Source organism: Pseudomonas crudilactis, from assembly GCF_013433315.1.
In the GTDB taxonomy this organism is placed as follows: domain Bacteria; phylum Pseudomonadota; class Gammaproteobacteria; order Pseudomonadales; family Pseudomonadaceae; genus Aquipseudomonas; species Aquipseudomonas crudilactis.
Genome location: NZ_WXVV01000009.1, coordinates 57,672 through 115,342 on the forward strand (window position 1 = coordinate 57,672; position 57,671 = coordinate 115,342).

Consider the following 57,671-nt stretch of genomic DNA (forward strand, 5'->3'; position numbering starts at 1 on the left):
CGGGTCTCTTCTTCGGTGTACGGCTGCAATTCGATGACGTGGAAACGTTCTTCCTCGAGGTGCAAAGCCTCGAGTTGAGCGATCAGCGACGACTCACCGAACAGGAACACATGCGGGCGACCTTCCGGTGCGCCGGCACCCAGCGCCATCAGCGCTTCGAGGGCGGATTCATCGAGCTGCTCGGCGTCATCCACCAGCAGATAGACTTCCTGACCGGTCAGTGCGAGTTGCACCACTTGATCGAGAATCGCGCCAACTTCGGCCTGAGCGACGTTCAGTGCCTGCGCAACCTGGCGCAGCACGCCAGCGGCATCACCGGCACCACGCGCAGAAACCACCACGCTTTGTACCGACTGCTTGTTGGTGCTGGCGACCAGCGCCTGACGCAGCAAGGTTTTGCCGCTGCCTTGCGGACCGGTGACCACAAGTAGCAATTGGCTGTAGCGCGCCAGATGATGCAATTGACCCAGCACCGGCTTGCGCTGGGCCGGGAAGAATTTGAAGCCCGGCACGCGCGGCGCGAACGGGTCATGACTTAACTGGAAGTGGCCGAGGAACGCCTCGTCGGCATGCAAACTAGTCATCGGAATCTTATTAACCTTTAAGCTGAGCCAGGGCGCGGTAATCCGCTCCCAGCGTGGCCTGTAGAACCTCATGCGGATAATCGTCGGTCACTACCGCTTCGCCCATCCGGCGCAGCAGCACCAGGCGCAGACGACCGTCGATCACTTTTTTGTCGATTGCCATGTGTTGAAGAAAATCGGCTTCGGTCATTTCCGTCGGCGGCACCACCGGCAGACCGGCACGCTGGAACAGCCGAATGCCGCGATCACGCTCCGCGTCACTGATCCAGCCCAGACGGGCAGACATTTCCAGCGCCATCACCGTGCCAGCGGCGACCGCTTCCCCGTGCAACCAGACACCATAGCCCATGTGGGTCTCGATGGCGTGGCCGAAGGTGTGACCGAGGTTGAGCGTGGCGCGTACGCCGGTTTCTTTCTCATCGGCACCCACTACCGCAGCCTTGGCTGCGCAGGAGCGCTCGATGGCGTAAGTCAGGGCTTTCTGATCCAGCGCACGCAGGGCATCGACGTTGTCTTCAAGCCAGGTCAGGAACGGCTCATCGCAGATCAGGCCGTACTTGATAACTTCCGCCAAGCCGGCAGACAGCTCGCGCTCTGGCAGGGTTTTCAGGGACGCCGTATCAATCAGCACCACGTTCGGCTGGTAGAACGCGCCAACCATGTTTTTGCCCAGAGGATGGTTGATACCGGTCTTGCCGCCCACCGAAGAATCGACCTGAGACAGAAGGGTGGTAGGAATCTGGATGAAGTCGACGCCGCGCTGGTAACAGGCAGCAGCGAAACCGGCCATGTCGCCGATCACACCGCCGCCCAAGGCGATCACAGTGGTACGGCGGTCGTGACGGGCAGTCAGCAGACCGTCGAAGATCAGTTGCAGAGTTTCCCAGTTCTTGAAGGCTTCGCCGTCCGGCAACACCACCGAGATCACTGAGAACTGCGTCAGGCTGCGGGTCAGACGTTCGAGATAGAGCGGCGCAACGGTCTCGTTGGAGATGATTGCCACCTGCCGCCCATGGATGTGCGGAGCCAGCAGTTCGGGCTGATCCAACAAACCTTCGCCAATATGAATCGGGTAGCTGCGCTCGCCTAGATCGACCTTGAGTGTCTGCATGTGTCCCCACAGTGAAGATGGAAGCAGGCGTCCTGCCCTGAATTATTGGTTATCTGCGGCCTATAGCGGGTATGACGCCGCTCGCACGCCATCCGCCACAACCTCGACGGGCTGTGACAGGACGCCGAGGATAGCGCATTTCGAACGATGCTTTAACGGGGTGGAAGCTGCGCCAGACGATCAAGAATGTCGAGCACGACCATGCGGGGCGGCCGTTCGTCGGTTTCTACCACCAGATCGGCGATTTCCCGGTAGAGCGGATCACGAATAGCCAGCAGGTCGCGCAGGGTTTTTTCCGGATTGGCCGTGCGCAGCAACGGTCGATTGCGGTCGCGCGATGTGCGTCCGACCTGCTGTTCGACGGAGGCGTGCAGGTACACCACTCGCCCACCCTCATGCAGGGCCTTGCGATTGGCATCACGCATCACGGCGCCACCGCCGGTCGCCAACACCACGCCATCGAACGCGCACAGCTCGGCGATCATCGCCTGCTCACGGTCACGAAAGCCGGGTTCGCCTTCCTTGTCGAAGATCCACGGGATATTGGCGCCCGTGCGCAGCTCAATTTCCTTGTCGGAATCTTTGAACGGCAGGCGCAGCTCTTTGGCCAGTAACCGGCCGATGGTGCTTTTACCAGCCCCCATCGGTCCTACAAGAATCAAATTTCGCACAGAATCAACGACTCACAGCAATCGCCTGGTTATTCATGATACGTGGTGTGAGAAATACCAGCAGCTCGGATTTTTTCTCCGAAACCACATCACGCCGGAAAAGGCGGCCAAGATACGGCACATCGCCAAGAAATGGCACCTTATCTACGACCTTGCTTTGAGTATTTGAGAAAACACCGCCAATCACGATGGTTTCGCCGTCGTTGACCAGCACTTTGGCGTTGACCTCGTTTTTCTTGATCGGCGGCACATCCTGCACTTTGTTCAGGTAATCCGGTTCGTCCTTGGTGACCTTGACCTCCATGATGATGCGGTTGTCTGGGGTAATCTGCGGGGTGACTTCCAATGACAGCGAGGCCTCCTTGAACGACACCGATGTCGCGCCGCTGGAACTGGCCTCCTGATACGGAATCTCGGTGCCCTTGAGGATTTTCGCGGTTTCCTTATCCGAGGTAACGACCTTGGGCTGCGAAACGATTTCACCGTTGCCGGTTTTCTCCATTGCCGTCAGCTCAAGATCGAGCAACACGTTGTCGGTGATGAAGGCGATACCGATCCCGGAAGTGTTGCCCACGGTACCCATGTCGACGAACGGCGAGTTGGTGCTGGTGCTGCCCGGCGTGCCGATGGTGGTCGATGTGCCGTTGCTCACGCCTGAAGTGTTCCAGTTGCCCTTGTTCTGGATCGAGCCGCCCCAGCGCACGCCCAGACTTTTGTCGTAATCGACGTTGGCCTCGACGATGCGCGCCTCGATCATTACCTGACGCACCGGAATATCCAGCTGCGCCACGATCCGCCGCAGTTCGTCGAGGCGATCCTGAGTCTGGTAGGCAATGATGTTATTGGTCCGCTCATCGACGGTGATCGAGCCACGCTCGTCGATTTTAGCCTCGGCACTGGTCACCGACTGGAACAACTTGGCGATGTCCGCAGCCTTGGCGTAATTCACTTGCAACAGTTCGCGGCGCAACGGCGCCAGTTCGGCGATCTGTTTCTGCGATTCCAGTTCCTGACGCTCGCGGGCAGCGATTTCATCGGCGGGAGCCACCAGCAGCACGTTGCCGATCTTGCGTTTATCCAGACCTTTGGTTTTCAGCACCAGATCCAGCGCCTGATCCCACGGCACGTTTTGCAGGCGCAAGGTGATGCCGCCCTGCACCGTGTCGCTAGCAACCAGGTTGAGGTTGGTGAAGTCGGCGATCAGTTGCAGCACCGAGCGCACATCGATGTCCTGGAAATTCAGCGATAGCTTTTCGCCGACGTACGCCTGACGGTCGGCATTACGTTTCTGCAGGTCATCGACGGTCATCGGGCGGATGCTGACGGTTAGCTTGTTGTCGGTCTGGAAGGTGGAGTACTCGTAGGTGCCGCTGGGTTCGACAGTAATAACCGTGCGATCACCGCTCACCCCGGCATTGACGAACTGCACCGGAGTAGCAAAATCCTTGACGTCGAGGCGTACCCGCAACTTGTCTGGTAACTGCGTGCGGGTAAAGCTGAGGATGATCTTGCCGTCATGTTCCTGGATATCCGGAGCGATGGTCGGGTCGGACAGGTCGATGACCACATTGCCCTCACCTGCCGTACCCCGCTGGAAATCCACGCCGCGAATGGTCCGGTTTTTCGGCACAAAGGCCTTGGCCGGTGCCGCAGCCGCTACCGCAGCGCGTGGTGTAACGGCTGCGACTCTCGGCGCCGCCGGCGCGCCCTGCCCGACCACCACGAACAGATTGTTGCCCTCGACCCTCGTGTTGTAAGGCGCCAGTTGCGTGAGGCTGACGATCAGCCGCGTGCGGTCCTTGGCTTCGACTACCGTGGCGGTGCGTGCATTGCCGCTGCCCAGATCAAGGTTCTTGCTGGCCAACTGGCTGGCAACACCGGGCAAATCCAGGGCGATCCGCGCCGGCGATTCGGTGGTGTAGCCCTTGGGCTGTGGCGGTGGGCCGTCGAACGACAACTTCAGCTCGACGCGATCACCCGGCAACGCCGCCACGTCGAGCGTCTTCAGATTGGCCGCGAATACCATCGGCGACATCAGCGCTATCCATAGCGAAAAACCGAGGGTGGAGAAAATCCTGTTCATTGTTCGACTTCCACTATGAGTGCTCTTTCAAAGGAATGGTGCGCGGGCGCTCCAGCCAGGCGCCCTGGCCGTCCGGCACGATTTCGACCACGTCGACCTGTGTTGCGCTGATGGCGACAATGCGACCGTCGTTGCGCCCCAGGTAATCGCCGACCTTTAACCGATGTACGCCGCCAGCACCGCGCAACAACGCAAAGGAGCCGGAAACATTGGAGATCGTGCCGACCATCTCGAACTGCTCGATGTTGAAACCTTCGAGGTATTGCTTGACCCGGTTGGAGTCCGGTTTGACGTTGCGCGAGCCATGTTTCTGCCCAGCCAGATCGACGCGCACCTGGCGCGAGAACGGACTGCGCAGGTTGGCAGCGCTGTAAGTGAATGTTGGGTAAGACCGAAATGTCGGGGTTGGTTCAATCTTGCCCGCCGGGCGCAGGCGCACTTCGTTCATGTAAGTGTCGAGATCGCTGAAGTCATCGCTGCCACCACAACCGTTCAGCGCGAGCAGCGTCATCGACAACGCGATGTAACGAATCGGGGTCATTTCTGCAGCCCCTTGTCGTTATAGCGATAGGTCTTGGCAAGGATGCTCATGCGCAGCTTCGGCCCACCCTCTTTATCGGCAGGAGCGAGTTCGAAGTCATGCAAGGTAACGATGCGCGGGAGCCCCGCCACGCCACTGACGAAGGTAGCAAGGTCGTGATAGGCGCCGGTGACGGTGATCTGGATCGGCAGTTCGATATAAAACTGCTGGGTGACCTCCGGCAGCAGTTTGATCTCTTCGAACTCCAGGCCGCTGCCCAGACCGGTGCGGGTGATGTCTTCGAGCAGGCCCGGCACTTCGGTATCACTGGGCAATTGTCGCAGCAACACGCCGAAGGTGTTTTCCATCTCCTTCATTTGTTGGGTGTACAGCTCAAGGTTGGCTGAAAGACGCGCCTTGCTGGCGAACTGCTCCTTGAGCGTGGCCTCTTCTTCGCGCTTGGCCTCCAGTTGGCTCTCCACATCACTGATAAAAAAGTTATAGCCGAGCGCCAATACCAGCACCATCAACAGCGCCCCGGCGATGGCTTTGACTGCCGCTGGCCACGAGCCGATATTGCTCGTATCGAGGTCGTTGAAATCGATGTCGCGCAGACTTTCCAGCCATTCGGACGGCTTCATTGCTCGTCCTCCAGGGTCTTGGGCTGAGTCTGCCGAACGGTCAGTTCAAACGTGTTGGCCTGATCCACTTGACCTGCGGTCGTCGCTTTCACCTCATTGAGGCTCGGCGCGTCGAACCAGTCGGAGGCATCCAGATTGCGCATCAGCTCGGAGACCCGGTTGTTCGATTCTGCGGCGCCACTGATAGACAGAGTCTTGCCAACCATCTTCACGTCGGTGAAATACACCCCGTCCGGCAGCGTGCGTGCCAGTTGATCGAAGATCCGCCCGCTGATCTGCCGGTTGCCCTGCAAGTCCTGGATGATGCGCATGCGTTCGACCAGTTGCTGACGGCGCGCCTTGAGATCGCTGATCTGTTTGATCCGTTCGTCGACCACGGCGATCTGCTTGCCGATGTAGTCGTTGCGCGCCACTTGCCGCTCGATGGCCGCGCTGATGATTTGATCGGCAATCAGCACCGCGCCGACCGAGCCGACCACCACGCCGATCAAGGCCAGCAGAAAGCGTTTGCGCCGCTCTTCGCGACGCTCTTCGCGCCAGGGCAGGAGGTTGATCCGCGCCATCAGTCGAAACTCCTGAGCGCTAGCCCACAGGCGATCATCAGCGCCGGCGCATCGCTGGCCAGCGCGCCGGCGTTGACCTTGCTGCTCAAGGCCATGTTGGCAAACGGGTTGGCCACTTGCGTCGGAGTGTTCAGGCGCTGCTCGATCAGCCTATCCAGCCCGGGTACCGAAGCCGTGCCGCCAGCCAGCAGAATGTGGTCGACGGCGTTGTATTGCCCGGAAGCGAAGAAGAACTGCAATGAACGTGAGACCTGCTGCACCAGCGCCTCACGAAACGGCTGCAAGACCTCGCTGATGTAATCGTCGGGCAGACCGCCCTGCTTTTTCGCCAACCCTGCCTGCTCGAGGGTCAGGCCATAACGACGCTGGATTTCCTCGGTCAATTGCCGACCGCCGAACAATTGCTCGCGGGTGTAGATGATCTTGCCGTTGTGCAGGACGCTGAGGGTGGTCATGGTCGCGCCGATGTCGACCACCGCCACGGTCAGACGCTCCTGAGAGGCCGCCAGTTGCGTTGCGAGCAAGCCGAACGAGCGCTCCAGTGCATAGGCCTCGACATCGACTACCCGCGCGGTCAGCCCGGCGAGAGCCAGCGCCGCTTCACGGACTTCGACGTTTTCCTTGCGACAGGCGGCGAGCAACACGTTCACCCGCTCGGGGTTGCGCGGTGATAAGCCCTGGACTTCGAAATCGATAGCGACTTCGTCCAGCGGATAGGGAATGTATTGGTCCGCTTCGATCTTGAGCTGGTTTTCCAGTTCGTCGTCGGACAGCCCGGCGTCCATTTCGATGACTTTGGTGATCACGGCGGAACCGGCCACCGCGACCGCCACGCTCTTGAGCCCGGTGCGCGCCTTGACCAGCACACGGCTCAGGGCCTGACCGACGCCTTCAAGTTCGGCAATGTTCTTTTCGACCACGGCGTTGACCGGCAACGGCTCTACCGCGTACGCCTCGACCCGGTAGCGATCACCCTGACGGCTCAGTTCCAGCAGCTTCACTGACGTGGAGCTGATGTCGATCCCCAGTAACGTATTGGCTTTTTTATTGAAGAGTCCCAGCACTACCAATTCCCTATGACTTTCCGTGAGTTACGGACTCTGTAATACGCATTGCGTTCCTTCACCCCGTCTTGACAGAAGCGCAAATGACGCCCCCAACAGAAAAGTGCTTATAATGCCCAGCGTTTTTTTCTGCTTTTTACTGCAAGCGCGGATGGTTCTGTGTGTAGCCGGAGCCCCGTCGCCAAATTCATTCTTTGCCCTGGATGTCCAAACGCCTTGATTCGTCTGCTGAAATTTTTCGGTTGGTCCATCGTCGCCGTTTTCTGCGGACTGCTTTTAGGTCTCAGCGGCGCGTTTCTTTACCTTAGTCCGGGTTTGCCGTCTGTGGAGGCTCTGCGAAGCATTCAGTTGCAGATTCCGTTGCGGGTCTACTCCAGCGACAACAAGTTGATCGCAGAATTTGGCGAAATGCGCCGCACACCGATCCGTTTCGCCGACATTCCCCCCAATTTCATTAATGCGTTACTAAGTGCTGAAGACGACAATTTCGCCAACCACTATGGCGTCGACCCGAGCAGCCTGATGCGCGCCGCGACGCAACTGGTAAAAAGCGGACACATTCAGTCTGGCGGCAGCACCATCACCATGCAGGTGGCGAAGAACTTCTTCCTGACCAGCGAACGCAGCTTCTCGCGCAAAACCACCGAAATTCTCTTGGCCCTGCAGATCGAGCGGCAGTTGACCAAGGACGAAATCCTTGAGCTGTACGTGAACAAGATCTATCTGGGCAACCGCGCTTACGGTATCGAAGCGGCGGCGCAGGTGTATTACGGCAAGTCGATCCGCGATGTCAGCCTGGCGCAGATGGCGATGATCGCAGGCCTGCCGAAAGCGCCGTCGCGCTTCAACCCGTTGGCCAACCCGGCGCGCAGTAAAGAACGTCGCGACTGGATCCTCGGGCGCATGTACAAGCTCGGCAAGATCACCGAAGCGGATTACACTGCCGCGATCAACGAACCGCTGAACGCCAGCTATCACGTGCCGACCCCGGAAGTGAACGCGCCGTACATTGCCGAAATGGCCCGTGCCGAAATGGTCGGCCGTTATGGCAGCGATGCTTACACCGAAGGTTTCCGCGTCACCACCACGGTGCCGAGCAACCTGCAGGAAATGGCCAACACCGCGCTGCACGAAGGTTTGATGACCTACGACCAGCGCCACGGCTACCGTGGCCCCGAGTCGCGCCTGCCGGGCAAGACCCGCGAAGCCTGGGCCAGCGAACTGACCAAACAACGCACTATCAGCAGCCTTGAGCCGGCCATCGTCACTCAGGTCGACAAGAACGGCCTGCAAGTGCTGACCCGCACCGGTGAAGAACACGTCGCCTGGGACACCATGAAATGGGCGCGCCCATTTCTCAACACCAACAGCATGGGCGCCAACCCGCGCCAGCCGTCGGATGTCGCGCAGGTCGGCGATCTGGTTCGCGTACAGCGCCAAAAAGACAATTCGTTGAAGTTCAGCCAGATTCCGCAGGCGCAAGGTGCGCTGGTGTCGCTGGATCCGCAGAACGGTGCGATTCGCTCGCTGGTCGGCGGTTTCGCCTTTGAGCAAAGCAACTACAACCGCGCGATGCAGGCCAAGCGTCAGCCGGGTTCGAGCTTCAAGCCGTTCGTCTACAGTGCTGCGCTGGATAGCGGCTACACCGCGGCCACGTTGGTCAACGACGCACCGATCGTGTTCGTCGACGAATACCTGGACAAGGTCTGGCGCCCGAAGAACGACACCAATACCTTCCTCGGCCCGATCCGCTTGCGTGAGGCGCTGTACAAGTCGCGTAACCTCGTATCGATCCGCTTGCTGCAAGCGATGGGCGTAGGCAAGACCATCGACTACATCACTCGCTTTGGTTTCAACAAGCAGGACCTGCCGCCAAACCTCTCGCTGGCGCTGGGTACCGCAACGCTGACGCCGATGGAGATTGCCACCGGTTGGAGCACGTTCGCCAACGGCGGTTACAAGATCACCCCGTACATCATCGACAAGATCGAAAGCCGCAACGGCGACACGTTGTTCGTTGCCAACCCGCCAACCGTGCCTCAGGGTGGTTCGGCGACGGACGGTATCGCTGCGCCGAGCACTGAGTCGTTCACGGTCAATGCCGCGCCGGTTCCGGGTGAAGCGCCGGGCAACGCTGCCGTACCGCAAGCGCCAGCCGTGGCCGAGCGCATTGTCGATGGCCGTACCACTTACATCCTCAACAGCATGTTGCAGGACGTGATCAAGCTCGGCACCGGCCGTCGCGCATTGGCCATGGGCCGCAGCGATATCGCCGGTAAAACCGGTACCACCAACGAATCGAAAGATGCGTGGTTCTCCGGGTACAACGCCGATTACGTGACCACGGTGTGGACTGGCTTCGACCAGCCGGAAAGCCTCGGTCGCCGTGAATTCGGCGGTACTGTGGCGCTGCCGATCTGGATGAATTACATGTCGGCTGCGCTGAAGGACAAGCCGCCGCACGTGCAGCCTGAGCCGGAAGGCTTGCTGAGCCTGCGCGTGGATCCGGTCAGTGGCCGTGCGGCGACGCCGAGCACACCGGGCGCGTACTTCGAGTTGTTCAAGTCGGAAGACACCCCGCCGTCGGTGAATGAGCTGGGCAATGGCACGGCACCGGGCAGTCCACTGCCGGCGGATGAGCAGGCGCCGATCGATCTGTTCTGATCCGCTGACAATGAAAAGCCTCGCCTTCGCGTGAAGTGCGGGGCTTTTTATTGCCTGAGGATCAAGAGCCACCCTCACCCTAACCCTCTCCCGGAGGGAGAGGGGACTGACCGTGGGAAATTCGCGAGATACGTCGACCTGAAAGCGCATCAGCGCCTATAGATTCAACACAACACTTTCAGGTCGGCGTCACTCTCCAGCATCCCCCAATCAGTCCCCTCTCCCCCTGGGAGAGGGTTAGGGTGAGGGCCCTTGTTGATATGAAATGCGATCCTGAGAATTCCCGAAAACAAAAAAGCCCCGACTCTCACGAGCCGGGGCTTCTGTTTGAAGCGCTACAACGACTTAGCCGTTGAACACGTCATCCACGCTTTTCAGCGGGTAGTTCTTCGGATACGGCAGGGTCGCCACACCGGTCTCGATTGCGGCTTTGGCCACAGCGTCGGAGATCAGGGTGATCAGGCGCTTGTCCATTGGCTTCGGAATGATGTACTCACGACCGAATTCCAGCGGAGCACCACCGTAAGCGTCACAAACGTCCTGTGGAACAGGCAGCTTGGCCAGTTCACGCAGAGCGTTGGCGGCAGCCACTTTCATCTCTTCGTTGATGCGCTTGGCGCGAACGTCCAGGGCACCACGGAAGATGAACGGGAAGCCCAGTACGTTGTTGACCTGGTTCGGGTAGTCGGAACGGCCGGTGGCCATGATCACGTCGCTACGGGTAGCGTGCGCCAGTTCCGGGGAGATTTCCGGGTCCGGGTTCGAGCAGGCGAACACGATCGGGTTCGGTGCCATCGACAGCAGGCCTTCAGCGCTCAGCAGGTTCGGGCCGGACAGACCGACGAACACGTCAGCGCCTGCCAGTGCGTCAGCCAGGCTGCGCTTCTCGGTGGCGTGAGCGAATACTGCTTTGTACTGGTTCAGGTCGTCACGGCCGGAGTGGATCACGCCGGTACGGTCAACCATGAAGATGTTTTCGATGCGAGCGCCCATGCTCACCAGCAATTTCATGCAGGAGATGGCCGCAGCGCCAGCGCCCAGGCAAACAATCTTGGCGTCCGGCAGGGTTTTGCCAGCGATTTCCAGGGCGTTGATCATGCCCGCAGCGGTCACGATCGCAGTGCCGTGCTGGTCATCGTGGAATACCGGAATGTCGCACTGCTCGATCAGAGCACGTTCGATCTCAAAGCACTCAGGCGCCTTGATGTCTTCCAGGTTGATGCCACCGAAGGTGATGGAGATGCGTTTTACGGTGTCGATGAAGGCTTGCGGGCTTTCGGAGTCGACTTCGATGTCGAAAACGTCGATGCCGGCGAAGCGCTTGAACAGTACGCCTTTACCTTCCATCACTGGCTTGGAAGCCAATGGGCCGAGGTTGCCCAGGCCGAGAATCGCGGTGCCATCGGAAATGACTGCAACCAGGTTGCCCTTGCCGGTGTATTTGTAGGCCAGTTCAGGATCGCGAGCGATCTCACGCACTGGTTCAGCTACGCCGGGGCTGTAGGCCAGCGACAAGTCGCGAGCGGTAGCAGTGGCCTTGGTGAGCTCGACACTCAGCTTCCCTGGACGAGGATTGGCATGATATTCGAGAGCGGCAGTTTTCAGATCAGACATTTTGGCATTCCGCTTTTTACTGTTGGACAGACTGGTCAGCGAGGATACGCGCCTCGCAAAGTCCCCACAAGACTGAGCAGTCACCCCTGTCAAGCGCCCTGCCCTACGACTTTGGGCCAAGAGCCACGGCGCACAAGGGCTTGACTGTTCACAATCGACAGAAAAAATGTCTACAATTTTTCTTCAGCGCGGCGTTTGAAACATTGAAGGATCCGTCAGCGGAAGTAGCCAGCGTGACTGACCGGATTGCAATCCGCCGCGCCGCGAACGATCAACGATCCAGCCGCGAGCCTCGATCTGCTTGCCTTTCAGCGCCTGCAAACGGGCATTGTCGAATTGTCCGACCAGATTGGGTGCAACGCGCAATACAAGCGCATCCTGCAACTCGATCCAGATTCCGCCGCGATTGCGCTGAACCTTGCTCACACGCCCACTGATCACGGCGAAACCCGAGCGCTGGATCTGCTCCGCTTTCAGTACAGGCGACTGCCGCCAGAGGCCCAGCCCGGCCAATCGCGCACTGCGTTCGGCGGCTTGCTGGCAGGCGACGAGATCGACATTCGGCGCCACCGCGACCTGGAAACCGAGGCCATCGGCGAGCATTTGCGCTTCGAGATTGGCGCCGCTGGCGCTGTAAATATGCGCGAGCGTACGCCCGTAATGGTCTTTTGCCTGCTTGCCAGGCAGCAAACCGACGCGTCCGCCACTGGCATCGACCAGCGCTTGCAGGCGTTTGCGTGCCGCTACGGCAAACGGTTCGTCGCTGCGACCCTGCTTGCCCAGCTCAGGCGTGTTGAGACCGATCATCCGCACGCTGCGACCATCGCTCAGACGCAGCGTGTCGCCATCGACCACACGCTGCACCGTGACGCTGGCCAGTCCCGCAGGCGCCGGGCAGAAGGCCTGCACGCCGGTTAGCCAAATCGCGGACACAAAAAAGGCGCCCGCGAGGGACGCCTTTTTCAGCAACGAGGAAAAGCCCACCGGGCCCTTCAACCTTACTCTGCAGCAGCAGGTTTCTTGCCGAAAGCACCGAAACGGTCTGCGAAGCGCTGAACGCGGCCGCCAGTGTCCAGAGTCTTCTGCTTACCGGTGTAGAACGGGTGGCATTCGTTGCAAACGTCGATTGGCAGAGCTTTGCCGAAAGTCGAACGAGTTTCGAACTTGTTGCCACAGCTGCAGGTAACAGCGATGACTGGGTAATTCGGGTGGATATCAGCTTTCATGGTGTCTTCCTCAGCTAGCGTGCCGCCACCCAACACTATTGTTGAATACCGCACGTAATTAGGCCGCGGATTCTACCAGACCTTTTCAAACACGCAAGCTGTCACCGAGACCGACCGTCTGCTAGGCTCCCGACCTTGAACGCATTCCTCTGTGGGAGCGAGCTTGCTCGCGAATGCGTTGTGTCAGTCAATGTTCAAGCGCCTGATACACCGCCTTCGCGAGCAAGCTCGCTCCCACAATTGATCTGCGCTCAGCCCTTCTTTTGCGTTTATCGAGATCCCCCCGCGTGCCCGACGCCATTCTGCGCCTAGCCCTGCCTTCACCCTTGCGCCGCCTGTTCGACTATCGAGCCCCGGCCGGCGTGCTGCGTGAACAATTGCAGCCGGGCATGCGCCTGCGGGTACCGTTCGGTCGGCGCGAGATGATCGGGATTCTGGTCGAGGTCACCGACACCAGCGAAGTGCCGGTGGAGAAACTCAAACCGGCGCTGGCCCTGCTCGATGCTACAGCGCCACTGCCACCGGCGCTGTTCAAGCTCTGCCTGTGGACGTCGCAGTATTATCAGCACAGCCTCGGCGACACCCTGAGCTGGGCGTTGCCGGTGCTGCTGCGTCAGGGCGAACTGGCTGAAGCCCGGCAGGAACGTTTCTGGTCCGCCGTCCCCGGCGCCAGCCTTGAAGATCCACGCATCGCCCGCGCGCCGCGCCAGCGTGAAGCACTCGCGACGCTGGCCCAGCACCCGCACGGCGTCGCCCATCAGTTGCTGAGCAAACTGATGTTGAGCAAAGACAGTCTCGATCTGCTGCTGGCCAAAGGTCTGGTGCAAGTCGAGATCCGCCGCCATGCCCCAGGCGCGCGTCACGAACACTGGCTGGCGCAACCGGAATTGCCGCTGAACACCGAACAACGCGCCGCGTACGAAGCGATCCGCGCCGGTTTCGACAGTTATCATGCGTTCCTGCTGGCCGGCGTCACCGGCAGCGGCAAGACCGAAGTCTATTTGCAACTGATCCGCGAAACCCTCGAAGCCGGCAAGCAGGCCTTGGTACTGATCCCGGAGATCAACCTCGGCCCGCAGACCTTGGCGCGCTTCGAGCAGCGTTTCAATGCGCGCATCGCCCTGCTGCACTCGGCGGTCAATGACCGCGAGCGCCTCGAAGCCTGGCTCGCTGCCCGAGATGGTGAGGCCGACATTATTATCGGTACCCGCTCGGCGCTGTTCACGCCGATGAAGAACCCCGGGCTGATCATTATCGATGAAGAGCACGACGGCTCTTATAAACAGCAGGAAGGTTTGCGCTATCACGCGCGCGATCTGGCGCTGGTGCGCGCGCGCCAGGAAAATATCCCGATCGTGCTGGGTTCCGCGACGCCATCACTGGAAAGTCTGCACAACGCCTACACCGGCCGTTACGGTCTCCTACGCTTGAATGAACGGGCTGGCGGGGCCAAACAGCCGCGTTTCCTGCGTCTGGATGTGAAGAGCCGTCCACTGGACAGTGGGATTTCCGGGCCGATGCAGCAAGCCATCGGTCAGACGCTGGCGAATGGGCAACAGGTGTTGGTGTTCCTCAACCGTCGCGGCTTTGCGCCAACGTTGCTCTGCCACGACTGCGGCTGGATGTCCGAGTGTTCACGTTGCGATGCGCGGATGACCGTGCACCAGCGTTACGGCGAATTGCGCTGCCACCATTGTGGCTACGTCGAGCGCACGCCGCGCCAATGTCCGAAGTGCAACAAGGTTGATTTGCGGCCCGTGGGTGCTGGCACCGAGCGCGCCGAAGAGCGATTGGCAATCCTGTTCCCCGATTATCCGGTGCTGCGCGTCGACCGCGACAGCACGTCACGCAAAGACGCGATGAATCAACTGTTCGCGACGATCCAGAAGGGCCAGCCGTGCATTCTGGTCGGCACGCAAATGTTGGCCAAAGGGCACCACTTTCCACGGGTGACGCTGGTGTCGATCCTCGATGCTGACGGCGGCTTGTTCTCCGGTGACTTCCGCGCCAGCGAGCGCATGGCGCAGTTGATCGTACAGGTGGCCGGGCGCGCCGGGCGAGCCGAAGAACCGGGCAAGGTGATTATCCAGACCCACCTCGCCGACCATCCTTTATTGGTGCAACTCACCGAACAAGGCTATTTCGCCTTTGCCGAGCAGGCCTTGAGCGAGCGCCGGGCCGCCGGACTGCCGCCGTTTGCGCATCTGGCGCTGTTGCGTGCCGAAGCGCACAAGCCGGGGCAGGCGGAAGGTTTTCTTGATGAGGCGTGCAGCGAGGCCGAACGCTTGCTGGCCGAGCAGAGTCTGAGCGGGATTGAATTGCTCGGGCCGGTGCCGGCGCCCATGGAGCGGCGCGCCGGACGGTATCGCGCACAGCTTTTGTTGCAAGCGACGGCGCGGGCACCGCTGCATCGGTTGCTGGCGAGCTGGTTGCTGGTGCTGGAGCAAATGCCGAGTGGGCGGGCGGTGCGCTGGTCGCTGGATGTCGACCCTGTAGATTTGTATTGATAGAAAGATCGCCGTCGCGAGCAGGCTCGCTCCCACAAGGATTGCGCCGCTCTTGCTCGCGAAAATGATCTATTTGTCACCGCACATCCACATCCTGCCTGCTAAGGTTGGCAAGCCCGTCTTCGCAACGGATAATGCCCAGTTTTTCCACCCGCGCATCGATGCGCCCGCCGCGCTTGCGGTCGAAAGAGAAGACCATGAAAGACACCATTCGCCAGCTGATCCAACAAGCCCTCACCCAACTCGTCAACGAAGGTGTGTTGCCTGAAGGCCTGACGCCGGCGATCCAGGTGGAGAACGCCCGCGACAAGACGCACGGCGACTTCGCCAGCAACATCGCCATGATGCTGGCCAAGCCTGCGGGCATGAAGCCACGCGATCTGGCGGAAAAAATCATCGCCGCGCTGCCGGCTGACGAGAACGTCACCAAGGCCGAAATCGCCGGCCCGGGCTTCATCAACTTCTTCCAGAACACTCAGGCGCTGGCCTCGCGTCTCGACGCTGCATTGGCTGATGCCCATGTTGGCGTACGCAAGGCAGGCCCGGCGCAGCGCACCGTGGTCGACCTGTCGGCACCGAACCTGGCCAAAGAGATGCACGTCGGCCACTTGCGCTCGACGATCATCGGCGACGGCGTGGCCCGTGTTCTTGAATTCCTCGGCGACGAAGTGATCCGTCAGAACCACGTTGGCGACTGGGGCACCCAGTTCGGCATGCTGATGGCCTATCTGCAGGAAAACCCGATCACCAGCGACGAGCTGTCTGACCTGGAAAACTTCTACCGCGCGGCCAAGCAGCGTTTCGACGAATCCGCAGAATTCGCCGACCGCGCCCGTGGTCTGGTGGTCAAGCTGCAGGCCGGCGATGCCGAGTGCCTGGCGCTGTGGACCAAGTTCAAGGACATCTCGCTGTCGCACTGCCAGAAGATCTACGAACTGCTCAACGTCAAACTGACCATGGCCGACGTGATGGGCGAAAGCGCCTACAACGACGACCTGATCAACGTGGTCAACGATCTGAAAGCCGCTGGCATGCTGGTCGAGAGCAACGGCGCCCAATGCGTGTTCCTCGACGAGTTCAAGAACGCCGACGGCGACCCGCTGCCGGTGATCATCGTCAAGGCTGACGGCGGTTACCTGTACGCCACCACTGACTTGGCCGCCGTGCGCTACCGCAGCGGCAAACTGAAAGCCGATCGCGCGCTGTACTTCGTCGACCAGCGTCAGGCCCTGCACTTCCAGCAAGTGTTCGCCGTAGCGCGCAAAGCCGGTTTCGTCACCCATCCGATGGAAATGGAGCACATGGGCTTCGGCACCATGAACGGCGCTGACGGCCGTCCGTTCAAGACCCGTGATGGCGGCACCGTGAAGCTGATCGACCTGCTGACCGAAGCGCAGGAACGTGCCTACAACCTGGTGAAAGAGAAGAACCCGGAACTGGCCGAAGACGAGCTGCGCAACATCGCCAAAGTCGTCGGCATCGGCGCAGTGAAATACGCCGACCTGTCGAAGCACCGCACCAGCGACTACAGCTTCAACTTCGACCTGATGCTGAATTTCGAAGGCAACACTGCGCCGTACCTGCTTTACGCTTACACCCGCGTCGCCGGTGTGTTCCGCAAACTGGGCAAGGACTTCAACGAAGTCGACGGCCAGATCGTCCTCGAAGCGGCGCACGAGCAAGAGTTGGCAGCGAAATTGGCGCAATTCGGCGAAGTGCTGAACAACGTGTCCGACAAAGGCACGCCGCACATTCTCTGCACTTATCTGTACGACGTTGCCGGTCTGTTCTCCAGCTTCTACGAGAACTGCCCGATCCTCGCCGCCGAGACCCCGGCCCAGATGCAGAGCCGTCTGCGCCTGGCCGCGCTGACCGGTCGCACCCTCAAGCAAGGCCTGGAGCTGTTGGGTCTGGAAACTCTGGAGCGTATGTAAGTTGGCTGCCAAGAAAAAACCTGCACCCAAGCGTGGCGCCAGCCGTTACCAAGCTCCTGCGAAGCAACCGATTCCGGGCTGGCTGTGGATGGCCATCGGCCTCACGGTCGGCGCGTTCATCGTGTTTCTGATGAAGCTGGAGCCGGGCAAGGGCAGCGACACGGTCAAGCGTGAGAAGGTCGAGCAGGCGCAACAGCAGAAAGCGTCGAAGATCGCCGAGGCCAACAAGACCCCGCCGAGCCCGACGCAACCGGTGAAGCCGAAGTACGACTTCTACACCCTGTTGCCGGAATCGGAAGTGATCGTGCCGCCGGACGCCGTGCCGGAGAAGACCTTGCCGACGCCACAAGTGCCGGCCATCCCGACCACGCCGGTGACCCCGGCGGAAGCGGCGAAGATCGACACCGCGCGCGCTCAGGCAGCCCTGGCCGGGATTACCCCGCCGCCAGCACCACCGGTGAGCAAAGCGGCGCCGGTGACCAAGTTCTTCTTGCAGGCCGGCTCGTTCCGCAAGGAAACCGATGCCGATAAAGTTCGCGCGCAGATCATTCTGCTCGGTCAGGCGGTGGCGGTTGAGTCCGGCACGGTGAAGGATGAAACCTGGTATCGCGTTTTGGTCGGCCCGTTCAGCAACCGCGAACAGCTGACTACTGCGCAGAAACAACTGGCTGGCGCCGGCTTCAGCAATCTGTTGTTACAACAACGCCAGAGCCGCTGATTTCGTCAGTAGCACCGCGTCATCGTTCTTCGCGAGCAGGCTCGCTCCCACAGGATATGCGCTAATCCTGTGGGAGCGAGCTTGCTCGCGAAGGCGTCATAACCAGCACCACAAAATTCTGATCTGCCCTGCGCCGTTCGTCCCTCCGCACCCTCCCCGGTTGAAATCCTCTCCAGCACCCCCATATGAATGGGCATAAGGCACTTTCGCCCCGCTGTGTGGAGACTATTCCCTTGACCACCATCGTTTCAGTCCGCCGTCACGGCAAAGTCGTCATGGGCGGCGACGGCCAGGTTTCTCTCGGCAATACCGTGATGAAAGGCAACGCGAAAAAAGTCCGTCGCCTGTACCACGGCCAGGTCATCGCCGGTTTTGCCGGTGCCACCGCCGACGCCTTTACCCTCTTCGAACGTTTCGAAGGCCAACTTGAAAAACATCAGGGCCACCTGGTGCGCGCCGCTGTCGAACTCGCCAAAGAATGGCGCACCGACCGCTCCCTGAGCCGCCTCGAAGCGATGCTCGCGGTCGCCAACAAAGATGCTTCGCTGATCATCACCGGCAACGGTGACGTGGTCGAACCCGAAGATGGCCTGATCGCCATGGGTTCCGGCGGCGGCTATGCTCAGGCTGCGGCCAGCGCCCTGCTGAAAAAGACCGACCTGTCGGCCCGCGAAATCGTCGAAACCGCCCTTGGCATCGCCGGCGACATCTGTGTATTCACCAACCACACTCAGACCATTGAGGAGCAGGATCTCGCTGAATAAGCCTGACGCGGCCCTGTGCCACGGCTTGTTTCTGCTTGAGGACCGTCAATTATTATGTCCATGACTCCCCGCGAAATCGTCCACGAACTCAACCGCCACATCATCGGCCAGGACGATGCCAAGCGCGCCGTCGCGATTGCCCTGCGCAACCGCTGGCGCCGCATGCAGCTGCCTGAAGAGCTGCGCGTTGAAGTGACCCCGAAGAACATCCTGATGATCGGCCCGACCGGTGTCGGTAAAACCGAGATCGCCCGTCGTCTGGCGAAACTGGCCAACGCGCCGTTCATCAAAGTCGAAGCGACCAAGTTCACCGAAGTCGGCTACGTTGGTCGTGACGTCGAGTCGATCATCCGTGATCTGGCCGACGCGGCGATCAAGATGCTCCGCGAGCAGGAAATGACCCGCGTTCGCCATCGCGCTGAAGACGCTGCCGAGGATCGTATCCTCGACGCACTGCTGCCGCCGGCCCGCATGGGCTTCAGCAATGAAGAAGCGCCGAGCTCCGATTCCAACACTCGTCAGCTGTTCCGCAAGCGCCTGCGCGAAGGTCAGCTGGACGACAAGGAAATCGAGATCGAAGTCGCTGAAGTTGCCGGCATCGAAATCGCCACGCCGCCCGGCATGGAAGAGATGACCAACCAGTTGCAGTCGCTGTTCGCCAACATGGGCAAGGGCAAGAAGAAGGCGCGCAAGCTCAAGGTCAAAGAAGCGCTGAAGCTGGTGCGCGACGAAGAAGCCGGGCGTCTGGTCAACGAAGAAGAGCTGAAGGCCAAGGCGCTGGAAGCCGTTGAACAGCACGGCATCGTGTTCATCGACGAGATCGACAAAGTCGCCAAGCGTGGCAACGTCGGCGGCGCCGATGTGTCCCGTGAAGGCGTACAGCGCGACCTGCTGCCGCTGATCGAAGGCTGCACCGTCAACACCAAACTGGGCATGGTCAAGACTGACCACATCCTGTTCATCGCGTCCGGTGCGTTCCACCTGAGCAAGCCGAGCGATCTGGTGCCTGAGTTGCAAGGTCGCCTGCCGATCCGCGTTGAACTCAAAGCGCTGAGCCCGTCGGACTTCGAACGCATCCTCAGCGAACCGCATGCCTCGCTCACCGAGCAATACTGCGCGCTGCTGAAAACCGAAGGCCTGAACATCCAGTTCCAGCCCGAAGGCATCAAGCGTCTGGCGGAGATCGCCTGGCAGGTCAACGAGAAGACCGAGAACATCGGTGCCCGTCGTCTGCACACCCTGCTTGAGCGTCTGCTCGAAGAGGTTTCGTTCAGCGCTGGCGACCTGGCCAGCAGCCACGACGAGAAGCCGATCCAGATCGACGCCGAATACGTCAACAGCCACCTCGGCGAATTGGCGCAGAACGAAGACCTGTCCCGTTATATCCTGTAAGCCATACTTACAGCAGTAGCGGACCCTGTGGGAGCGAGCTTGCTCGCGGAGAGGCCGTGTCAGTCGACATCAGTGTTGTCTGACACACCGCTTTCGCGAGCAAGCTCGCTCCCACATTTGCTCAAGGGTCGCCCACACATCGGACGCCAGCCCATGACTCAAATCCCCACCGACATCAAACTGCACAAAGCCTCGAAAACCCTGACGCTCACCTACGCGTCCGGCGAGGAATACACCCTGCCCGCCGAATTCCTGCGCGTGCATTCCCCCTCCGCCGAGGTCCAGGGCCACGGCAAACCGATCCTGCAATTCGGCAAGCTCAACGTCGGTCTGAGCAAACTGGAACCGGCCGGTCACTACGCACTGAAACTGACCTTTGATGACGGTCACGACAGCGGCTTGTTCACCTGGGATTATCTCTACGAGCTGGGGCGACGTTATGACGCACTCTGGGCCGATTATCTGGCCGAGCTCAAAGCCGCCGGAAAAACCCGCGATCCGAACGAGTCCATCGTCAAGCTGATGCTCTAGTCCGAGCCTTGCGCTCATTAGAGGGCATTTTCTAAATTCATCTGTTTGAATGCTCCGCTGTATGGCCGAGGATCGGCCTGCTTGCGAAAAAAATTAAACTCGGGTAACCAATGGAGCTGGCAAGTTCCCTGCAGTGCTCTACGACTGTAAAGCAGCTATGCAGAATTAACGGTCACCCGAGCAGTAGTATCTGGCATTGGCTGTGGAACTGCACAGCAGAAAACCGGGTACTCGTCTCAGGACAATGGAGCGTCGTAGATGAGTAACAAGAATAACGATGACCTGAAGTACCAAGCCTCGGAAAACACCCTGGGGCTTAATCCCGTCGTTGGGCTACGCGGAAAGGATCTGCTGGCCTCTGCTCGTATGGTGCTGAAACAGGCCATCAGACAACCGATCCATAGCGTCAAGCACGTCACCCATTTCGGCCTCGAACTGAAGAACGTGTTGTTTGGCAAATCCGAACTGCAACCGGCTGGCGATGACCGTCGCTTCGCTGATCCTGCGTGGAGCCAGAACCCGCTCTACAAACGTTATCTGCAAACTTACCTGGCGTGGCGCAAGGAACTTCATGCCTGGATCGACGACAGCAGCCTCTCTCCCAAAGACATCGCACGTGGCCACTTCGTCATCAACCTGATGACCGAAGCCATGGCCCCAACCAACACGGCGGCCAATCCGGCGGCGGTGAAACGCTTTTTCGAAACCGGCGGCAAAAGCCTGCTCGACGGCCTCTCGCATCTGGCCAAGGATCTGGTGCATAACGGCGGCATGCCGAGCCAGGTCAACATGGGCGCGTTCGAAGTCGGCAAAAGCCTCGGTGTCACCGAAGGCGCGGTGGTGTTTCGCAACGACGTGCTGGAGCTGATCCAGTACAAGCCGATCACCGAGCAAGTCCACGAGCGTCCATTGCTGGTGGTGCCGCCGCAGATCAACAAGTTCTATGTATTCGATTTGAGTCCCGACAAAAGTCTGGCGCGCTTCTGCCTGCGCAATAACGTGCAGACGTTCATCGTCAGCTGGCGCAATCCGACCAAGGCCCAGCGTGAGTGGGGCCTGTCGACGTATATCGATGCGCTGAAAGAAGCAGTCGACGTGGTCACCGCGATCACCGGCAGCAAAGACGTGAACATGCTCGGCGCCTGCTCCGGCGGCATCACCTGCACCGCCCTGCTCGGCCACTACGCGGCGATCGGCGAGAAGAAGGTCAATGCCCTCACGCTGCTGGTCAGCGTGCTCGACACGACGCTGGACAGCGACGTCGCGCTGTTCGTCGACGAGCAGACCCTGGAGACCGCCAAGCGCCACTCGTACCAGGCCGGCGTGCTCGAAGGCAAAGACATGGCCAAGGTCTTTGCGTGGATGCGCCCGAACGATCTGATCTGGAACTACTGGGTCAACAACTACCTGCTCGGCAACGAGCCGCCGGTGTTCGACATTCTGTTCTGGAACAATGACACCACGCGGTTGCCGGCGGCGTTCCACGGCGACCTGATCGAGATGTTCAAAAACAACCCACTGATCCGCCCGAATGCACTGGAAGTGTGCGGCACAGCGATCGACCTCAAGCAGGTCACGGCCGACATCTTCTCGCTGGCCGGCACCAACGACCACATCACACCGTGGAAGTCATGCTACAAGTCGGCGCAGTTGTTCGGCGGCAAAGTCGAATTCGTGCTGTCGAGCAGCGGGCACATCCAGAGCATTCTGAACCCGCCGGGCAACCCGAAATCGCGTTACATGACTGGCGAAGAAATGGCGGCCAATGCCGATGAGTGGCAAGAAAACTCGACCAAGCACACCGATTCCTGGTGGCTGTACTGGCAAGCGTGGCAGGCCGAGCGCTCGGGCAACCTGAAAAAGGCCCCGCTGAAACTGGGCAACAAGGCGTATCCGGCGGGTGAAGCCTCGCCGGGCACTTACGTTCACGAGCGGTAAAACCTGTGGGAGCGAGCTTGCTCGCGAAAGCGTCGTGTCAGTCACCATCAATGTTGAATGATTGATCGCATTCGCGAGCAAGCTCGCTCCCACAGTTATAAATTTGAGAAACAGACTCCATCCACAGGGCCTGAAGCATGCCGCAACCGTTCATATTCCGTACCGTCGATCTGGATGGTCAAACCATCCGTACGGCGGTGCGCCCCGGCAAGCCTCACTTGACGCCCTTGCTGATTTTCAACGGCATCGGCGCCAACCTGGAGCTGGTGTTTCCGTTTGTCGCGGCGCTGGACCCGGATCTCGAAGTGATCGCCTTCGACGTGCCCGGTGTCGGCGGCTCGTCCACGCCTAATCGGCCATATCGCTTTCCCGGTCTGGCCAAGCTGACCTCGCGCATGCTCGATTACCTCGACTACGGGCAGGTCAACGTCATCGGCGTGTCGTGGGGTGGCGCACTTGCGCAGCAGTTCGCTTACGACTACCCCGAGCGCTGCAAGAAACTGGTGCTGGCGGCCACCGCTGCCGGTGCCGTGATGGTGCCGGGCAAGCCGAAAGTGCTGTGGATGATGGCCAGTCCACGGCGCTACATCCAGCCGTCCCACGTGATCCGCATCGCCCCGCTGATCTACGGTGGCTCGTTCCGTCGCGACCCGACCCTGGCCGCCAGCCACGCCGCGAAAGTGCGTTCGGCAGGCAAGCTCGGTTATTACTGGCAACTGTTCGCCGGCCTCGGCTGGACCAGCATTCACTGGCTGCACAAGATCCATCAGCCGACGCTGGTGCTGGCCGGTGATGACGATCCGCTGATCCCGCTGATCAACATGCGCATGCTCGCCTGGCGCATTCCCAACGCGCAACTGCACATCATCGACGACGGCCACCTGTTCCTGATTACCCGCGCCGAAGCGGTGGCGCCGATCATCATGAAATTCCTCCAGGAGGAACGTCAGCGGGCGGTGATGCACCCGCATCCGACACCGCTCGGCGGCTAACCCCGGCGGCAGGCTTTATGCAAGCCTTTAGTAAAGAGTGCGCGGCAGGACGCCGCGCAGGCAGTAACCCGTAACAGCGTCTATGGTGTTCTGGTTCGGTGAGTGTGTTTTTGGCCTGAAGACGAAGGAGTGTTGAGTCATGCGCGACAAACCAGCGACGGGCGTAGTGCCCAGCCCCGCCGTGTTCATCAATGCACAAAGTGCGATCACCGGCCTGCGTGGGCGGGATTTGATCTCGACCTTGCGCATTGTCGCCGCCCACGGTCTGCGCAACCCGATCCACAGTGCGAAGCATGCCTTGAAACTCGGCGGCCAATTGGGCCGCGTATTGCTCGGCGAGACCCTGCACCCAACCAACCCGAACGACAGCCGTTTCGCCGATCCGGCATGGAGCCTCAATCCGTTTTACCGGCGCAGCCTGCAGGCCTATCTGGCCTGGCAGAAGCAGGTCAAAAGCTGGATCGATGAAAGCAACATGAGCCCGGACGATCGCGCTCGTGCGCACTTCGCCTTCACCCTGCTCAACGACGCCGTGGCGCCCTCCAACACCCTGCTCAATCCGCTGGCGGTCAAGGAGCTGTTCAACTCCGGTGGACACAGTCTGGTGCACGGCCTCAGCCATTTATTCGATGACTTGCTGCACAACGACGGCCTGCCGCGCCAGGTTACCAAACAGGCTTTCGAGGTCGGCAAGACCGTCGCCACCACCACCGGTTCGGTGGTGTTTCGCAACGAGATGCTGGAGCTGATCCAGTACAAACCGATGAGCGAAAAGCAGTACGCCAAACCGCTGCTGGTGGTGCCGCCGCAAATCAACAAGTACTACATTTTCGACCTCAGCCCGCAGAACAGCTTCGTCCAGTACGCGCTGAAAAACGGTTTGCAGACCTTCATGATCAGTTGGCGCAATCCCGATGTGCGCCATCGCGAATGGGGCCTGTCGACCTACGTTGAGGCGGTGGAAGAAGCGATGAACATCTGCCGGGCGATCACCGGCGCCCGCGAGGTCAACCTGATGGGCGCCTGCGCCGGCGGGCTGACCATCGCCGCCCTGCAAGGCCATTTGCAGGCCAAGCGGCAGCTGCGCCGCGTCTCCAGCGCGACCTATCTGGTCAGCCTGCTCGACAGTGAAATCGAAACCTCAGCCACTCTGTTCGCCGATGAGCAAACCCTCGAAGCAGCCAAGCGCCGTTCCTATCAGAAAGGCGTGCTCGACGGTCGCGACATGGCCAAGGTCTTCGCCTGGATGCGCCCCAACGATTTGATCTGGAGCTACTTCGTCAACAATTACCTGCTGGGCAAAGAGCCGCCGGCCTTCGACATTCTCTACTGGAACAACGACAACACGCGTCTGCCGGCGGCGTTTCACGGCGACCTGCTGGACTTCTTCAAGCACAACCCACTGACCCATCCGGGCGGGCTGGAAGTGTGCGGCACGCCGATCGATCTGCAAAAAGTCACCGTCGACAGCTTCAGCGTCGCCGGCATGAATGACCACATCACGCCGTGGGATGCGGTGTATCGCTCGACCCTGCTGCTCGGTGGCGAGCGGCGTTTCGTACTGTCCAACAGCGGCCATGTGCAGAGCATCCTCAACCCGCCGAGCAACCCGAAAGCTGCCTACGTCGAGAACGGCAAGATGAGCAGCGACCCGCGTGCCTGGTACTACGACGGCAAACACGTCGACGGCAGTTGGTGGCCGCAGTGGCTGGAATGGATTCAACAGCGCTCCGGTGCCCAGCACGAAACCACGTTTACCCTCGGCAATCCGAACTATCCACCGATGGAGGCCGCGCCCGGGACTTACGTGCGTGTGCGCTGACGCTTAACCGAACTTTTCTAAGAAGACTGGATGAAAACCCGCGACCGGATTCTCGAATGTGCTTTGCAACTGTTCAACGAAAAGGGCGAGCCGAACGTCTCCACCATGGAGGTGGCCAACGAAATGGGCATCAGCCCGGGCAACCTCTATTACCACTTCCACGGCAAGGAACCGCTGATTCTCGGGTTGTTCGAACGCTTCCAGAATGAACTGGCGCCACTGCTCGATCCGCCACCGGATGTGGAACTGGCGCCGGAGGATTACTGGCTGTTTTTGCACTTGATTGTCGAGCGGTTGGCGCAGTATCGGTTCCTGTTTCAGGACCTGTCGAACTTGGCCGGACGCTTGCCGAAGCTGGCCAAAGGGATTCGACAGCTACTCAATGCGCTGAAGCGTACGCTGGCGTCGTTGTTGGCGCGGTTGAAGGCTGCGGGGCAGTTGGTCAGTGATACGCAGGCGTTGGGGCAGTTGGTTGAGCAGATCACCATGACGTTGCTGTTTTCGCTGGATTATCAGCGGATTCTTGATCGTGAAGGGGAAGTTCGATTAGTCGTCTACCAGATCATGATGCTGGTGGCGCCGCATTTGTTGCCGCCGGTTAAGGTCGCCACGGAGCGGATGGCTCTTCAGTATCTTGAAGACCATGACTGAATCAAAAGCCCCTCACCCTAGCCCTCCCGAAACGTCGGACCGCCCGGAGGGAGAGGGAACTGAATGGGGGATATTCGGAAATTACGCCGACCTGATAGTGCATTACCGAATCCATAATCGATAAGGCCTTTCAGGTCGGCGTATAGCGTGAGACACCTCGTTCGGTCCCCTCTCCCTCTGGGAGAGGGCTAGGGTGAGGGGCTGTTGGAATTCAGATACAAAAACGCCCGACCTTCACAGGCCGGGCGTTTTTTTTTGTCCTGAAGAATCAGGACTGACTGGTTGGCGTCGACGGCGTCGATGCAGCAGTCGGGGTGGCCGCCGGAGTCGGTGCTGCGGCGGAGTTCGACGCACTTACCGGAGCTGCCGGGGTGGCCGGCTTGGCGGCAGCAGGTGCTGCTGGCTTCGGCGCAGCGGCTTTCGGTGCGGCCGGTTTTTTCACCGCTGGTTTCTTCGCCGCAGCAGGTTTCGCTGCAGGCTTGGCAGCCGGTTTGGCGGCAGCGGTTTTCGCTGCTGGCTTGGCGGCAGGTTTTGCGGCAGTTTTGGCCGCAGGTTTCGCTGCCGGTTTCGCAGCGGCTTTGGCGGCAACCGGTTTGGCTGCTGCTTTTGCTGCTGGCTTGGCGGCAGCGGTTTTCGCAGCCGGTTTAGCCGCAGCTTTTGCAGCAGGTTTAGCTGCCGCTTTGGCCAGTGGCTTGGCAGCAGACTTGGCCGCGGGTTTGGCCGCAGCCGTTTTCGCTGCCGGTTTTGCCGCAGCGGTTTTCGCCGCCACAGGCTGGGCTTTCAGACCGGTGAGTTTTTCGATCTGTTTGGTCAGTGTGTCGACCTTGCTGTTGAGCGCTTTGACTTCATTGCGGCTCGGTACACCCAGGCGCGAGATCGCGCTGTTCAGGCGCTTGTCGAAAGCCCCTTCCAGCTCGTCCCATTTGCCCAGTGCGCGATCTTTCACGCCGCTGATGCGCGACTTGGCCGAAGAAGCGGAGTCCTTGGCGGCATCGACTTTTTTGCCGACTGCGGACTTGGTGAGCTTCTCGGCTTTCTCGCCGTCTTTGACCAATGTATCGAAGAGCTTGCTGCCGTCAGTGTCGATCTTCGAGTACACGCCTAAACCAGCCAGCCAGATTTTGCGGGAGTAGTCTTCGACTTTCCCGATCCACGAGCTGCCTTCTTTATCGGTGTTCTTTTTACCAGCCATCCCGTTCTCCTTAAGATTTACGCGCGACGCGTTCGAGCAATGCCGTCAGCTCATCGAGCTTAGCAGAGAGTGTCTCAACGTCATGTTTAGACGGAATGCCGATACGATTCAAGGCGCTTGCTACGCGGGAGTCGAATGCCTTCTCGACCTTGTCGAGTTGAACTTCGACACGACCTTTGAAAGAACTTACTTCGCTCTTGGCTTCATCGATCTCGGCGTTGGCCGCTTCGAGTTTTTCGGTGACGGCTTTTTTGCCTTTCTTTTCAACAGTTTGACCAGTCTTGATCAACTCTTGAAAGTAGTCGCTGCCCTCTTGGCCGACCTTGGCGTAGGCACCCAGGCCTGCCAGCCAGATCTTGCGGGCATAGGATTTGACGTCGCTCAGAGCGGTTGTCGAAGCGTCGATTTTTTTCTTCAAAATTACTTTGGCCATGGTGCACCTCACGCGCAGAAGGTTTGAGGAACTGCCCGGGAAAGTGTCGGGCTCAGGCACAAAGTAAGGAGATAAATTAGAAACGGCACCCTAACAACTGACATGAACCTCAGGCCTTGCACAAAACAAATGTAGGAGTGAGCCTGCTCGCGATGGCGGTGTATCAGTCAAAAATGATGTCGACTGACCGAGCGCTATCGCGAGCAGGCTCACTCCTACAGGGGATCGTGTTTCAGACCAGAGCTTTGTCGAGCGCCTTCTCGATCTCGGCTTTGATCATGCCGCTCATGGCCGACATCATGATGCCCAGTTCCACGTCGACCTTGATCGAATCGTCCGCCACATGCACTGCGCCTTTCACGCCCGAGCGTTTGAGGTTCAGGGTGTCGCCGGCCCATTGCGGCTCCAGGCCATATTGCTCGGAAAGTTTCTGCGCCAGCTTGTCGGCCTTCTCGCGGGCGGCTTCCTTGCCCAGATTGTGGGCACGCTCAACAGTGATTTTGGCCATTGATTGACTCCTGCTTTTTGAATGGGGCGAAAAAGATGTGTCGGTAAATCTTGACCGCCGCTGCGGCAAATCGTCCCGAAGGTTGCCCATCTTACCTTTAGCCATTCCAAGACAAAGCATGGCTTGGGGATTAGAATGTCGCGCATTCTCTTTTGGTGACAGCGATATGACTGATCAGCGCAAAGGCAGCGATGCCGAACCCACCACTCACTTCGGCTTCAAAAACGTTCCGGAAAGCCAGAAAGCGGAAAAAGTCGCTGAGGTTTTCCACTCGGTAGCCGCCAAGTACGACCTGATGAACGACCTTCTGTCGGGCGGCATGCACCGGCTGTGGAAGCGTTTCGCGATCGAACTGTCGGGCGTGCGCAGCGGTAACCGCGTGCTGGACATCGCCGGAGGTACCGGCGACCTGACCAAAAAGTTCTCGCACCTGGTCGGCCCTACCGGTCAGGTGGTATTGGCCGACATCAACGAATCGATGCTCAAGGTCGGTCGTGACCGCCTGCTCGATCTGGGTGTCGCCGGCAACGTCGAATTCGTCCAGGCGGACGCGGAAAAACTGCCGTTCCCGGATAATCACTTCGACTGCGTGACCATCGCCTTCGGCCTGCGCAACGTGACGCATAAAGAAGACGCCCTGCGTTCGATGCTGCGCGTGCTCAAGCCCGGCGGACGCCTGCTGGTGCTGGAATTCTCCAAGCCGACCAACGCGCTGATGTCGAAAGCCTACGACGCCTACTCGTTCGCCTTCATGCCACTGATGGGCAAGCTGATCACCAACGACTCGGAAAGTTATCGCTACCTGGCCGAATCGATCCGCATGCACCCGAATCAGGAAACCCTGAAGTCGATGATGGTCGACGCCGGTTTTGACCGCGTGACCTATCACAACATGACCGCAGGCATCGTCGCCCTGCACCGCGGCATCAAGCCCTGATGCTGCTCACCGGGCTGCTCGCCAGCGTTGAACTCGGCCTCAACCGGGTGCTGCGTCTCGACAGCACGGCGCTGCCGCGGCTGGCGCATTTGACCGGCAAGGTGATTGCCGTCGACTGCCGCAGCCCGGCGCTGCAACTGTTCATTCTGCCGAGCGACGAAGGTCTGATGCTGGCCTCGCACTGGGAAACCGGTGTCGACTGCACCCTGCGTGCGCCGGCGTCGAGCCTGATCAAACTGGCCGTGAGCAAAGACAAGACCGCGGTGCTGCACGCCCCGGAAGTCGAACTTGATGGCGACAGCGGCGTGCTGCTGGAGCTGGCCGGTGTGCTGCAAGACCTTGAGCTGGACTGGGAGTACGAACTCTCGCGCTGGCTCGGCCCGGTCGCCACGCAACTGGTCGGTGGCCATCTGCGCAGCCGCGCACGCTGGTATCAACAAGGATTTGCCAGCCTCAACCAGAATCTCGCCGAATACCTCGCCGAAGAATCGCGCACCCTCGTCGGGCAGCGCGAAGCCGAAGCGCGGTTCAGCGAACTGGACCGGATCAAACTTGATCTGGAACGTCTCGAGGCGCGTTTCGAGCGCCTTTCCCGATCCCTCGACCCAAGCGATAACGCATGAAGCTGCTTGCCGTCCGCCGTCTGTTGCGCATCCAGCGCGTCGTGATCCGCTACCGCCTCGATGACCTGCTGTTCGATCTGCCGTTGCCGTGGTTCCTTCTGGCGCTGCGCTTTGTGCTGCCGTGGCGCTGGTTCCCGCGCAAGCCACTGGATCTGAGTCGGGGTGCGCGTTTGCGCCTGGCGTTGCAGGATCTCGGGCCGATTTTCATCAAGTTCGGGCAGATTCTTTCGACCCGCCGCGACCTGTTGCCGGAAGACATCGCCGATGAGCTGATGCTGTTGCAGGACCGCGTGCCGCCGTTCGATTCGCAGCTGTCGATCAAGCTGATCGAAGAACAGCTGGGCAAGAAGATCAGCGACGTGTTCAGCCGTTTCGACGTCGAACCGCTCGCCTCGGCCTCGGTGGCGCAAGTGCATGCCGCGCAGCTGAAAACCGGCGAGGAAGTCGTAGTCAAAGTGATCCGCCCGGGCCTGAAGCCGATCATCGCGCAGGATCTGGCGTGGCTGTTCATCCTCGCCCGCGCCGCCGAAAAACTCTCGGCCGACGCGCGTCTGCTGCACCCGGTCGATGTGGTCCAGGACTACGAAAAAACCATCTACGACGAATTGGATCTGCTGCGCGAAGCGGCCAACGCCAGCCAGTTGAAGCGCAACTTCGAAGGCTCGCCGCTGCTCTACGTGCCGCAAGTCTATTGGGACTGGTGCCGGCCGAAAGTGCTGGTGATGGAACGCATCTACGGCATTCAGGTGACCGATCTGGCGACTCTCGCCGATCAGCGCACCGACATGAAAATGCTCGCCGAACGCGGTGTGGAGATCTTCTTCACTCAGGTGTTCCGCGACAGTTTCTTCCATGCCGACATGCATCCCGGCAACATCTTCGTCAGCACCGTCAATCCGTGGAGCCCGCAGTACATTGCGATCGACTGCGGCATCGTCGGCAGCCTGACCCCGGAAGACCAGGATTATCTGGCGCGCAACCTGTTCGCGTTCTTCAAGCGTGATTATCGCCGCGTGGCGCAATTGCACATCGATTCGGGTTGGGTGCCGGCGGAAACCAAACTCAACGAATTCGAAGCGGCGATCCGCACCGTGTGCGAACCGATCTTCGAAAAACCGTTAAAAGATATTTCATTTGGCCAGGTGCTGATGCGCCTGTTCCAGACCGCGCGACGCTTCAACATGGAAGTGCAGCCGCAACTGGTGCTGCTGCAAAAGACCCTGCTGAACATCGAAGGCCTCGGCCGTCAGCTGTACCCGGATCTGGACCTGTGGAACACCGCGCAGCCATTCCTCGAACGCTGGATGCGCGAGCGCGTCAGCCCGAAAGCCTTGCTGGGCAACGTGCAGAGCCAGTTTGAACAACTGCCGCATCTGGCGAATATGGCTCGTGATCTGCTCGAACGCATGTCGCAACCACACGCCTACGACCCGCCACCGCCATGGCACAAACGCAAGGATGACTGGTTCCTGCGCCTGCTCGGTTGCGCGCATCTGGCCGGCGGGGTGATCCTCTCCATCGGTGGCCCATTGCACGAATTGGGGCATTGGCCGGCGGGAATCATGGTGGCAGTCGGCTTGTATCTGGTCGTTCGCCGATAGCCAGTTTCGTGATCGGCTGGCACACTGTTTCAACGCCTGAACCCGACTATTGAAGTGTGGGTTCGCTGTCGGAGTCGAAGATGAAAAACTGGTTGGACGAGATCAAGTGGGACGCTGATGGCCTGGTGCCGGCGATTGCCCAGGATCACAAGACCGGACGCGTGCTGATGATGGCCTGGATGAACCGCGAAGCGCTCGAACTGACCGCTGCGGAAAACCGTGCCATCTACTGGTCACGTTCCCGTGGCAAGCTGTGGCGCAAAGGCGAAGAGTCCGGCCATGTGCAGACGCTGCATGAAATGCGTCTGGACTGTGATGCCGACGTGATCATCCTGATGGTTGAACAGATCGGCGACATCGCTTGCCATACCGGCCGTCAAAGCTGCTTTTACCGTGTCTTCGAAAACGGCGACTGGAAAACCGTCGATCCGGTGCTGAAAGACCCGCACGCTATCTATTCCGCAGGACACAAACATGAGTGACACCCTGACCCGCCTGGCCGAAGTGCTCGAAGAGCGCAAAGGCGCAGCCGCCGACAGCTCTTATGTGGCTAGTCTGTATCACAAGGGTTTGAACAAGATTCTGGAGAAAGTCGGCGAAGAGTCGGTCGAAACCATTATTGCCGCCAAGGACGCCGCCATCAGCGGCGACTGCAGCGACGTGATCTACGAGACCGCCGACCTGTGGTTCCACAGCATGGTCATGCTCGCCCAACTGGGGCAGCATCCGCAGGCCGTGCTGGATGAACTGGATCGTCGCTTTGGCCTGTCCGGACACGTCGAGAAAGCCTCGCGTCCGTCCGCCTGAACAATTTTTAGAGAGGAACAGCAACATGGGCATTTTTGACTGGAAACACTGGATCGTCATTCTGGTTGTCGTGGTGCTGGTGTTCGGCACCAAGAAACTGAAAAACCTCGGCACCGACGTTGGCGAATCGATCAAGGGCTTCCGCAAAGCCATGAACGACGATGAAAAACCGGCCGCTGATCCAACCGTGACGCCTGCGCAGCCAGTGCCACCGGTACAGCCGCAAGCCACCGCTCAGGCCAATCCGCCGCACACCATCGACGTGCAGGCGCAGAAAGTCGAAGAGCCGATCCGCAAAGACGTGTGAGCACTGACTAATGTTTGGTATCAGCTTCTCTGAACTGCTGCTGGTCGGCCTCGTGGCCCTGCTGGTGCTGGGTCCCGAGCGTCTGCCGGGCGCTGCGCGTACCGCTGGCCTGTGGGTCGGACGACTGAAGCGCAGCTTCAACGCGATCAAACAGGAAGTAGAACGTGAAATCGGTGCCGACGAGATCCGTCGGCAACTGCACAACGAGCACATTCTGTCGCTGGAGCAGGAAGCGCGGAAGATCTTCAGCCCGGTTCAGCAGGAGCCGACACCGGTTGAGCATGTGGGCGAGCAGACGATTCATGCGCCAACCACGCCCGTTGCACCTGCACCTGCTGCCGTTGTAGCGCCGACAGAACCAGTGCCCGCTGCTGACACTTCAGTTGAACATGTAGCTCCGACTGCCGCGCCGATCACACCCGCGCCTCACGACACCACTTTGCCGCCGCGAGCCCCATGAGCGATCTCCCCGAAAACGACCAGCACATGCCGCTGGTTTCGCACCTCACCGAGTTGCGCACCCGCCTGCTGCGTTGTGTGGCGGCGATCTTCATCATCTTCGCCGGGCTGTTTGCGTTCACCCAGCAGATCTACACCTTCGTCTCGACGCCGCTGCGCCAGTACCTGCCGGTCGGCGCGACGATGATCGCCACCGACGTGTCGTCGCCGTTCCTGACGCCGCTGAAGCTGACGATGATGGTTTCGCTGTTCCTCGCGATCCCGGTGATCCTGCATCAGATCTGGGGCTTTATCGCACCGGGTCTGTACAAACATGAGAAACGCATCGCGGTGCCACTGCTGGTGTCGAGCATTCTGCTGTTCTACACCGGCATGGCGTTCGCCTATTACTTCGTGTTCCCGCTGATCTTCAAGTTCTTCGCCGCAGCCACCCCGGCCGGCGTGGAAATGATGACCGACATCGCCAGTTACCTCGATTTCGTCATGACGCTGTTCTTCGCCTTCGGCGTGGCGTTCGAGATCCCGGTGGCCGTGGTGCTGCTGGTATGGATCGGCGTGGTCGACGTCAAATACCTGAAGAAGATCCGCCCGTACGTGATCATCGGCTGCTTCGTGGTCGGCATGATCCTGACGCCGCCGGACATCTTCTCGCAGACCCTGCTGGCCGTGCCGATGTGGATGCTGTTTGAAATCGGCATTCTGTTCGGTGGTTTGATCAGCAAGCGCGAACGCCCGGACGAGAACCCGGCCGACGACCACAACGACCAGCCGCCAGCGACCCAGGCATGAACCTGCTGTTGCTCGAAGAGGCCGATTTCATTGCGGTCGACCGCGTAGTGCTGCGTGATCGACGCCTGACCCATATGCAGGAAGTTCACCGTTCGGAAGTCGGTGACAACCTGCGCGTCGGCCGCATCAACGGGCTGATGGGTTCGGCTGAGTTGCTGCGCCTCGAAGCGGGTGAAGCCGAATTGCGCGTCTGCATCGATCAGCCGCCCCCGGCAAAGCTGCCGTTGACCCTGGTATTGGCGCTGCCCCGCCCGAAAATGCTCCGCCGGGTGTTCCAGACCGTGGCGACCATGGGCGTGTCGAAGGTGATTCTGGTCAACAGCTATCGGGTCGAGAAGAGCTTCTGGCAAACGCCGTTTCTTGAGCCTGAGGCGATTCGCGACAATTTGATCCTCGGCCTCGAACAGGCCCGCGATACCGTGCTGCCGGAAATCATCATCGAGAAGCGCTTCAAGCCGTTTGTTGAGGATCGGCTGCCGGCGATTACCGAAGGCACCCTCGGTCTGGTCGGCCATCCCGGTAACTATCCACCGTGCCCACGCGCGCTCAGCGAACCAGTGACGTTGGCCATCGGCCCTGAAGGCGGCTGGATCCCCTACGAAATCGATCTGCTGGCCAAGTCCGGCCTGCATCCGGTGCAATTGGGTGATCGAATTCTGCGCGTCGAAACCGCCGTCACCGCCCTGCTCGCCCGGCTCTTCTGATTCTGCGCACCGGATAAATGGTGTTACAGATTGCCATCATTCGGCCGATACCCTCTCCATAAGTCCAATTAGTGGTCCGAAGGGAGTGGTCGCATGTACCGTTGGTTAGCCGAGAATCTTGGGAACGTCAGCGTCAAACGCAAGCTGGGCATCGGTTTCGGCCTGGTGCTGTTGCTGACACTGTTGATCACCTTCACCGGCTGGACCGGTATGAGCGGCATCATCAGCCGCGGTGACAAACTCGGGTTTATCTCCAGCCTTAACGAGCTGACCAAGGACCTGCGCCTGGCACGTCTGGACTACGAAGCACGCCGTGGCGAACAAGGCCCGGGCGCGGTCACCGATCTGCTGAACAAACTCGACAGCGGCCTGCAAACCGCACGCAGCCTGATTGAACAGCCGTCCGACGCGGCGATGGTCGATCAACAGCTGGCCGCCGTCGCCGAGTACAAACGCGCCTTTGCCGACATGACCCAGGCCACCGTGCAGCGCGAGGATGCCCGCAGCAAACTCGGCGCCAGTGCCGACAATGCCGTGGCGAAAGTCGCCGAAGTGGAAAAATCCATGCTGGCGGGTGACAGCGTCGCGCAATTCAACAGCGTGATCGAGCTGAGCAAACTCTTGCAGCAAGCGCGTTATCAGGTGCGCGGCTACACCTACAGCGGCAAGGCCGAAGCCGAGCAACCGGCCCTCGACGCCATCGACAACGCCCTGAAAAACCTCGACAGCCTGCCGGCAAAACTGCCGGAACAGCACATTGCCAACCTGAAACAAGCCACGGACTCGATCAAAGCCTATCGCGCAGCGGTTGCGCAGTTCCGCGACTCGCAGGTCAACAACGCCAAGGCCGCCGCGCGCATGTCGACTCAGGGTGACATCCTCATCGACGTCAGCAAGAAGCTCACTGAATCGCAAACCGTGGTGCGTGACACCGATGCCGCGCACGCCAAGAACATGCTGATCATCGCCACCCTGCTGGCCGTTGCGTTCGGCCTGCTGGCCGCTTGGGCGATCACTCGCCAGATCATCATCCCGCTGAACCAGACCCTGAAAGTCGCCGAGCGCGTCGCTGCCGGTGACCTGACGCACAACCTGGTCTCCCTGCGTCGCGACGAGCTCGGTCAATTGCAGCGCTCGATGCAGAGCATGACCCAGGGTCTGCGCGAACTGGTGGGCGGCATCAGCGATGGCGTCACCCAGATCGCCAGCGCCGCTGAAGAGCTGTCGGCGGTGACCGAGCAGACCAGTGCCGGGGTCAATAATCAGAAAATCGAGACCGATCAAGTCGCCACGGCCATGAACGAAATGGCCGCCACCGTGCAGGAAGTCGCGCGCAACGCCGAGGAAGCGTCCGAAGCCGCCGTCGCCGCCGACCAACAGGCGCGCGAAGGCGACAAAGTGGTGGGCGAAGCGATCGCGCAGATCGAGCGTCTGGCCGTTGAAGTGGGTCACTCCACCGAGGCCATGGGCGAACTCAAGCGCGAAAGCGACAAGATCGGCAGCGTCCTCGACGTGATCAAATCCGTGGCCCAGCAAACCAACCTGCTGGCCCTCAACGCAGCCATCGAGGCCGCGCGTGCCGGTGAGGCCGGGCGTGGGTTTGCCGTGGTTGCCGACGAAGTGCGCAGCCTCGCCCAGCGCACGCAAAAATCCACCGAAGAGATCGAAGAGCTGATCGTCGGCCTGCAAAACGGCACCCAGCAAGTGGCGACGATCATGGACAACAGCCGCACCCTGACCGACAGCAGCGTCGAGCTGACCCGTCGTGCCGGTGGTTCGCTGGAAAGCATTACGCGCACCGTGTCGGCGATTCAAGCGATGAACCAACAGATTGCGGCAGCGGCCGAGCAGCAGAGCGCAGTGGCTGAAGAGATCAACCGTAGCGTGCTGAATGTGCGGGATGTGTCCGATCAGACATCGGCGGCGAGTGAAGAGACGGCGGCTTCCAGTGTTGAGCTGGCGCGGCTGGGCACGCATCTGCAGATGCTGGTGGGTCGATTCAAGGTTTGAAGTGATTCATCGGCCTCGGCTCACTGTGGACCGGGGTGATGCCATTCGCGAGCAGGCTCGCTCCCACATTGGACCGCGTCCGCCTGGACTACTCGGTCAACTGTGGGAGCGAGCCTGCTCGCGAAGGCGTCCTGAGAGACGCCGAAACTACAAGACCTGACGTAAGAAGGCCTGGGCGCGCGGATCCTTCGGTGCATCAAAGAACGCTGCCGGCGCGGCATCTTCCAGCAACTTGCCGTGATCGAAAAACAACACCCGATCCGCCACTTCCCGGGCGAAGCCCATTTCGTGGGTGACACAGACCATGGTCATGCCTTCCACGGCCAGGTTTTTCATCACGTCCAACACCTCTCCGACCATCTCCGGGTCGAGCGCCGAGGTCGGCTCATCGAACAACATCACCTTCGGCTCCATCGCCAGCGCCCGGGCAATCGCCACCCGTTGCTGTTGTCCGCCGGAAAGGCGTGACGGAAACTCGTTGGCCTTCTGTGCGATACCGACCTTTTTCAGCAACTCCATCGCCTTGGCCTCGCGCTCTTTCTTGCCGCGCTTGCGCACGACTTTTTGCGCCAGACAGAGGTTTTCCAGCACGGTCATGTGCGGGAACAGGTTGAAATGCTGGAAGACCATGCCGACTTCGCGGCGGTAGGCGTTGACGTCGGTTTTCGGGTCGGCCAGTTGCAGGCCGTCGATGCTCACCGAGCCGGAATCGAATTCTTCCAGGCCATTGAGGCAGCGCAGGAAGGTCGACTTGCCGGAACCCGACGGGCCGATCACCACCAGCACTTCGCCCTTGGCTACCGTGGTGCTGACGTTATCCACCGCGCGTACCACTTGCCCACGGGTGTCGAAGACTTTTACCAGATCGCGGACTTCAATCACTTTGCGCGAGCCTCCGCTCAAGCCGGCTGGCGATTTTCGACAGCGGCAGGTTGATCAACAGGTACAGACCGGCGACGCAGAACAGAATCTCGAACGGCGAGAACGAGGTGGTGATGACTTCACGGCCGCTTTTCAGCAGCTCGGTGATGGCAATCACCGACACCAGCGAAGTGTCCTTGACCAGACTGATGAACTGCCCGGCCAGCGGTGGCAGCACGCGTTTGAATGCTTGCGGCAGCACCACGTGGCGCATCGACTGGCCGGCGCTCAGACCGAGCGAGCGCGCCGCTTCGTTCTGGCCACGGGCAATCGATTGCACGCCGGAACGGATGATCTCGGCCACGTAGGCACCGGTGAACAGCGACAGCGCGGCAATCCCGGCGAACTCGCGGGACAGGTTCATCACCGTGCCGATGAAGAAATAGAAAATGAAAATCTGCACCAGCAGCGGCGTACCGCGCACCAGTTCGACGTAAATGGTCGAGAGGTCGCGCAGGGTCGGGTTGCTCGACAGACGGCAGAGGCCGGTGACCAGACCGATCAGCAACCCGAGAATCCCGGACACCACCGACAGCCACAGCGTTGTCCATAGCCCCCACAACAGCGGCCCTGCCGCCCAATGTCGAGTGACACCCACGACGTCACCTTCAGCGACATCGTCGCCCTGAGCGAATTGCAGGCTGTTCTCGTCGACGGTCAGGTGCTGCTCGTCACCGGCGTCGTTGCGCAGGGTGACAACAGCGCTGCCGCCCTTGCGCACCAGTTCGGTGACAGTGGAGATGTCGGTGGCACGCTGGGTTTCTTCCGCCTGATAGGCGAAGTACTGCGGCACGCGGTTCCAGCGCCATTCGTAGGACATCAGCGACGTCGCGTAATACAACGCGCCGGCCAGGCCGACCAGCACCAGCACGGTGAGGACGTGCCAGGGCCATTGGGCTTTTTTATGTTTCATTGCAGGTTCCGGATTTTGTGTTGCTCTGGAGGGCCCCTTCGCGAGCAAGCTCGCTCCCACAGGAGAATGCATTCCAATGTGGGAGCGAGCTTGCTCACGAATGGGGCGACTCGGTCTATCTGACCGGGCTTATTCCATGTCCTTGAGCCACTCGGTGCTCTTGAACCACTTGTCATGGATGCGATCGTAGGTGCCGTCTTCGTGGATCTGGTGCAGGAAGTTATTGATGAAGTTGAGGCTGTCGTAGTCACCCTTCTTCAGACCGAAGGCCAAAGGCTCGTAGGTGAACGGCTTGTCGAGGAACACCAGTTTGCCAGCGCCGACCTTGGTCACCGCGACAACGTTGTACGGCGCGTCGTAGATAAAGGCGTCAGCCTTGCCATTGACCACGTCGAGCACGGCTTCCTGCTCGTTGTCGTAGCCGTGGTACTTGGCTTTGGAGATCAACTTCTTGGCGACCATTTCACCGGTGGTGCCGAGCTTGGAGGTGATGCGGTAGTCGGCGGTGTTCAGGTCTTTGTAGGACTTGATGGTGGCTTCCAGCTCCTTGCGGATCAGCAGGGTCTGGCCGACCACGATGAACGGTTCGCTGAAGTTCAGGCGCAGGTTGCGTTCCTGAGTCAGGGTCATGCCGCTGCCGATCATGTCGAACTTGTCGGTCATCAGCGCCGGGATGATGCCGTCGTAACCGGTGGAAACCAGTTCCAGCTTGACGCCCATGGCCTTGGACATGGCTTTGAGGATGTCGACTTCGAAGCCGATGATTTCGCCGCGCTTGTTGGTCATTTCGAACGGCATGTAGGTCGGATCCATACCGACTTTCAACGTGCCGCGCTTGACCGCGTCATCGATTGCGCCAGCCTGCGCCGCATTGACTGCAACCAGTGCCGTGACGCCGACCAGCAGCATCGACAGATACTTCTTCATCTTCAAGTCCCCAAAACCATTGCGTGTGCGGCGCGAAAACCAACAGAGGCAGGCAAAAAAGCCCGGGTGCGCCAATTCGGGGACGGATGCTAACGCACTCGTTTTTTTGCACAAGGTTTAATGGACGATTTGTTTAACAATCAAGAGCTGACCCTCACCCCAGCCCTCTCCCCGAGGGAGAGGGAGCCGACCGGGTTGTCTTGCGCTCGACATCGACCTGAAAGATCCAGTCGATTATGGATTCAATACAGCAGGATCAGGTCGGCGTACCTTTGAAGCATCCCCCAATCAGTCCCCTCTCCCTTTGGGAGAGGGCTAGGGTGAGGGGCTTTTCAGCAGGCCAAAAAAAACCCCGCAACATCGCGGGGTTTCTTCATCAGGCCGGTTGCGCCTGCAAACTCACCGGTCGCAGCGGCAGCAACGGCGCATGCGGATCGGCTTTCACCGAAGCGCGCCAGGCATCCAGCCACTCGGCATGACCTTCGGCCCAGACCTGCTCATGCAGACGCGCCAGCGCCACAGGGTCGCTAAGCAATTGCAGGCGATCATGGTTATTCAGCCCGGCCGGGCCAACCTTGATCGCGTGACGCACACGTTCCTGACGCAGCCACTCGATCGGCTCGGCCTGGCCGTGACGCGAAGTCGCCAGCGAGCACGCCAAAGCGTTCTGCTGTGGATCGACCACCGCGCGGACGAAGCCGTCGTTGAGGGCGTGGTAACGATTTTCGTGAGTGTACTGATCGGTCGCCAGCAGCGCCTGTGGCGGATTGTATTCCTCAGGGATGAGGAACAGGCTCTCGTCACGGGACTTCAGGCCCAGACCGACACGGCTGGAGATCACCGACACCGGGATCGACAGCATCAGCGAACCGACGATCGGCACCAGCCACCAGAGGAAGCTCGGGTTCAGCCAGATCACCAGCAGCGCCCAGCAGAAGCCCAGCAGGGTCTGCGGGCCGTGGCGTTTGACCGCTTCGCTCCAAGGCGTCGAGTCGTCGTCACGTTGCGGCGAGTTCCAGGTCGCGGCCCAGCCGAGGAACGCGGCGAGGACGAAACGAGTGTGGAAAATCATCCGCACCGGCGCCAGCAGCATGGAGAACAGCATCTCCAGCAGCATCGACAGGGTCACCTTGAACTTGCCGCCGAACTCTTTCGCGCCCTTGGCCCAGATCAGGATGATGCTGAGCAGTTTCGGCAGGAACAGCAGCACGATGGTCGTCGAGAACAGCGCGATCGCCTTGTCCGGGTGCCATTGTGGCCACAGCGGATAGAGCTGACGCGGTTCGAGGAAGTACTGCGGCTCCATCAGCGTGTTCACCGCCAGCAGCGCGGTCGACAGCACCAGGAAGAAGAACCACAACGGCGCCGACAGGTACGACATCACGCCGGTGAGAAACACCGCGCGGTGCACCGGGTGCATGCCTTTGACCAGGAACAGACGGAAGTTCATCAGGTTGCCGTGGCACCAGCGACGGTCACGCTTGAGTTCGTCGAGCAGGTTCGGCGGCAGTTCTTCGTAGCTGCCCGGCAAGTCGTAGGCAATCCACACGCCCCAACCGGCACGGCGCATCAACGCGGCTTCAACGAAGTCGTGGGACAGAATCGCACCCGAGAACGCGCCTTTACCCGGCAACGGCGCCAAGGCGCAGTGGTCGATAAACGGCTTCATGCGGATGATCGCGTTGTGACCCCAGTAGTGGGATTCACCCAACTGCCAGAAGTGCAGACCGGCGGTAAACAGCGGGCCGTAAACACGGGTCGCAAACTGCTGCATGCGCGCATACAGGGTGTCCATGCCCGACGCACGCGGCGCGGTCTGGATGATCCCGGCGTCCGGCGTGGCTTCCATCAAGCGCACCAGACTGGTCAGGCACTCGCCGCTCATCACCGAGTCAGCGTCGAGCACGACCATGTACTTATAGTCACCGCCCCAACGACGGCAGAAGTCGTCGAGGTTGCCGCTCTTGCGTTTCACACGACGACGGCGGCGGCGATAGAAGATCTTGCCGAAACCTTTGGCTTCGCGGCAGACGTCCAGCCAGGCCTGTTGCTCGGCGACGCAGATGTCGGTGTCATTACTGTCGCTGAGAACGAAGAAGTCGAAACGGTCCAGATCACCAGTGGCGGCGACCGATTCGAACGTTGCCCGCAGACCGGCGAATACGCGCGGTACGTCTTCGTTGCAGATCGGCATCACCAGCGCGGTACGCGCGTCTTTGGCAATCGGCTCGTTGCCGGCGCTTTTGCCGGAGATACGGTATTTATCGTGACCGGTGAGCAACTCGAGGAAGCCCATCAGCGCCGTCCAGAAACCGGCAGAAACCCAGCAGAACAGAATCCCGAACAGAATCAGAATGCTGGTTTGCAGCGCATACGGCAGCACTTGCGTGGCGGTTTGCAGCAGCGGCTGGTGCAGGACTTCTTCCAGATCAACGAACGACCAGCCCTGGTACGGCATGATGCCTTTCATGTACCAGCCGGCGACGATGGTCTGGCCAAGCATCAGCAGCAACAGAATGTAGCGGCGGATCGAGCCGACGGTGCGCCAGCGCGCGGCCGGCAAGACGTTTTCGTCTTTCGGCGGCTGCGGCGGGTTGGTGCGACCGGTCATACGGCGCCAGCCACGCACCAGAATATTGGTGCGCCACGGCTCCGGCACGACTTTGGTCCGACGGATCGGCGGCGTCGCCTTCATGCTGACGCGACCGCTGGCGTCGAGCACCAGCATTTCCGCGTCTTCAAGTTCTTCGGCAGTGCTCAGGATCAGGCGCTTGCCCACCGAAGCCTGGGCGGCTTCGGCAGGTGCGTCGAATGTCGAGGACGACAGGCGTTCATGCAACTCGCTGAACGACTGGCAGCCCGCGAGTTCCGCGCGCTGCTCGTCGGTCATCGGCAGATGCGCCAGATACTCGGACAGAGTCTCTGGCTGTACTTGTGAGTTACTCATCGGCAGGCAACTGATAGCTCCAGGTCTCGGTCAGGACTTCTTCAGTCGGCGCCGATTCCGGTGTGGCTGGGGCCGCGTCGGCAGCAACTGGCTGCTTGGCGTCTTTGTTGGCCTTGTCCTTGGCATCTGCAGCTGGCTTGGCGTCGGCCTGTTTGGCCTCGGCTGCCTTGGCTTCCTTGTCGATTTTCTCTTGTTGCTTGGCGGCAACCTTGTCGGCCTTGGCGACGGACGAGTTGGACGCCGGTACCGATTTCGCCAGATCAGCGGTCACGACCGGCTGCACCAGAGCGGCACGCATCTCGGTCGACTTGCTCGCGTCCTTGATTTTCATCCGCAGGGTCAAGCGCCAGCCCTTGGTTTCCGGGTTGTAGCGCACGCTGTTCTCAACCAGTTCGGCGTTGTCGCCGACACTGACCTGACTGCGCACGTCGGCATCCGGAGTCAGTGCCGCCAGCGATGGACCTTCGAAGTCGACCAGATAGGCAACGCTGCCGTCCGGCTGACGGATCAGGTTCGATTGCTTGACGTCACCGGTCGAACGCAGAGTCTGCGATACCCAGGCGCTGTCCGGCGCATGAATCGCCGCTTCGTCCATGGTCCAGTGCATGCGGTAAGCGAAGTCCAGTGGCTGGCCCGGCTCCGGCATTTTTTCCGGGCTCCAGAACGCAACGATGTTGTCGTTGGTTTCGTCGGCGGTCGGAATTTCTACCAGATCAACGGTGCCTTTGCCCCACTCGCCCTTCGGCTCGATCCAGGCGCTTGGGCGCTTGTCGTAGCGGTCGTCGAGGTCTTCGTAATGGCTGAAGTCGCGGCCACGTTGCAGCAGACCGAAACCACGCGGGTTCTCGACGCTGAAGTTGCTCACGGCCAGGTGTTTCGGGTTGTTCAACGGGCGCCAGATCCACTCGCCGTTGCCGGCATGGATCGACAGACCGCTGGAGTCGTGCAGTTCACGACGGTAGTTGAGGACTTTCGACGGCTGGTTGGCGCCGAACAGGAACATGCTGGTCAGCGGCGCGATGCCCAGTTTGCCGACCTTGTCACGCAGGAACATCTGCGCCTTGACGTCGACAATGGTGTCGCTGCCCGGACGCAGGATCAGACGGTAGGCACCGGTAGCGCGCGGCGAATCCAGCAGGGCGAAGATCACCAGGTGCTTGTCACCTGGCTTCGGCTGTTGAATCCAGAATTCGCGGAAACGCGGGAATTCTTCGCCCGACGGCAGCGCGGTATCAATCGCCAGACCACGCGCCGAGAGGCCGTAGGTGTGGCCCTTGCCGACAACGCGGAAGTAACTCGCGCCGAGCATGGTCATGATTTCGTCTTGCTTGTCGGCCTTGTTGATCGGGTAAAGCACACGGAAACCGGCATAACCCAGTTGTTCGGTGGCTTTCGGATCGAATTTCAGGTCGCCGAAATCGAAGCGCGTCGGATCGTATTTGATCTCTTCGACGGTGTTCGCCGTGATTTCGTTGATTTTCACCGGTGTATCGAAGTGCATACCCTGGTGATAGAAGGACAGTTTGAACGGGGTCTTCTGATCAGCCCACTCAGCCTTTTCGGTGAGGAAGCGGATTTTCTGATAGTCCGCGAATTTCATGTCGCGGAATTCGTTCGGCAGGTTGCTGCGCGGGGCTTCGAATTTCTGCCCGGCCAGCTCTTTGGCCTTGGCCGATACATCGTCAAGATTGAACGCCCAAAGCTGACCGGCGCTGAGCAGGCACAGGAGCGCCGAACCCGCTACCAGGGCACTTCGCATGCGTTTGGCAGACATTTTTGCTGCATTACAGGGACTAACAATCACGAGCAACCCTCGCCGAAAACAGATCAATAAACCAACGGCCAGCTATCTATATGCCAGGTTGGCGAGCATTGTTCCGACTCCGTTGGGGCAAAATGATTCCCCAATCGGATCCAGACAAGTCTCTACCTAAGTCAAAAATGAACCAGCGAGCGCTGATCCCAGTGCGCGCGATTATCTAGTAGCCCGCATGACAACGCATCAGGGGTAACAAAGTATTTATCGCGAAAACACCTTAAAAACAGTCGAAATTTCCTAAAAAGGTGTTTCAAGCGCTTTCAGGTCTGTAACAAAAAGGTAACCGGGCCATCGTTGACCAAATGCACCTGCATATCGGCGCCGAATCTACCTGATGCCACAGTGCCATGCACCTGTTTCGCACTGCTTAATAGATAGTCGAACAATTCCTCGCCCAACGCGGGAGGCGCTGCCGTCGAAAAGCTCGGGCGCAACCCGCTTTTGGTGTCGGCAGCCAGGGTGAACTGAGAGACCAGCAGCAACCCGCCACCGACATCGGCGAGGGACAAGTTCATCTTGCCCTCCGCATCACTGAATACCCGATAGTTAAGCAGCTTATGCAGAAGTTTGTCGGCGCTGGTACGCGTGTCGTCGGGTTCGACCGCCACCAGCACCAACAAACCGTGATCTACCGCGCCGACGACTTCGCCTGCCACTTCAACCCGCGCACCGCGAACGCGCTGTAAAAGCCCCTTCATGCTTCTTCGGGCGGCAGATCGAGCAGGCGCCGGGCCATGTTGCCCGCGGCGCGCACCAGCGCATCGGTGATGCCCGGCTCGGAAGCAGCATGGCCAGCATCGCGAATCACCTGCAGTTCGCTGTTCGGCCAGGCCTGGTGCAATTCCCACGCATTGTCGAGCGGGCAGATCACGTCATAGCGACCGTGAATGATCACCCCCGGCAGATGGGCGATCTTGCCCATGTCGCGAATCAGCTGGTTCGGCTCAAGGAAGGCGTTGTTGGTGAAGTAATGGCATTCGATCCGCGCAATCGACAGCGCGCGCTGCGGCTCGGAGAAGCGATCGACCACCAGCGGGTTCGGACGCAGGGTTGCAGTGCGCCCTTCCCAGGTCGACCAGGCTTTGGCCGCGTGCATCTGCGCAATCTGGTCGTTGCCGGTCAGACGTTTGTGGAAAGCGCTGAGCAGGTCATCACGCTCGTCCAGCGGGATCGGCGCGATGTAGTCCTGCCAGTAATCGGGGAACAGACGGCTGGCACCGGCCTGATAGAACCACTCGATTTCCTGCGGACGGCAGAGAAAGATCCCACGCAGGATCAGGCCGTGAACGCGCTCAGGGTGGGTTTGCGCGTAGGCCAGCGCCAGGGTCGAACCCCACGAGCCGCCAAACAGCACCCATTTGTCGATGCCCAGATGTTTGCGGATGCGCTCAAGGTCAGCGACCAGATCCCACGTCGTGTTGTTCTCGAGGCTGGCGTGCGGGGTGGAGCGACCGCAGCCGCGCTGGTCGAAGGTGACAATGCGATAGAGGTTCGGATCGAAATAGCGACGGCTCTGCGCGTCGCAACCGGCGCCGGGACCGCCGTGGATGAACACAACCGGCAAACCCTCCGGTGAACCGCTTTCGTCGACATACAGCGTATGGGTGTCATCGACAGCCAGATCGTGCCGGGCGTGAGGTTTGATCTGCGGAAACAAAGTCTGCATTGCGCGCTCCGTAAGGGGTCGAGGTCATCCCTGGGGGGACTTCTATTATTCTGCCGTTGGGCATCATAAACCCGATTTACGTCAATGAGCATGCTCCAGCGCAGTCACCGTTTGTCAGCCATAAACTTCGCAGGCTGTACACACTCCTGTGGGAGCGAGCCTGCTCGCGAAAGCGGCGTGTCATTCAACGTAGATGTTGGCTGAACGGACGCCTTCGCGAGCAGGCTCGCTCCCACAAGGGGGTTATGCGGTGTAGTGAGACTTTGCCCAGGCCAGATAGCCCTGCAGCAATTCCTTTAGTACCACCCGCGTCGGCTCGGCCAGGTCGGGGCGGTAGCGGAACGGTTCGAACTCTTCCATGTAGGTGCTCTGGCACAACTCCAGTTGCACCGCATGGATGTTCTCGGTCGGGTTGCCGTAATGGCGGGTGATGTGGCCGCCCTTGAAGCGGCCGTTGAGCACGTGACTGTAATCAGCGTGGCACGCGCAGATCGCTTCCAGTTGCGCGGCCAGTTGTGGATCGCAACTGGCGCCATTGAAGGTGCCGAGGTTGAAGTCCGGCAGTTTGCCGTCAAAAAGATGCGGGATGATCGAGCGGATCGAATGCGCATCGAACAGCAGCGCGTAACCGAACTCGGCTTTCAGTCGTGCCAGCTCTTCTTGAAGTGTGCGGTGATATGGTGTCCAGATCTGCTCAAGGTAAGTCGCGCGCTCTTCTTTCGACGGCTCGAGCCCGTCCTTGAACAATGGGATTCCATCGAACAACGTCGCCGGGTACAGCCCGGTGGTCGCCCCTGCGTACAGCGGTTTGTCGTCGGACGGACGGTTCAGGTCGATGACGAATCGCGAGTACTCCGCCGCCAACGTGCTCGCACCCAACTCTTCAGCAAAATCGTAAAGCTGCGGAATATGCCAGTCAGTGTCCGGCAGGCTTTTCGCGTCCGCGATCAACCCAGCCTCTACTGTCGGGGTCAGGCGCACCCCGGCATGCGGCATGCTGATCAGCAGCGGCACGCGACCTTGTTTGAAGCTCAGAACCTTATCCACAACCGCTCTCCTACAGACTTGATTCGACGCCGTGACGCACGACGCGTTTGTCCAGATCGCCACCCAGCCAATAGGCCAGATCCGCCGGACGATCGATATGCCAGGCAACGAAATCCGCAACCTTGCCGACTTCCAGCGAGCCGTGGGTGGCGGCCATGCCCAGCGCTTGCGCGGCATGAATCGTCGCACCGGCCAGGGCTTCTTCCGGGGTCATGCGGAAACAGGTGCAGGCCATGTTCAACATCAGCCGCAACGACAGCGCCGGCGAGGTGCCAGGGTTGAGGTCGCTGGCGATGGCGATTTTCACTTTGTGTTTGCGCAGGGCTTCCATCGGCGGCAGTTGGGTTTCACGCAGGAAGTAGAACGCGCCCGGCAGCAGCACCGCGACGGTGTCGGCTTCGGCCATGGCGATGGCGTCGGCTTCGTCCATGAATTCCAGGTGATCCGCAGACAGCGCCTTGTAGCGCGCGGCGAGGCTGGAACCGTGCAGCGACGACAGTTGTTCAGCGTGAAGCTTCACCGGCAAACCGAGTTTTTGTGCAGCAATGAAGACGCGCTCGACCTGTTCTGGCGAGAACGCCAGATATTCGCAGAAGGCATCCACGGCATCGACCAGACCTTCGGCAGCCAGAGCGGGCAGCATTTCTGCGCAGATCAGCTCGATGTAATCGTCGGCGCGATCTTTGTACTCCGGTGGCAACGCGTGGGCCGCGAGGCAGGTGCTGCGCACGCTGATCGGCAGCTCTTTTTCCAGGCGACGAATGACGCGAAGGATTTTGCGCTCGTTGGCCAGATCGAGGCCGTAGCCGGATTTCATTTCGACCGTGGTCACGCCGTCGCGCATCAGGCTTTTCAGGCGTTTCGCGGCGCTGGCGAACAGCTCGTCTTCAGTGGCTTCGCGCGTCGCGCGCACGGTGCTGGCGATGCCGCCGCCGGAGGCTGCGATCTCCGCGTAGCTGACACCTTGCAGGCGTTTTTCGAACTCGCCACTGCGGTTGCCGCCGAACACCGTGTGGGTGTGGCAGTCGATCAGGCCGGGAGTGACCCACGCGCCTTGCAGGTCATTGACCGCCGGGTATTCGCCGGATGGCAGTTGATTGCGCGGGCCGATCCACTCGATGAGCGCACCGGACGTCACGATGGCCGCATCCTCGATGATCGAGTAGACGCCTTGCGCCATGGTTGCGACGTGGCAGTGTTGCCAGAGGGTTTTCACTGTTGGCCTCCGTTGGGGCTGGTTTGGTGGGTAGCCTTGAAAAGCCCCTCACCCTAGCCCTCTCCCGGAGGGAGAGGGGACTGACCGGGTTGTTCTGTCGAGGTACACCGACCTGAAAGTCTTGAGCCGAACTCAGGTTCTGAAAACCATGAAGATCGGCTCCCTGCTCTCGCCAGGAAGAAGCAGGACTGACCGGGTTGCTCTGTCGAGGTACATCGACCTGGAAATCTTGAGCCGAACTCAGGCTTTGAAAACCACGAAGATCGGCTCCCTTCCCCCTCTCCCCCTGGGGGAGAGGGCTGGGGTGAGGGGGATCGATTTCACTGACAACAAAGCTCCCCCTGAAAGCCCACTTACAAACTAGGCAAAAGCTTCGCCAGAACCAGCTCAGTCAAACACCGCGAAGCCAGCAATTCAGTCGCCGCATTGATGTCCGGCGCAAAGAAGCGGTCCTTCTCATAGAACGGCACTTCCTTACGCAAAATCGCCCGCGCCTGCTCCAGTTTCGCCGAAGTCTTCAGACCGTTACGCAGATCCAGACCCTGCACCGCCGCCAACCATTCCACCGCCAGAATCCCGCGAGTATTCTCGGCCATTTCCCACAAACGCTTACCCGCAGCAGGTGCCATCGACACGTGGTCTTCCTGGTTGGCCGAGGTCGGCAGGCTGTCCACCGAATGCGGATGCGACAAGGCCTTGTTTTCGCTGGCCAGTGCCGCTGCCGTCACTTGAGCAATCATGAAGCCAGAGTTCACACCACCGTTAGCGACAAGGAACGGCGGCAGTTGCGACATGTGCTTGTCCATCATCAGCGAAATACGGCGTTCGCTCAGCGAGCCGATTTCAGCGATGGCCAATGCCATGTTGTCAGCGGCCATGGCCACCGGTTCGGCGTGGAAGTTACCGCCGGAAATCACATCGCCTTCAGCAGCGAAGACCAGCGGGTTGTCGGAAACGGCGTTGGCTTCAACGGCCAAGACCTCAGCGGCCTGACGGAACTGCGTCAGGCAAGCGCCCATGACTTGCGGCTGGCAGCGCAGCGAGTACGGATCCTGCACTTTCTCGCAGTTCTGGTGCGAATCGGAGACTTCGCTGCGCTCACCAAGCAGATCGCGGTAAGCAGCAGCGGCGTCGATCTGACCTTTCTGGCCACGCGCGGCGTGGATGCGTGCATCGAACGGCGAACGCGAACCCAAGACCGCTTCAACCGTCAGACCACCCAGCGCCAGCGCGCCAGCGAACAAGTCTTCACCTTCAAACAGACCGCGCAGGGCAAACGCGGTGGAAACCTGAGTACCGTTGAGCAGCGCCAGACCTTCTTTAGCCGCTAAAGTCAGCGGCATCAGGCCGGCGACTTTCAGCGCTTCAGTGGCTTCCATCCACTCACCCTTGTAGCGTGCCTTGCCCTCGCCCAGCAGCACCAGCGACATATGCGCCAACGGCGCCAGGTCGCCCGACGCGCCCACCGAACCTTTCAGCGGAATGTGCGGATAGACCTCGGCATTGATCAGCGCAATCAGCGCATCAATCACCACGCGGCGAATACCGGAGAAACCACGGCTGAGGCTGTTGACCTTGAGCACCATGATCAGCCGCACCAGTTCATCGCTGATCGGCACGCCAACGCCGGCAGCGTGAGACAGCACCAGCGAGCGCTGCAGGTTCTCGAGGTCTTCGCTGGCGATGCGGGTCGAGGCCAGCAGGCCGAAACCGGTGTTGATGCCGTACGCGGTGCGGTTCTCGGCGAGGATCTGCTCGACGCAGGCGACACTGGCTTCGATCTGTGCCGAGGCGCTGTTGTCGAGAGTCAGCTTGACCGGGTTCTGGTAGACGTCACGCAGTTGGGCCAGGCTCAGTTGGCCGGGAATCAGGTTCAGCGCAGTCATTTAAATGCTCCTTTTGAGAGTTTGTTATTAACTTGCCATTCGCTCCGGAGCATTCCGTTATCCGTCGCTTTCAGCCTTGTGGGCATCCGGCGCCTTGGCACGCTGGCAGGGTAGTTTTTCAGTGCAAATTCGATAGAACGTTGTGCAGCGAATTCGGTTTTTTCAGAACGCTCGCAGCGGCAGCGATATCCGGCGCCAGCCAGCGATCCTGATCGTAGGCCGGGACCGTTTCGCGCAGCAGTCGCCACGCGCGGTCAGTGCCCACGCCAAAGCCTTGTTCCTTGAGGAATTCAAACGCCTGCGCCGCCAGCAGATATTCAATCGCGAGGATCTGCGTACAGTTTTCCAGCGCGCGATGCAGCTTCAGCGCGGCATTGGTGCCCATGCTCAAGTGATCTTCCTGCAGGCCCGAGGTGATGTAGTTGTCGAGCACCGCCGGTTGCGCCAATTGGCGGTTTTCCGCACACAGCGACGCGGCGACGTATTGGACGATCATCATCCCCGAGTTCACCCCCGGATTGGCCACCAGAAACGCCGGCAAACCACTGACGTGCGGGTTGACCAGACGATCGAGGCGACGCTCGGCAATCGAGCCGATTTCGGCCATGGCAATCGCCAGCAGATCCGCCGCCATCGCCACCGACTGGCCGTGCGGGTTGGCTTGCGACATCACCCGGAAATTGTCCGGCGTGCCCAGCAGGAGCGGGTTATCAGTGCAGCCGTTGAGTTCGCCTTCGACCTGTTTGATCGCGTGGTCGAGTTGATCACGCGCGGCACCGTGTACCTGCGGAATCGAACGAATGCTCAGCGCATCCTGAGTGCGAATGCCTTTGCTCGACGCAATCACTTCACTGCCATCGAGCAAGGCGCGCAGATTGATGCCGACCTGCTGCATGCCCGGGTGCGGTTTCAGCGCGATGATCTCAGCGTCGAACGCATCGATTTGGCCGCGCTGGGCTTCGAAACTCATGGCGCCGATGACGTCGGCCCATTGCACCAATCGCGTCGCATCGGCAATCGCCAGACAGCTGAGGCCGGTCATGCATGGCGTTCCGTTGACCAGGCACAAGCCGTCTTTTGCGCCGAGTTGCACTGGTTGCAGGCCTTCTTCGGCCAGCGCCTGTTGCGCCGAGGTGATCTGCCCGCGATAGCGGACATTACCGACGCCGAGCAACGCGATGCCGATGTGCGCCATGTGGGTCAGGTAACCGACCGAGCCTTGCGACGGAACCTGCGGGGTGATGCCGCGATTGAGCAGCGCCAGCAGCGCTTCGACGACGCGGCGATGAATGCCGGATTTGCCGTGGCTGTAGTTGTGGATCGCCGCGCAGATGATCGCGCGGGTCTGCTCGTCGGCGAGTACCGGGCCGACGCCGCAGGCGTGGCTAAGCAAGGTGTTGCGCGAGAGCTGGCTGAGCTGTTCGTCTTTTAGGGAAACGTTGGACAAACCGCCCAGGCCGGTGTTGACGCCATAGGCGCGCTCACCGCTTTCGACGATGCGCTGAACGATGCCTTGAGCGTTTTCGATACGCGCCCAGGTGTCGCTGGACAGCTCAAGTTGCGCACCGTGACGAGCGACGGCGACCACGTCCTGCCAACGCAGGGGGCTGCCTGTGATAGCGATTTTTTCAGCCTGGGACATCATTAACCTCATCCGAACATTGATACAGCTGTGCCGCCGTCTTCGCGAGCAGGCTCGCTCCCACAGGAGACCGCATTCCAATGTGGGAGCGAGCTTGCTCGCGAAGGGGCCGGCAGCCTCACCGCAAGTCTGTTAAACCACCGCCGCCCGCCGCTGCACGAAGCGGTCAACATACTCATCCGCCGGCGAATGCAGAATCTCGCGCGGTGTACCGACCTGAATCAGACGGCCATCCTTGAGAATCGCAATGCGGTTGCCGATACGCACCGCCTCGTCGAGGTCATGGGTGATGAAGACGATGGTCTTGTGCAACGTCTTTTGCAGCTCCAGCAACTGGTCCTGCATCTCCGCACGAATCAGCGGATCCAGCGCACTGAACGCCTCATCCATGAGGATGATGTCGGTGTCCGCCGCCAAGGCCCGAGCCAGACCGACGCGCTGACGCATGCCGCCGGAGAGCTGGTGCGGGTATTTGTTTTCGTAGCCTTTGAGGCCCACGGTGTTGATCCAGTGCAGCGCGCGTTCCGAGCACATTTGCTTGCTCTCGCCACGGACTTTCAGGCCGTAGGCGACGTTGTCGAGCACGCTCTTGTGCGGCAGCAGGCCGAAGCTCTGGAACACCATGCTGATCTTGTGCCGGCGAAATTCGCGCAGGGCGTCCATGTCGTATTGCAGGATGTCCACGCCGTCGACGAGGATCGCGCCGCTGGTCGGGTCGATCAGACGGTTGAAGTGACGCACTAGCGTCGATTTGCCCGAGCCGGACAGGCCCATGATCACGAAGATCTCGCCGGTGCCGATGCTCAGCGACAGGTCGTTAACGCCGACCACACAACCGGTCTCGCTCAGCACCTGATCCTTGGTCTTGCCCTGGCCGACCATCGCCAGTGCATCCTTGGCGCGGTTGCCGAAAATCTTGAAGACGTTTTTGACTTCGATCTTGCTCACGGTTGCGTCGCTCATTTGCTCACCTCATGCCGTGGCCGACCGTACGCCTGAGTAATGCGGTCGATGACCACTGCGAGAATCACGATCGCCAGACCGGCCTCAAGGCCACGCCCGACGTTGAGGGTCTGAATCCCCACCAACACATCCTCACCCAGACCGCGCGCGCCGATCATCGAGGCGATCACCACCATCGACAGGGCCATCATGGTGGTCTGGTTGATCCCGGCCATGATGCTCGGCAGGGCCAGCGGCAGTTGCACACCGAACAGTTGCTGCCAGCGGTTGGCGCCGAATGCGTTAATGGCTTCCATCACTTCGCCGTCAACCTGGCGAATGCCCAGATCAGTGAGGCGAATCAGCGGTGGCGCGGCGTAAATCACCGTGGCGAAAATAGCCGGCACCTTGCCCAGACCGAACAGCATCAGCACCGGGATCAGGTACACGAAACTTGGCATGGTCTGCATGATGTCGAGCAGCGGCATCAGCACTGAACGCAGGCGATTGCTGCGCGCCGAGAGAATGCCGAGTGGGATGCCGATCAGCACCGAAATGATCGTCGCGACCATCATCAGCGCCAGCGTCTGCATGAGCTTGTCCCACAGGCCGACAGCACCGACGAGAAACAGCAGACCGACGATGACAGCGGTGGTTACGACTTTGCGCGTGGCGTGCCAGGCAACCACACCGACGATCGCCAGCATCAGCCACCACGGCGCTGCGCGCAGCAGGCCTTCAAGGTTGACGATGGCCCACAGCAGCGTATCGGAGATATGGCGGAACACATCACCGTAGTTGGTGACCAGCGAATCGACCCAACCGTTGACCCAGTCGGCGATGGAAAAGGTAAAGCTTTCGGGAAACATAAGCGGCTCTCAATCAGAAATCTCAATCAAGCGATTACGGCATATCTCCCGGCCAGCCTCACGGTTGACCGGGAGGTATCGACCTACAGCGCCGCGTCGATTTTCTTGGCTGCGTCTGCACTGACCCACGCATGCCAGACTTCAGGATGTTCCTTGAGGAAGATTTTCGCCAGTTTTGGCGACTCGATACGTTCCTTCGCCATGCGGCCCAGATTCTGGTTCAGCAGATCGATCGGCAAGTTGACCTTTTCCAGCACGGCGACCAGTTCCGGGGCTTCGTCGTGGAAGGTTTTCGACAGGCCGACCTTGATGCTTACGGTCTTGTCGACGCCCGGTTTTTCTTCGAGTTTGACCAGATCCACCTGGCCCATCAGCGGGGTTGGCGACCAGTAGTAGAACAGGATCGGCTCGCCACGCTTGTAGCTCGACAGCACCGCCGCATCCAGCGCCGGGCCGGTGCCCGGACGGAAGTTGGTGTAGCTGCTTTCCAAACCGTAGCTTTTCAGCATTTCGCTGTTATCCAGCTCGCAGGTCCAGCCGGCCGGGCAGTTGTAGAAACGGCCCTTGGACGGTTCTTCGGCGTCCTTGAACACCGCGGCGTATTTGCCCAGATCAGCGATATTTTTCAGGTCCGGGGCTTTCGGTTCCAGCTTGCGCTTGGCGTCGCCTTCGATCACGTAACGCGGCACGTACCAGCCTTCCACCGCGCCGACGACCGGAGCGCCGACACCGACGACCTTGCCGGCCTTCTCGGCCTTGTTCCAGACCTCGCTGCGGCCGACCCACTCTTCGGCGAACACTTGAATATCGTTGCTGCTCAGGGCGTTCTCCATGGTGATGGAGTTGCCCGGCAGGCTGTCGGTCTTGCAGTCGTAACCTTTCTCCAGCACCACTTGCAGGACGTCGGTCAGCAGCATGCCGCTTTCCCAGTTCAGGCCGGCGAATTTCACCGGCTTGCCCGATTCGCACCAGCCAGCGGCTTGGGTCGCACCGGCACTGGCCAGCAGGCCCATGGACAGCAATGTGGTCAGCAGGGTCTTGTTCGATTTCATTGTTGTGACGCTCCTAATCATGAATTGGCTTACGGCAGTCAAGAGGCATCCAGCCCTGTCCACGTCCAAATCAGGCCTGCGCCGCAGCGCGACCGGCCCCGCTTGTTTTAGGTTGTACAACGCTGTTCTGCTCGACCGGCAGAATCAGTTGATCGGGCACTGCGCTGTGCCATTTTTTCGCGCACACGTAGTAAACGACGGCCGGCAGCACGAGGCCGATGATCCAGGAAATATCCACATCACCGAGGGCGGCCACCAGCGGGCCGGTATAGAACTTGGTGGAGATGAACGGCAGCTGCACCAGCACACCAAACACATAGACGCTGATGCCGAGCAGGTTCCAGCGACCGTAGCGACCGTTCGGATCGGCCAGTGCCGGCACGTCATAACGCTCGCGGGTGATGCAGTAGTAATCCACCAGATTGATCGCGCTCCACGGGGTGAAGAAGGCGAGCAGGAACAGGATGAAAGACTTGAACGCACCGAGGAACGAGTGCTGGCCGAGCAGCGCGATCAAGGTCGCCGTGCCAACGATGACCAGCACGAACACCAGACGTTGCATGCGCGTTACGGTCAGGTGACCTTTGAAACCACTGATGATGGTCGCGATGCACATGAAGCTGCCGTAGGAGTTCAGTGTCGAGATGGTCACCTTGCCGAACGCGATGCTGAAGTACAGCAGCGCGGCGGTCGCACCGGTGCCACCCAGACCGACGATGTAAGCCACTTCATGACCGGCGAACTGGCCGTTGGCTGAAGCGGCGGCGAACACGCCGAGGATCATCGCCACTTGTGCGCCGACGACAGAGCCTGCACCAGCGGCGAAGAAGGTTTTGACCGCCGAGGTGTTGCTCGGCAGGTAACGGGAATAGTCAGCCACGTAAGGGCCGAACGCGATCTGCCAGGAGGCCGCGAGCGACACCGCGAGGAGGAAACTGCTCCAGCTGAAATGACGGATTTGCAGGAGTGCGCCGACGTCGGTCTGGCTCATCAGCCGCCAGAACAGGAAGACGAAAGCGATCACGCCAATGACGCTGGCGACACGGCCGATCCAGTGGATCACCCGATAACCGAGCACCGTGACCAGCACAATGACGCTGGCAAAAATCAGGATGCCGACACTGTCGCTGACGCCAAACAACTGGCCCAGCGCCTGGCCGGAAAGCACGGTGCCCGTTGCGGTGAAGCCCAGGTACATCAGGCACACCAAGACGATCGGAATCGCCGCGCCATACACGCCAAACTGCACGCGACTGGAGATCATCTGCGGCAGGCCGAGCTTCGGCCCTTGCGCGGCATGCAGCGCCATCACCCCGCCGCCGAGCAATTGACCGATCAACAGACCGATCAACGACCAGAACACATCACCGCCGAGCACCACGGCCAACGCCCCGGTGACGATTGCGGTGATTTGCAGATTCGCACCCATCCACAAGGTGAATTGGCTAAACAGACGACCGTGTCTTTCCGCTTCCGGGATGTAGTCGATCGAACGCCTTTCGATCAACGGTTTGTTGCTTGCACGATCGGTGTTGACAGCCATGATTCAACCTCTGTGGATTGTTTTAATTGTTCACTGAGCTTCGGTAGGGCTGCTTTTCTGTGGGAGCGAGCTTGCTCGCGAATTGGCCAGCACATTCAACATCTGTGCTGGCTGACAGATTGCTTTCGCGAGCAAGCTCGCTCCCACATAAAGCCAAAGCGTGTTACTTGCCGCCGGTAATCATCGGCAGGTTAAGCCCCTGTTCCTTGGCGCAGTCGATGGCGATCTGGTAACCGGCATCGGCGTGGCGCATGACACCGGTGGCCGGGTCGTTGTGCAGCACGCGCGCAATGCGCTCTGCCGCTTCGTCAGTACCGTCGCAGACAATCACCATGCCCGAGTGCTGCGAGAAGCCCATGCCGACGCCGCCGCCGTGGTGCAGGGAAACCCAGGTCGCACCGCTTGCGGTGTTCAGCAGAGCGTTGAGCAGTGGCCAGTCGGACACAGCGTCGGAACCGTCCTGCATCGATTCGGTTTCACGGTTCGGGCTAGCGACCGAGCCGGAGTCGAGATGGTCGCGACCGATCACGATCGGCGCCGACAGCTCACCGCTACGCACCATCTCGTTGAAGGCCAGACCGAGCTTGGCGCGCAGACCCAGGCCGACCCAGCAGATACGTGCCGGCAGACCCTGGAAGCTGATGCGCTCGCGGGCCATGTCCAGCCAGTTGTGCAGGTGCGCGTCGTCCGGGATCAGCTCTTTGACCTTGGCGTCGGTTTTGTAGATGTCTTGCGGATCACCCGACAGCGCCGCCCAACGGAACGGGCCGATGCCACGGCAGAACAGCGGACGGATGTAAGCCGGTACGAAACCCGGGAAGTCGAACGCGTTTTCGACGCCTTCTTCTTGTGCCATCTGACGGATGTTGTTGCCGTAGTCGAAGGTCGGAATGCCTTGCTTCTGGAATTCCAGCATCGCTTTGACGTGCACAGCCATCGACTGCTTGGCAGCTTTGATTACAGCCGCCGGTTCGGTCTTGGCGCGGGCGCGGTATTCGTCCCAGGTCCAGCCGGCGGGCAGGTAACCATTGAGCGGGTCGTGGGCGCTGGTCTGGTCGGTGACCATGTCCGGGCGTACGCCGCGCTTGACCAGTTCCGGCAGAATTTCTGCCGCGTTACCGAGCAGGGCGATGGAGATCGCTTTGCCTTCCTTGGTGTATTTGTCGATGCGCGCCAGAGCGTCGTCGAGGTCTTTGGCCTGCTCGTCGACGTAACGGCTTTTCAGGCGGAAATCGATGCTGACTTGTTGGCATTCGATGTTCAGCGAGCAAGCGCCGGCGAGGGTTGCCGCCAGCGGTTGCGCACCACCCATGCCGCCCAGACCGGCGGTGAGGACCCACTTGCCGGTGAGGTTGTCGTTGTAGTGCTGGCGACCGGCTTCAACGAAGGTTTCGTAGGTGCCTTGCACGATGCCCTGGCTGCCGATGTAGATCCAGCTGCCGGCGGTCATCTGGCCGTACATGGCCAGGCCTTTGGCGTCGAGTTCGTTGAAGTGCTCCCAGCTCGCCCAGTGTGGCACCAGGTTGGAGTTGGCGATCAGTACGCGCGGGGCGTTAGCGTGGGTCTTGAATACGCCGACCGGCTTGCCGGACTGCACCAGCAGGGTCTCGTCGTCGTTCAGGTTGGTCAGGCTCTCGACGATCTTGTCGTAGCACTCCCAGTTACGCGCGGCGCGACCGATACCACCGTAAACCACCAGCTCTTTGGGGTTCTCGGCGACTTCCGGGTCGAGGTTGTTCATCAGCATGCGCAGCGGCGCTTCGGTCAGCCAGCTCTTGGCGGTCAGCTTGTTGCCGCGGGCAGCGCGGATCTCAACGTTGCGAAACTTTGTAGGCTTATTGTCAGTCACGAAAAAGACTCCTCAGCGATCAATTCAAACCAACCCTGGCAGTGGGCAAGCAGCCTGTGCGCTTCGATGCGC

At 60.2% G+C, this 57,671-nt stretch carries 52 protein-coding genes and 1 pseudogene (1 of these 53 only partly in view); 22 read left to right on the forward strand and 31 right to left on the reverse strand.

The features are described from left to right. From GTU76_RS11745 to GTU76_RS11780, 8 genes are all read right to left on the reverse strand, one after another. Positions 1–584 carry the start of an AAA family ATPase gene (locus GTU76_RS11745; RefSeq protein ID WP_180698679.1) on the reverse strand. 1,006 nt of this gene lie to the left of the window's left edge, so the window shows 584 of its 1,590 coding nt (coding positions 1–584); the start codon lies at positions 582–584; its stop codon lies beyond the left edge, outside the window. Positions 585–594: 10 nt separating this feature from the next. Then, positions 595–1,695, reverse strand: coding sequence for a 3-dehydroquinate synthase (aroB, locus tag GTU76_RS11750; protein ID WP_016983856.1), 1,101 nt, complete (start codon positions 1,693–1,695; stop codon positions 595–597). Positions 1,696–1,847: 152 nt separating this feature from the next. Beyond that, on the reverse strand, positions 1,848–2,366 hold the full coding sequence (gene aroK, locus GTU76_RS11755; protein WP_011332081.1) for a shikimate kinase AroK: 519 nt from the start codon (positions 2,364–2,366) through the stop codon (positions 1,848–1,850). Positions 2,367–2,370: 4 nt separating this feature from the next. Then, the gene (locus GTU76_RS11760; protein ID WP_180698680.1) at positions 2,371–4,449 is read right to left on the reverse strand and encodes a type IV pilus secretin PilQ; all 2,079 of its coding nucleotides are present in this window, start codon (positions 4,447–4,449) and stop codon (positions 2,371–2,373) included. Between the two features lie 13 nt (positions 4,450–4,462). Further along, the gene (locus GTU76_RS11765) at positions 4,463–4,990 is read right to left on the reverse strand and encodes a pilus assembly protein PilP (RefSeq protein WP_180698681.1); all 528 of its coding nucleotides are present in this window, start codon (positions 4,988–4,990) and stop codon (positions 4,463–4,465) included. Continuing rightward, positions 4,987–5,610, reverse strand: a complete 624-nt coding sequence (gene pilO, locus GTU76_RS11770) for a type 4a pilus biogenesis protein PilO (protein ID WP_016983853.1) — start codon at positions 5,608–5,610, stop codon at positions 4,987–4,989. Before pilO ends, GTU76_RS11765 begins: the two co-directional genes overlap by 4 nt. After that, on the reverse strand, positions 5,607–6,173 hold the full coding sequence (locus tag GTU76_RS11775) for a PilN domain-containing protein (RefSeq protein WP_180698682.1): 567 nt from the start codon (positions 6,171–6,173) through the stop codon (positions 5,607–5,609). The genes pilO and GTU76_RS11775 overlap by 4 nt, the downstream gene beginning before the upstream one ends. Continuing rightward, positions 6,173–7,237, reverse strand: coding sequence for a pilus assembly protein PilM (locus GTU76_RS11780; RefSeq protein ID WP_016983851.1), 1,065 nt, complete (start codon positions 7,235–7,237; stop codon positions 6,173–6,175). Before GTU76_RS11780 ends, GTU76_RS11775 begins: the two co-directional genes overlap by 1 nt. Positions 7,238–7,456: 219 nt before the next feature. On the opposite strand from GTU76_RS11780, the gene GTU76_RS11785 reads away from it, so the two are divergent. Further along, positions 7,457–9,901, forward strand: a complete 2,445-nt coding sequence (locus GTU76_RS11785; RefSeq protein ID WP_371929253.1) for a penicillin-binding protein 1A — start codon at positions 7,457–7,459, stop codon at positions 9,899–9,901. 345 nt (positions 9,902–10,246) lie between these two features. On the opposite strand, the gene GTU76_RS11790 is transcribed toward GTU76_RS11785, so the two are convergent. From GTU76_RS11790 to rpmE, 3 genes are all read right to left on the reverse strand, one after another. After that, positions 10,247–11,515, reverse strand: a complete 1,269-nt coding sequence (locus tag GTU76_RS11790; RefSeq protein ID WP_016984587.1) for a malic enzyme-like NAD(P)-binding protein — start codon at positions 11,513–11,515, stop codon at positions 10,247–10,249. Between the two features lie 183 nt (positions 11,516–11,698). Beyond that, positions 11,699–12,499: a thermonuclease family protein gene (locus GTU76_RS11795; protein WP_180698683.1), complete on the reverse strand. Its 801-nt coding sequence runs from the start codon at positions 12,497–12,499 to the stop codon at positions 11,699–11,701. Positions 12,500–12,513: 14 nt separating this feature from the next. Further along, the gene (rpmE, locus tag GTU76_RS11800; protein ID WP_016984589.1) at positions 12,514–12,741 is read right to left on the reverse strand and encodes a 50S ribosomal protein L31; all 228 of its coding nucleotides are present in this window, start codon (positions 12,739–12,741) and stop codon (positions 12,514–12,516) included. A 287-nt stretch (positions 12,742–13,028) separates the two neighbouring features. Here rpmE and GTU76_RS11805 point away from each other — a divergent pair, with 287 nt between their 5' ends. Continuing rightward, positions 13,029–15,248 carry a primosomal protein N' gene (locus GTU76_RS11805; protein ID WP_016984590.1) on the forward strand — a complete coding sequence of 740 codons (2,220 nt, stop codon included), beginning with the start codon at positions 13,029–13,031 and terminating at the stop codon, positions 15,246–15,248. A 76-nt stretch (positions 15,249–15,324) separates the two neighbouring features. Here GTU76_RS11805 and GTU76_RS30265 read toward each other — a convergent pair whose 3' ends face one another. After that, entirely contained in the window at positions 15,325–15,447 is a 123-nt protein-coding gene (locus GTU76_RS30265) for a hypothetical protein (RefSeq protein WP_016984591.1), read from the reverse strand. On the opposite strand from GTU76_RS30265, the gene argS reads away from it, so the two are divergent. The 9 genes from argS to GTU76_RS11850 all read left to right on the forward strand — a co-directional run bounded on the left by argS (position 15,446) and on the right by GTU76_RS11850 (position 25,990). Then, positions 15,446–17,182, forward strand: a complete 1,737-nt coding sequence (gene argS / locus GTU76_RS11810) for an arginine--tRNA ligase (protein WP_016984592.1) — start codon at positions 15,446–15,448, stop codon at positions 17,180–17,182. The genes GTU76_RS30265 and argS overlap by 2 nt on opposite strands. Before the next feature lies 1 nt (position 17,183). After that, the gene (locus tag GTU76_RS11815; RefSeq protein WP_007909385.1) at positions 17,184–17,900 is read left to right on the forward strand and encodes an SPOR domain-containing protein; all 717 of its coding nucleotides are present in this window, start codon (positions 17,184–17,186) and stop codon (positions 17,898–17,900) included. 233 nt (positions 17,901–18,133) lie between these two features. Continuing rightward, positions 18,134–18,664, forward strand: coding sequence for an ATP-dependent protease subunit HslV (hslV, locus tag GTU76_RS11820; protein ID WP_016984593.1), 531 nt, complete (start codon positions 18,134–18,136; stop codon positions 18,662–18,664). 54 nt (positions 18,665–18,718) lie between these two features. After that, positions 18,719–20,056, forward strand: a complete 1,338-nt coding sequence (gene hslU, locus GTU76_RS11825) for an ATP-dependent protease ATPase subunit HslU (protein WP_016984594.1) — start codon at positions 18,719–18,721, stop codon at positions 20,054–20,056. A 153-nt stretch (positions 20,057–20,209) separates the two neighbouring features. Next, positions 20,210–20,587 (forward strand): gamma-butyrobetaine hydroxylase family protein, encoded by a 378-nt coding sequence (locus GTU76_RS11830; protein ID WP_016984595.1) that lies wholly within the window; start codon positions 20,210–20,212, stop codon positions 20,585–20,587. 258 nt (positions 20,588–20,845) lie between these two features. Next, positions 20,846–22,525 (forward strand): class II poly(R)-hydroxyalkanoic acid synthase, encoded by a 1,680-nt coding sequence (gene phaC / locus GTU76_RS11835; RefSeq protein WP_016984596.1) that lies wholly within the window; start codon positions 20,846–20,848, stop codon positions 22,523–22,525. 137 nt (positions 22,526–22,662) lie between these two features. After that, positions 22,663–23,517, forward strand: coding sequence for a poly(3-hydroxyalkanoate) depolymerase (phaZ, locus tag GTU76_RS11840; RefSeq protein WP_016984597.1), 855 nt, complete (start codon positions 22,663–22,665; stop codon positions 23,515–23,517). Positions 23,518–23,656: 139 nt separating this feature from the next. Then, complete coding sequence (gene phaC / locus GTU76_RS11845; protein WP_180698684.1) at positions 23,657–25,339, forward strand: class II poly(R)-hydroxyalkanoic acid synthase; 1,683 nt, start codon at positions 23,657–23,659, stop codon at positions 25,337–25,339. Between the two features lie 30 nt (positions 25,340–25,369). Continuing rightward, a complete protein-coding gene (locus tag GTU76_RS11850) occupies positions 25,370–25,990 on the forward strand; it encodes a TetR/AcrR family transcriptional regulator (protein ID WP_016984599.1) in 621 nt (206 codons plus the stop codon). 268 nt (positions 25,991–26,258) lie between these two features. Here GTU76_RS11850 and GTU76_RS11855 read toward each other — a convergent pair whose 3' ends face one another. From GTU76_RS11855 to GTU76_RS11865, 3 genes are all read right to left on the reverse strand, one after another. Beyond that, positions 26,259–27,182: a phasin family protein gene (locus GTU76_RS11855; RefSeq protein WP_110719500.1), complete on the reverse strand. Its 924-nt coding sequence runs from the start codon at positions 27,180–27,182 to the stop codon at positions 26,259–26,261. A gap of 10 nt (positions 27,183–27,192) precedes the next feature. Continuing rightward, positions 27,193–27,615, reverse strand: a complete 423-nt coding sequence (locus tag GTU76_RS11860) for a phasin family protein (RefSeq protein WP_180698685.1) — start codon at positions 27,613–27,615, stop codon at positions 27,193–27,195. 232 nt (positions 27,616–27,847) lie between these two features. After that, entirely contained in the window at positions 27,848–28,123 is a 276-nt protein-coding gene (locus tag GTU76_RS11865; protein ID WP_016984601.1) for a polyhydroxyalkanoic acid system family protein, read from the reverse strand. A 166-nt stretch (positions 28,124–28,289) separates the two neighbouring features. On the opposite strand from GTU76_RS11865, the gene ubiE reads away from it, so the two are divergent. From ubiE to GTU76_RS30590, 11 genes and pseudogenes are all read left to right on the forward strand, one after another. After that, positions 28,290–29,060, forward strand: a complete 771-nt coding sequence (gene ubiE / locus GTU76_RS11870; protein ID WP_008080626.1) for a bifunctional demethylmenaquinone methyltransferase/2-methoxy-6-polyprenyl-1,4-benzoquinol methylase UbiE — start codon at positions 28,290–28,292, stop codon at positions 29,058–29,060. Continuing rightward, a complete protein-coding gene (locus GTU76_RS11875; RefSeq protein WP_007909360.1) occupies positions 29,060–29,683 on the forward strand; it encodes a ubiquinone biosynthesis accessory factor UbiJ in 624 nt (207 codons plus the stop codon). The genes ubiE and GTU76_RS11875 overlap by 1 nt, the downstream gene beginning before the upstream one ends. Further along, on the forward strand, positions 29,680–31,284 hold the full coding sequence (gene ubiB, locus GTU76_RS11880; protein WP_180698686.1) for a ubiquinone biosynthesis regulatory protein kinase UbiB: 1,605 nt from the start codon (positions 29,680–29,682) through the stop codon (positions 31,282–31,284). Before GTU76_RS11875 ends, ubiB begins: the two co-directional genes overlap by 4 nt. 80 nt (positions 31,285–31,364) lie before the next feature. Next, on the forward strand, positions 31,365–31,766 hold the full coding sequence (hisI, locus tag GTU76_RS11885) for a phosphoribosyl-AMP cyclohydrolase (RefSeq protein WP_007909357.1): 402 nt from the start codon (positions 31,365–31,367) through the stop codon (positions 31,764–31,766). Then, the gene (locus tag GTU76_RS11890) at positions 31,759–32,091 is read left to right on the forward strand and encodes a phosphoribosyl-ATP diphosphatase (protein WP_007909355.1); all 333 of its coding nucleotides are present in this window, start codon (positions 31,759–31,761) and stop codon (positions 32,089–32,091) included. The genes hisI and GTU76_RS11890 overlap by 8 nt, the downstream gene beginning before the upstream one ends. Positions 32,092–32,116: 25 nt before the next feature. Then, the gene (locus GTU76_RS11895; protein ID WP_003220847.1) at positions 32,117–32,398 is read left to right on the forward strand and encodes a twin-arginine translocase TatA/TatE family subunit; all 282 of its coding nucleotides are present in this window, start codon (positions 32,117–32,119) and stop codon (positions 32,396–32,398) included. Positions 32,399–32,408: 10 nt separating this feature from the next. Next, the gene (tatB, locus tag GTU76_RS11900; protein ID WP_175552945.1) at positions 32,409–32,858 is read left to right on the forward strand and encodes a Sec-independent protein translocase protein TatB; all 450 of its coding nucleotides are present in this window, start codon (positions 32,409–32,411) and stop codon (positions 32,856–32,858) included. After that, entirely contained in the window at positions 32,855–33,646 is a 792-nt protein-coding gene (tatC, locus tag GTU76_RS11905) for a twin-arginine translocase subunit TatC (protein WP_016984605.1), read from the forward strand. Before tatB ends, tatC begins: the two co-directional genes overlap by 4 nt. Beyond that, a complete protein-coding gene (locus tag GTU76_RS11910; RefSeq protein WP_180698687.1) occupies positions 33,643–34,350 on the forward strand; it encodes a 16S rRNA (uracil(1498)-N(3))-methyltransferase in 708 nt (235 codons plus the stop codon). Before tatC ends, GTU76_RS11910 begins: the two co-directional genes overlap by 4 nt. A gap of 210 nt (positions 34,351–34,560) precedes the next feature. Next, positions 34,561–35,505 (forward strand): annotated as a pseudogene (locus tag GTU76_RS30585) (methyl-accepting chemotaxis protein); the annotation flags it as partial. 141 nt (positions 35,506–35,646) lie between these two features. Beyond that, positions 35,647–36,360 (forward strand): methyl-accepting chemotaxis protein, encoded by a 714-nt coding sequence (locus GTU76_RS30590; protein ID WP_371850961.1) that lies wholly within the window; start codon positions 35,647–35,649, stop codon positions 36,358–36,360. A gap of 147 nt (positions 36,361–36,507) precedes the next feature. Here GTU76_RS30590 and GTU76_RS11920 read toward each other — a convergent pair whose 3' ends face one another. From GTU76_RS11920 to hutU, 16 genes are all read right to left on the reverse strand, one after another. Beyond that, entirely contained in the window at positions 36,508–37,242 is a 735-nt protein-coding gene (locus tag GTU76_RS11920; RefSeq protein ID WP_016984608.1) for an ATP-binding cassette domain-containing protein, read from the reverse strand. Next, a complete protein-coding gene (locus GTU76_RS11925; protein WP_180698688.1) occupies positions 37,235–38,194 on the reverse strand; it encodes an amino acid ABC transporter permease in 960 nt (319 codons plus the stop codon). The genes GTU76_RS11920 and GTU76_RS11925 overlap by 8 nt, the downstream gene beginning before the upstream one ends. Positions 38,195–38,323: 129 nt before the next feature. Beyond that, on the reverse strand, positions 38,324–39,121 hold the full coding sequence (locus GTU76_RS11930; RefSeq protein WP_016984610.1) for a transporter substrate-binding domain-containing protein: 798 nt from the start codon (positions 39,119–39,121) through the stop codon (positions 38,324–38,326). Between the two features lie 376 nt (positions 39,122–39,497). After that, the gene (mdoH, locus tag GTU76_RS11935) at positions 39,498–42,068 is read right to left on the reverse strand and encodes a glucans biosynthesis glucosyltransferase MdoH (RefSeq protein WP_016984611.1); all 2,571 of its coding nucleotides are present in this window, start codon (positions 42,066–42,068) and stop codon (positions 39,498–39,500) included. Next, a complete protein-coding gene (locus GTU76_RS11940) occupies positions 42,061–43,842 on the reverse strand; it encodes a glucan biosynthesis protein G (protein WP_174244426.1) in 1,782 nt (593 codons plus the stop codon). The genes mdoH and GTU76_RS11940 overlap by 8 nt, the downstream gene beginning before the upstream one ends. Positions 43,843–44,147: 305 nt before the next feature. Then, on the reverse strand, positions 44,148–44,585 hold the full coding sequence (gene dtd / locus GTU76_RS11945; protein ID WP_007909321.1) for a D-aminoacyl-tRNA deacylase: 438 nt from the start codon (positions 44,583–44,585) through the stop codon (positions 44,148–44,150). Next, positions 44,582–45,553, reverse strand: a complete 972-nt coding sequence (pip, locus tag GTU76_RS11950) for a prolyl aminopeptidase (RefSeq protein WP_008080611.1) — start codon at positions 45,551–45,553, stop codon at positions 44,582–44,584. The genes dtd and pip overlap by 4 nt, the downstream gene beginning before the upstream one ends. 243 nt (positions 45,554–45,796) lie before the next feature. Beyond that, entirely contained in the window at positions 45,797–46,600 is an 804-nt protein-coding gene (gene hutG / locus GTU76_RS11955) for an N-formylglutamate deformylase (RefSeq protein ID WP_180698689.1), read from the reverse strand. Positions 46,601–46,610: 10 nt separating this feature from the next. Further along, on the reverse strand, positions 46,611–47,816 hold the full coding sequence (gene hutI, locus GTU76_RS11960; RefSeq protein ID WP_180698690.1) for an imidazolonepropionase: 1,206 nt from the start codon (positions 47,814–47,816) through the stop codon (positions 46,611–46,613). 353 nt (positions 47,817–48,169) lie between these two features. Continuing rightward, positions 48,170–49,702: a histidine ammonia-lyase gene (hutH, locus tag GTU76_RS11965; RefSeq protein WP_180698691.1), complete on the reverse strand. Its 1,533-nt coding sequence runs from the start codon at positions 49,700–49,702 to the stop codon at positions 48,170–48,172. 118 nt (positions 49,703–49,820) lie between these two features. Further along, complete coding sequence (hutH, locus tag GTU76_RS11970; protein ID WP_180698692.1) at positions 49,821–51,344, reverse strand: histidine ammonia-lyase; 1,524 nt, start codon at positions 51,342–51,344, stop codon at positions 49,821–49,823. A gap of 132 nt (positions 51,345–51,476) precedes the next feature. Then, positions 51,477–52,307, reverse strand: coding sequence for a quaternary amine ABC transporter ATP-binding protein (locus GTU76_RS11975; RefSeq protein WP_175552935.1), 831 nt, complete (start codon positions 52,305–52,307; stop codon positions 51,477–51,479). Then, a complete protein-coding gene (locus GTU76_RS11980; protein ID WP_007949591.1) occupies positions 52,304–53,155 on the reverse strand; it encodes an ABC transporter permease in 852 nt (283 codons plus the stop codon). Before GTU76_RS11980 ends, GTU76_RS11975 begins: the two co-directional genes overlap by 4 nt. Before the next feature lie 83 nt (positions 53,156–53,238). Continuing rightward, on the reverse strand, positions 53,239–54,207 hold the full coding sequence (locus tag GTU76_RS11985; protein WP_016984618.1) for an ABC transporter substrate-binding protein: 969 nt from the start codon (positions 54,205–54,207) through the stop codon (positions 53,239–53,241). A gap of 70 nt (positions 54,208–54,277) precedes the next feature. Further along, entirely contained in the window at positions 54,278–55,750 is a 1,473-nt protein-coding gene (locus tag GTU76_RS11990) for a purine-cytosine permease family protein (protein WP_180698693.1), read from the reverse strand. Positions 55,751–55,913: 163 nt separating this feature from the next. Further along, entirely contained in the window at positions 55,914–57,599 is a 1,686-nt protein-coding gene (hutU, locus tag GTU76_RS11995; protein ID WP_180698694.1) for a urocanate hydratase, read from the reverse strand. Between the last annotated feature and the right edge of the window lie 72 nt (positions 57,600–57,671).

Bases quoted from the DNA above. Each gene is read 5' to 3' on its own strand.
- GTU76_RS11875 (WP_007909360.1), top strand. From the start codon at position 29,060: ATGCTGCTCACCGGGCTGCTCGCCAGCGTTGAACTCGGCCTCAACCGG.
- GTU76_RS30590 (WP_371850961.1), top strand. From the start codon at position 35,647: ATGAACGAAATGGCCGCCACCGTGCAGGAAGTCGCGCGCAACGCCGAG.
- hslU (WP_016984594.1), top strand. From the start codon at position 18,719: ATGTCCATGACTCCCCGCGAAATCGTCCACGAACTCAACCGCCACATC.
- GTU76_RS11890 (WP_007909355.1), top strand. From the start codon at position 31,759: ATGAGTGACACCCTGACCCGCCTGGCCGAAGTGCTCGAAGAGCGCAAA.
- dtd (WP_007909321.1), bottom strand. From the start codon at position 44,585: ATGAAGGGGCTTTTACAGCGCGTTCGCGGTGCGCGGGTTGAAGTGGCA.
- hisI (WP_007909357.1), top strand. From the start codon at position 31,365: ATGAAAAACTGGTTGGACGAGATCAAGTGGGACGCTGATGGCCTGGTG.
- hutH (WP_180698692.1), bottom strand. From the start codon at position 51,344: ATGTCCCAGGCTGAAAAAATCGCTATCACAGGCAGCCCCCTGCGTTGG.
- phaC (WP_180698684.1), top strand. From the start codon at position 23,657: ATGCGCGACAAACCAGCGACGGGCGTAGTGCCCAGCCCCGCCGTGTTC.
- GTU76_RS11975 (WP_175552935.1), bottom strand. From the start codon at position 52,307: ATGAGCGACGCAACCGTGAGCAAGATCGAAGTCAAAAACGTCTTCAAG.
- GTU76_RS11910 (WP_180698687.1), top strand. From the start codon at position 33,643: ATGAACCTGCTGTTGCTCGAAGAGGCCGATTTCATTGCGGTCGACCGC.
- GTU76_RS11925 (WP_180698688.1), bottom strand. From the start codon at position 38,194: ATGAAACATAAAAAAGCCCAATGGCCCTGGCACGTCCTCACCGTGCTG.
- GTU76_RS11990 (WP_180698693.1), bottom strand. From the start codon at position 55,750: ATGGCTGTCAACACCGATCGTGCAAGCAACAAACCGTTGATCGAAAGG.
- tatC (WP_016984605.1), top strand. From the start codon at position 32,855: ATGAGCGATCTCCCCGAAAACGACCAGCACATGCCGCTGGTTTCGCAC.
- pip (WP_008080611.1), bottom strand. From the start codon at position 45,553: ATGCAGACTTTGTTTCCGCAGATCAAACCTCACGCCCGGCACGATCTG.
- GTU76_RS11775 (WP_180698682.1), bottom strand. From the start codon at position 6,173: ATGGCGCGGATCAACCTCCTGCCCTGGCGCGAAGAGCGTCGCGAAGAG.
- argS (WP_016984592.1), top strand. From the start codon at position 15,446: ATGAAAGACACCATTCGCCAGCTGATCCAACAAGCCCTCACCCAACTC.
- rpmE (WP_016984589.1), bottom strand. From the start codon at position 12,741: ATGAAAGCTGATATCCACCCGAATTACCCAGTCATCGCTGTTACCTGC.
- GTU76_RS11855 (WP_110719500.1), bottom strand. From the start codon at position 27,182: ATGGCTGGTAAAAAGAACACCGATAAAGAAGGCAGCTCGTGGATCGGG.
- GTU76_RS30265 (WP_016984591.1), bottom strand. From the start codon at position 15,447: ATGGTCTTCTCTTTCGACCGCAAGCGCGGCGGGCGCATCGATGCGCGG.
- GTU76_RS11850 (WP_016984599.1), top strand. From the start codon at position 25,370: ATGAAAACCCGCGACCGGATTCTCGAATGTGCTTTGCAACTGTTCAAC.
- GTU76_RS11930 (WP_016984610.1), bottom strand. From the start codon at position 39,121: ATGAAGAAGTATCTGTCGATGCTGCTGGTCGGCGTCACGGCACTGGTT.
- GTU76_RS11765 (WP_180698681.1), bottom strand. From the start codon at position 4,990: ATGACCCCGATTCGTTACATCGCGTTGTCGATGACGCTGCTCGCGCTG.
- GTU76_RS11985 (WP_016984618.1), bottom strand. From the start codon at position 54,207: ATGAAATCGAACAAGACCCTGCTGACCACATTGCTGTCCATGGGCCTG.
- aroB (WP_016983856.1), bottom strand. From the start codon at position 1,695: ATGCAGACACTCAAGGTCGATCTAGGCGAGCGCAGCTACCCGATTCAT.
- GTU76_RS11790 (WP_016984587.1), bottom strand. From the start codon at position 11,515: ATGTCTGATCTGAAAACTGCCGCTCTCGAATATCATGCCAATCCTCGT.
- GTU76_RS11860 (WP_180698685.1), bottom strand. From the start codon at position 27,615: ATGGCCAAAGTAATTTTGAAGAAAAAAATCGACGCTTCGACAACCGCT.
- GTU76_RS11940 (WP_174244426.1), bottom strand. From the start codon at position 43,842: ATGTCTGCCAAACGCATGCGAAGTGCCCTGGTAGCGGGTTCGGCGCTC.
- GTU76_RS11980 (WP_007949591.1), bottom strand. From the start codon at position 53,155: ATGTTTCCCGAAAGCTTTACCTTTTCCATCGCCGACTGGGTCAACGGT.
- tatB (WP_175552945.1), top strand. From the start codon at position 32,409: ATGTTTGGTATCAGCTTCTCTGAACTGCTGCTGGTCGGCCTCGTGGCC.
- GTU76_RS11830 (WP_016984595.1), top strand. From the start codon at position 20,210: ATGACTCAAATCCCCACCGACATCAAACTGCACAAAGCCTCGAAAACC.
- phaC (WP_016984596.1), top strand. From the start codon at position 20,846: ATGAGTAACAAGAATAACGATGACCTGAAGTACCAAGCCTCGGAAAAC.
- phaZ (WP_016984597.1), top strand. From the start codon at position 22,663: ATGCCGCAACCGTTCATATTCCGTACCGTCGATCTGGATGGTCAAACC.
- pilO (WP_016983853.1), bottom strand. From the start codon at position 5,610: ATGAAGCCGTCCGAATGGCTGGAAAGTCTGCGCGACATCGATTTCAAC.
- mdoH (WP_016984611.1), bottom strand. From the start codon at position 42,068: ATGAGTAACTCACAAGTACAGCCAGAGACTCTGTCCGAGTATCTGGCG.
- GTU76_RS11760 (WP_180698680.1), bottom strand. From the start codon at position 4,449: ATGAACAGGATTTTCTCCACCCTCGGTTTTTCGCTATGGATAGCGCTG.
- ubiE (WP_008080626.1), top strand. From the start codon at position 28,290: ATGACTGATCAGCGCAAAGGCAGCGATGCCGAACCCACCACTCACTTC.
- GTU76_RS11865 (WP_016984601.1), bottom strand. From the start codon at position 28,123: ATGGCCAAAATCACTGTTGAGCGTGCCCACAATCTGGGCAAGGAAGCC.
- ubiB (WP_180698686.1), top strand. From the start codon at position 29,680: ATGAAGCTGCTTGCCGTCCGCCGTCTGTTGCGCATCCAGCGCGTCGTG.
- GTU76_RS11895 (WP_003220847.1), top strand. From the start codon at position 32,117: ATGGGCATTTTTGACTGGAAACACTGGATCGTCATTCTGGTTGTCGTG.
- hutH (WP_180698691.1), bottom strand. From the start codon at position 49,702: ATGACTGCGCTGAACCTGATTCCCGGCCAACTGAGCCTGGCCCAACTG.